Raw genomic sequence first — 55,939 nt, 5'->3', positions numbered from 1 at the left:
TAAGTGTGCTTCGCGTTTTTCGAAAGTTGCTTTTGCCAACTCAACCAAACGCTCAATCAAATCAGGATAGGACAAGCCCATGTTGTCCCACAACAAGGGATACATAGACCATTGGGTAAAGCCAGGCATGGTATTGAGCTCATTCAAGTAGATGCCCCCATCCTCTGTGTAGAAGAAATCACAACGGGAGAGACCTTTCCCACCAATGGCACGGAAGGCCAATTCGGCATTCTGACGCATAGTCGCAGCAACTTCCGCAGGAATTTCAGCTGGAATCGCCATCGTAATCTTATTATCGATGTATTTGGCTTCGTAGTCATAGAAGGCCACATCTTTGACCACCTCACCAGGGAGGGTGCTTTTGACATCGTAGTTACCCAACAATCCCACTTCGATTTCGCGCGCTACGACACCTTGCTCAACCAGAACACGGCTATCATATTTAAAAGCCAATTCCAAAGACTGACGAAGTTCTGCTTGGTTCTCTGCTTTTGAAATTCCAACACTAGAGCCCATATTAGAAGGCTTAGTAAAGACTGGATAGGTTAATTCTTTTTCGATTAAGGCAATCTTAGCTTCTAGGTCATCTCCTTCAAGGACAGCCACATAAGGAACTTGTGGAATCCCTGCAGATTCTAGGACCCGTTTGGTGGTAATCTTATCCATCGCCACACTAGAAGAAAGGATATCACATCCCACATATGGAAGTTTCAAGACTTCTAGGAAACCTTGAACCGATCCATCTTCTCCCATCGGTCCATGAAGGACTGGAAAGACAACCGCCCCTTCTTGGTAGATACTGCTCGGAGATACTTTAGCTTCCCAATCAATGGTCTCGTTGGTCATCAAGCGTTCTGTTTCAGCAGGCTTCTCTTCAAAGGTTTGGGTCTTGATGAAGTCTCCCGTCTGAGTAATGAAATAGGTCTCAACAGAATACTTGTCATAATTAATCGCCCGCATGACGCTTTCAGCTGAAAGTACAGACACTTCGCGCTCTGCGCTACGGCCACCATAAAGAAGTACAATTTTTTCTTTTGCCATTGTTTGGTCCTAATCCTTTGTTTAATTTTGTGCTTCCTGATTGACTTGTCAGAAGCACTCCTCACATACGAGTTCGTCCCTCTAGTATACCACACTTTAAAAAGAAAGAAAACGAGAGAGAACACCTAAAAAACAAAAAGAGAGTGGGACAGAAATCGGTCATTCGTTAGAATTCGATTTCGTCGTCCCACCTCCGCACAGCTTCAACAGTCTGGGAGACTGTTGAAGGTTGCAGACAAAGGAAACTTTATTTCCCTCATTAGGTCATATTTGGAGCTTAAAAAGCGAACAAAGAGCCCACTCAACAACTGCGTCTTGCTCGACAATCAAAAAACAATTGAGAGGCTAGGACTTTTGTCCCAGCCTCTCTGTAACCGCTTATAACTCGGTTCGATTTTCGATAGCCCGAAGAAGGGTCACTTCATCCGCATACTCGATATCGGCCCCGACGGCTAATCCACGTGCCAGACGGGTCACTTTGATACCAGCTGGTTTGAGGACGCGTGAGATATACATAGAAGTTGCTTCCCCATCTGCTGTTGCATTGGTCGCCACAATCACTTCTTGGACCTCATGATCCATTAATCGTGTGATCAAGGACTTGAGGTTAATATCATCCGGTCCGACACCATTCATAGGCGAAATCAAGCCATGAAGGACATGGTAGCGACCGTGGTACTCCTGAATATTTTCCATGGCTGACACATCTCGACTATCTTCCACTACTAAGATGGTCGATGGGTCGCGAGTCTCGTCTCGACAAATGGCACACTCTTCTTCATCTGTTAAGTTTCCACAGATGGAACAATAGCTTAATTCCCGCTTTGCTGACAAGAGATTCTTTGCAAACTCATTGACATCATCATCACTCATTCCGATGGTATAAAAGGCCAGACGAGTTGCCGTCTTGATCCCAATACCAGGGAGCTTCGAATAACTTTCAATTAATTTTGCGATAGGTGTTGGATAGAGCATAGCTTCCTTTCTAATTCATAGGATGTTTTTGCTGGTAGAGATTGATAATCTCTCTGGTAATACTGTGACTAACTGTCGCTTGGAGATTGGTGTTGTGAGGAAAGACCACTGCAACTGCAATCTGAGGATTTTCAGATGGAGCATAGGCGATGACATTGGTATTTACAGCAGGGGTCCCACCATTTACAAATGTTTCTGCAGTCCCGGTCTTCGCACTGATTGGAACTGACGCACCTTCTCCGATGGTTTTACCAGTTGTTAAGCCACTGGTTCCGTATACAACCTGATAAAAACCTTGTTTGATGATGGCTAGATTTTCGGGGGTTAGAGCCACTTGATTGAGTTCTTTTGTTGCAATCTCTTCTTTCAGAGGGCCCAAGCCTCCCTTGGCGTCATTTTCATAGATCCCTTGGACCAGGTGTGGAGCTACACGTTTCCCATCGTTAGCAATGGTTGCAACATATTGAGCCAACTGCATAGGCGTATAGTTATCAAACTGACCAAAAGCGTCTGTTAGGTAATTGCCAATAGTATACTCTTTGGGAACATAGCCCGTCGATTCGTTCGGAAGGTCAATCCCTGTTTCTGTTCCCAGACCATAGGAGGCGAAAGTCGAACGCAGTTTCTCCATAGCAGGATCCAATTGATCCGTCTTTAAGGTCATATTAGGCTGATAGGGTTGACCCATCAAATCAAGAGCAATCTGCACCATATAGGTGTTGGAAGAATATTCTAACGCTTGCACCGCGTTGATTTCTTGGCTTCCAAACTGGGTGAACCAAGAAGTAATTGGAGCTGAACCAGAAAATGAGATTGGTTGATCCAATAAGACTTGATTCCCAGAAATCACCCCATTTTCCCATCCTGCTGTCAAGGTAGCCGCTTTAACAACCGAACCTGGGACAAAGACATTGGTCACCGTCCCTAAAGCATCAGGAGTAAGATCTTGAGAACCGGCTTCATGCTTCATCCCTGCCATGGCAAGGATTTTACCCGTTTTTGGATCCAAGGCAACAGCATAGACTCCTTCTGAGTAGGTCGCATTGCCAGCAGCTAATTCTGCCTGGAAGGACTTCTTCAAGATGTCTTCCACTCCTCTTTGGAAATCCAAATCAATCGAAAGCTTGATATTATTTCCCTTGCTTCCTTTTGAGAGGGTTTCGATCTTTTCGACATTGCCATTCTTGTCCAAATGGATCTCTTTTTCAACCCGTTCTCCTTGGAGGACAGACTCATATTGTTTTTCTAAATAAGAAGTTCCGACGCGATCATTTAAGGCGTAGCCTTTTTCCAAATAATCATCGGCTTCTTCAGCTGGTAGACCGGCTTGCTCTGTCGACACACTACCGACAATAGAAGCCAAAGGACTATCGACTACTTTTCGATCCCAACTCGTGATCACTTCAAATCCTGGAAATTCTTTTAAATGATCTTTGACTGTCGTCACCTGCTCATCGGACATCGGATCCGTCACAATCGTAGCACTGGCGAAGTTTTCGACTGCATTCATTTGGCTAAAGAGATAGATGGCCTTTTTTTCTTCATCCGTATAGCCTAATTTAGCTGGGTCAATACTGTCCACCGCATACTGGTAGATTTTTGATTCTGGAAGTGGGTTACCATCCGTATCGATGCGTTCCTCCTTCGGCAGTTTGTCCACTACTTCTTTGTAGACTTCTGTGTTTGCGAGATAAAAGTCAATTTCTTGACGCTTGGTGACTTGAGGATTTGACACGCTTACGTAATTTAGGAGAAGTTGTGCTGTTTGACGCATCTCTTCCGCAGTAAATTTATTGCTACGTGTAAAGGACAAGACCTTCTTATCGACATTCTCCACTAGTGGCTGACCAGAAACATCATAAATCTGTCCCCGGATACTTCCTCTTGTTAAATGTTTTTTGGTAGCTTTTGCTAATTTTTGTGTATAAAAGCCTTGATGAGTAATCTGCATATACCCTAGTCGAGCAATTAAAATCAAAAAGAGGGTACAGACTAGACTGAATAACAAATAAAGTCGTCTAGTAATCCACCGATTATCAAATTTTCTCACCTTTGCATTCGCTTTTTTTGAACGTTTAGATTTTCGAGCCATACCTCTCCTTTCATCTGGATTCTCAGCCCCAGCCCCTATCAAGGCAACCTAAAAATAGGATAACTTTATAGGAAATCTGAGGAATATTTCTATTTTAAACTCAACTTCCATTATAGCACATTTCATCCAGACGCGAGTCGCTAGACCGGATAAAAAAATAGCCATTCTGAACTCCATGGCAACTATTCTTTTAGCAATATGAACAATATAAACAATTTTCTACCAAAAGCGGATCCTTCCTCAAATCACAAGAAACAGGAGACTTGATATTTTTTGGTATAATAGAAGCATCGATAAAGTTAGTAAAGGAAACGATATGAAACTAATCTCATGGAATATTGACTCATTGAATGCCGCCTTGACGAGTGACTCTGCGCGCGCGAAGCTCTCGCAAGACGTCCTCCAAACCTTAGTAGCCGAGGATGCGGATATCATTGCCATTCAGGAAACAAAATTATCTGCCAAAGGACCAACGAAAAAACACTTAGAGGTCTTAGAAGAACTTTTCCCTGGATATGAAAACACTTGGCGGTCCTCTGTAGAACCCGCTCGTAAAGGATATGCAGGAACCATGTTCCTCTACAAAAAAGAATTGACACCAATAGTAAGCTTCCCAGAAATCGGTGCTCCTTCTACCATGGACCTCGAAGGTCGCATTATTACTCTTGAATTTGATGACTTCTTTGTGACCCAGGTCTATACTCCGAATGCTGGAGATGGGCTCAAACGTTTGGAAGAACGTCAAATCTGGGATGCCAAATACGCAGACTACTTGGCGGAACTAGATCAACAAAAGCCAGTTCTGGCAACTGGAGACTACAACGTAGCTCACAAGGAAATCGACTTGGCCAATCCAGCCAGCAACCGTCGTTCCCCAGGCTTTACCGATGAAGAACGGGCAGGCTTCACCAACTTGCTAGCCAAAGGGTTCACTGATACCTTCCGCTACTTGCACGGGGATCTTCCAGAGCAATACACCTGGTGGGCGCAACGTAGCAAGACTTCTAAAATCAACAATACAGGCTGGAGAATTGACTACTGGCTCACTTCTAACCGAGTTGCCGATAAGGTGACCAAATCAGCTATGATTGACTCCGGTGCCCGTCAAGACCATACACCAATTGTCATGGAGATTGAGCTCTAAGGAGAACGCTAATGGACTATCAAGCTGTCATTCCTGAATTTGTAGTATCTGACATCGAAAAGTCACACCACTTCTACTGCGACTTGCTGGGATTCTCTGTCGAATACGAGCGTCCAGAGGAGAAATTTCTCTTCCTCTCGCTTGAAGACTGCCAACTTATGCTAGAAGAAGGCAGTACAGAAGAATTAGCCCAATTGACTTATCCTTTCGGACGCGGTGTCAATATTTCCTTTGGCATCAAGGATGTCCCTCAGCTCCACAAAAAACTGCTGGAAGCTGAATATCCTATCCATCGTCCGCTGACAAAAAGAGAATTTCGAGTGGGAGATAGCTTTATTTATCCCCATGAATTTGCGATTTTGGATCCAGATGGATATTTTTTAAGATTCAGTGAATAAGAAAAAGGAGGCTCTTGGCCTCTTTTTCTAGCGAAATATGAATTGACAGATCTGTAAATCCAGTGCAAAAACCTTTGCTAAAGCCCATGAAATCAACATGTCAAAGAACTTTGATAGCCGTTTTTTATAAAATTGAGTAGAATGAAATCAGGAAGCGAGGAAATCTTATGCAAGTCGGAAAACAAATCCAGCACTATCGTAAAGAGAAAAATTTATCTCAAGACGATTTAGCTGAAATCATCTTTGTCAGCCGTCAATCCATTTCCAACTGGGAACGCGGCGCGACCTACCCTGATATTCAAAACCTGCTCTTATTAAGCAAGGTCTTTGAAGTGTCCTTGGACAAACTAGTCAAAGGAGATTTGGAAACCATGAAACAGATTATTCACGACCAAGAATTTATGCGCTATCAAAAAGATGGAGTGGTCTTTAGCTTACTGCTAATTGGCAGTCCTATCATCAGCACTCCCCTCATTCTTTATTTGGATGGATACGGCATCGCTATTAGTTGCTTGATTCTTGCTGTCGCTCTATTCTACGCCCTACGCATTGAGAAATTCAAGAAAAAGCATAATCTTCGTACTTATCGCCAGCTTGTCGCCTATGAACAAGGACGCAGTCTGAGCGAGATTGAAGAAGCCGAAGAAAGGGGTAAAGCTCCCTACCAAAGTATCCTCATTCCTATTCTATTTGTCCTTGGAATTGCCGCTATTACTCTACTGGTTTCTTGGCTCTTACTTACTTTCTTCCCTATCAAATAAAAGCGAAGTCATTAGACCTCGCTTTTTAAATATCCTTAAAGTTATAGAGTTGCGGATAGTGATCACATTCGGGATTTTTAGGATGGCAGATAGCCCGTCCAAAATAGATCATGGCCTGATGAGCTGGGAGCCAGCGTTCAGGAGGAAGAACGTCCATCACCCGTTTTTCCACTTCTAATGGGGTTGCTGATTTCTTGACGATGTCATGGTGCTTGCAAATCCGCTCTACATGGGTATCAACAGCAAAGGCAGGAATTCCGAAACCTACACTCATGACCACATTGGCTGTTTTGCGTCCCACTCCGGCTAAACTCTCCAGCTCCTCCCGTGTCTGAGGCACTTGGCCATTAAAGTTATCCAACAATTGTTGGGCACATTTTTTGAGAAATTTAGCCTTATTGCGATAGAGGCCTAATTTGGAAATATGCTTGGCAATGTCGGCTTCACTGGCGACCGCCATGGCTTGAGGAGTTGGGAAGGCTTCAAACAAGGCAGGAGTTGCCTTATTAACCGCCGCATCCGTTGTTTGAGCAGAGAGCATCACCGCTACTAATAATTCAAAATGGTTGCGAAAATCCAAACTTGGTTGAGCATCCGGAAATAGGGCAATAATTTCTTCAATCACATGACGTGCCCTTTTTTTTGATAAGACCATAACTTCTCCTTTGCATTTCTAGACTTTATTATAGCATGAAGTCAGTCTATTTCTGAAGGAATCGGCTTCAGAAAAGGAAATGGGACAGAATGAATTGTAAATGATCTTCATTCTATCCCACTTTCTACTTATATTAGAGACATCTTGACTCTATTGTTTATTTTACACCAATCTCTTCAAGAAAGTAATCAAGGTTTGAGCAGAGCGCTCGCCAGCCTCTACGATAAATTCATCAAAAGAGATATTAGCTGCGTGATCTGCCGTGTCACTCATAGCCCGAATGACCATGAAAGGACGGCCGGCTGCATGAGCCGCTTGGGCAATAGCTGCCCCTTCCATCTCAACTGCCAATACTTCTGGGAAATGTTCGCGAATCGCTGCAACTTTTTCTTCACTCGCGATAAAGCTATCCCCAGTCGCAATCAGGCCTACATGGGTTGGTGTTTGTTCCTCAGCTAGAACTTTTTTCATCTCTGAAACAAAATAGCGGCTGGATTCAAAGTAGAGTGGTTGCCCTGCCATCTGGCCATAGTCATAACCAAAAGCTGTCACATCGACATCATGGTAGGCCAATTTGTCCGCAAGGACGATATCTCCAACAGCCATCCCTGGTGCTACAGCACCTGCAGAACCCGTATTGATAATGGCTTCCACCTTAAAATCATTGGCCAATACAGCCACACTCATGGCTGACATGACCTTTCCGATGCCACTTTCAACCAAAACGACCTCATGGCGACCAATCGATCCTGTATAGTAGACCTTTCCTAGGCGAAGATGTTTCTCGCCATTCTGCAAAGCCTCCACTAAGATTTTTAACTCTTGTGGCATGGCCGCAATGATTCCAATTTTCATAATCGTAACTCCTTTGGTAGAGGCTTCTTATAAGCGCCAGATTGCAAGAATTAACAAGATGAGGAGCAAGATGACCCAAAATAAGATCTTATTCAATTTTGATTGGAGCACCTCATCTTTTTGGTTCTCAATCCGACGACTCTTGGTCACTGTAGGTTGGACTCTAATCGGAATAGTCTCCTGAGGATACGATGCTCCATGTCCTCTATCTGCTTCCCTTGAGGTCATTGGTCGTTCATAACCAAATCCCCTGTTTCCAGTCGGGAGAATTTTTGTTTCTTCCTCATCAAAGAGCGGGGGACCAGAGATAGCTTCTCCCCGGTTTGCCCGCTCAATCATTTCATCTGTTAATAAAGGTTTGCCCATGGGTGTCTCCTCTATTCTTTATTTGTTTTGTAGGTATTTCCAATATTGAACTGCCATGATGGTTTTAGCATCGCAGATATCACCCGTTTGGATCAAGTCTTCCGCTTCTGCTAAAGTCACCTCAAAGAGTTCCAAGGTCTCGTCTTCATCTTGAGGGCGAGGATTTTCCACTTTTTTCAAGTTGGTCGCAACATAGAGTTTGATCCGCTCGTTACAAAATCCAATGGCAGAATAAAAATCATACAACAAATCTAGATCCGCTGTGTAACCAATTTCTTCTTCCAATTCACGCAGAGCAGCTGCTTGAGGATCCGCATTTTCACCCTTTTCCAACTTCCCTGCTGGAATCTCTACAGAAGTCCTTTCGATCGCCTTGCGGTACTGCTTGACCAAGATCGTTTTACCATCTTCTGTGATCGGCAAAACCGCTACTGCTCCATTATGGAAGATTAAATCACGCTGCGCTTGACCTTTTCCGCCAGGTAGTTCCACTTGATCTGTGACGACTTGGAAAATCGGTCCTTGATAAATCTCCTTGCGCTCAATGGTTTTTTCTTCAAATTGCATGAAAATCTCCTATTTATTTTTAGGATGGTGAGGAAGGCGAGTCGCGTACTCATCCTTATTGACTTGACGACCACGACCAATCGCAATCGCGTCTGCTGGCACATCCTTGGTAATGGTAGATCCAGCACCGACTAGAGAATTATCTCCTAGCTCAACCGGCGCAATGATGGTCGAATTCGAACCGACAAAGACATTGTTCCCAATTACTGTCTTGTATTTATTTTTCCCATCATAGTTGACGGTTATGGTTCCCGCACCAAAGTTGACGTTGCTGCCAACTTCACAGTTGCCAATGTAGGTCAGATGACCAGCTTTGGTATTTTCGCCAATAGACGAACCTTTGACTTCGACATAGTTTCCAATATGGACATCTTTTGCCAAGCTAGATCCTGGACGAATGTGGGCGTATGGTCCTACTGTCACGCCATCCGCTACCGTGCTCTCTTCAATCATAGAGCTAGTAATAATGGCACCTGCACCGATTTCACTGTCTACGATATAGGTTCCATTGGTTAAGACTGTCTCAACCCCAATTTTTGTTTGGCCTTTTAGAGTGACATTGGCTTCGATTTGCACTTCTGGTGCGATCTCAACATCGATATCGATATAGGCCGCATCTGGATTAACAAAGCTCACTCCATTGACCATATGAGCTTGGTTAATGCGGCGACGCATGATGCCTTCTGCTGTCGCAAGGGCTACGCGGTCGTTAACCCCGAGACTTTCATCAAAGTCTTTGAGCGTGTAGGCCCCGACTTTTTCACCTGCTTCACGGAAAATCCCAATCACGTCTGTGATATAGTATTCACCTTGGGCATTATTTGTGTTGATATTCTTTAAGGCTTCAAAGAGGCGGGCATTGTCAAAGACATAAGTCCCTGTATTGATTTCTTTGATTTGCTTTTCAAAATCTGTCGCATCTTTTTGCTCGACGATTCGAAGCACTTCCGCATTGTCATTACGGACAATCCGGCCATAACCAAATGGATTGGCTGCTTCTGCTGTTAAAATCGTTGCCACATTTTTGTGGTTGATATGAAAATCGATCAAGTGTTTGAGGCTTTCACCCGTAATCAAAGGTGTATCCCCTGCGATGACAAGGGTGTGGCCTTCCAAGGACTCAAGAACTGGCTCCGCCATCATCACCGCGTGACCTGTTCCTAACTGCTCCGTTTGCTTGACAAATTCTGTTTGTCCCGCTAAGACTTGCTCTACCAATTCTGCCTTGTGGCCGACAACCGTTACAGTTTTCTCAGGTGAGATGGCTCCGACACTTCGGAAAACATGCTCCAACATAGAGATCCCTGCAACCTTGTGAAGAACCTTGGGCAAATCTGATTTCATACGGGTACCTTTCCCCGCTGCTAAAATAATGGCATAATTTGGCATAACATTTCTCTTTTCTGTACAATATCGCTTACATTATACCATTTTTTAGCCCTTTTGGAAAATAAGACCCAAACCAAAAAGAGGCTGGGACAAAAGTCCTAGCCTCGCAATTGTCTTTGGATTGTCGAGCAAGGCGCAGTGGTTGAGTGGGCTCTACTATACTGATTTCATCAGCTTTTACAGCCCTACTCAACTGTACGGAGGTGGGACGACGAAATCGAATTCTAACGAATGACCGATTTCCGTCCCACTCTCATGTTCTAGATTGGATAGACCTTGCGAAATTCTTCTAAAACCACCTTGCTGTCAGGTGTAAAAGTCAGACCGGCTTCTCCTAACCAGTCTTTGAAAAAGTCCTCATGAACCTGACGCCAATAGGCCAGAGATTTGTCTCCTTCACCTTCCTTGTAGGCATGGTCAGCTGACACTTGATTGAAGGGTTGAACAGAAACCTTTGTTATTTCGACAATGCAGACAGCCTGATTTTGACTGTCTAAAATGACATCAAAGGTCCCTTCTTGGGGAAGGGGTTCGTCCTCTAGTGTATAGAGGTCGTAAGCAGAGGCTGTTGCCGTCTTTTCACCTTTTAAAACTAAGTCAGCCAAGAGATCAGCTTCCACTCCAAAAGCCCAGGCATCTATCTCATCTCCAATCGAGGGGTTGATTTGCTTGTAGGCTTTCCACATTTCTTGAGGTGTCATGGGGGCTCCTTTGTAATTTTTTACTCTCTTCTTTTATGCGTTTGAGATGGTCTGGATGGTCAATTTCTAAATCAAAAATCTCTGGAATAGAGCTGTAATGGAGAATACATTCGATACCCATCTGATTCATTTTTTGTATGAAAGAAAGATTCAGATAACCTGCTACAGCGAAATCAATCTTTTTAGTCTTTGCTTTTTCCTGCATCTGTCTCAGCATATCTAACATAATTGGATTTTCCATATCATGCCATTGACTGTTTCTCACAGTCGCAAAAATAAAAGAAGTTAAATCATTCATTCCAACTACAATCTTTGAAATACCAGTTTCCAGTATCCTGTCCAAGTCGAAATAAGCTGATGGTAATTCAATCATCGTGCCGACTTTACCAGTAAAACCATGCTGACGTAACACTGTAATAGCTCGTTTTAATTGGTCGGCATCATTAACAAAAGGAAAAATAACAGACAAATTGGGATTATTTTGATAAACATCTGTAACGACATTTGCCTCAGCCTGAAATTCATCTGGACACGCCAACAAACGCCTGATACCTCTGTATCCAAATAAGGGGTGGCGTTCGTCAAAATACTCTTTAGTCCGGTCTAGACTATTTGCTTCTGCATTTGTTAACTCTGAAAAGCGATACCAGACTTCTTCATCTGCGTACAAATGACAAATAGTGTCTAGATAATCTTTCACAAATTGCTGACAATTTGGTAACAGGATGTTTTGGTTTAGTTCTCTCAACAAGTATTCCCCACGAATCAAGCCGACGTGGTGCAATAAATGGGGATAAACTTTTTCAACAATTTTTTCGCCACTAAGAGCTAGTTGATTTTGCATGTTCATTCACCTCGTCTTAAAAGATGCAATATCAGATATCATTATACGACACTTTCCTCTAGTTCAAAAGCTTCATAAGGTTCAACTAACTCATATCCTAAAAATTCTGCTACTTTTTTGGAAGCCTCGTTATGAGCATCCCAAAGTGGAAACATATCTCTATTTAAACTCTCTAGAATCATTGCAGCACCAAGCTTTTTAGCAAATCCATTTCCTTGTTCGTTTGGTCTAGTTGCAACTTCCACTTCAACTGCTCCTTGGTAAACTAACCCTGAGGAAATCCCAGCAATCACTTCATTATTTTTAAGAATCACAAAGCCAAATCCACCTTTTAAAGTAAAATCCTGGTAGGACTCAAAATCCCCTTGCAAATCTTGTGACCATTCTTCCTCAGAAAGGCAGTTATAAATACGATTATCAATAGGCACAATTTTGTAACCTTTCTCTAACTGACTAACTAGATCATTTAGAAATTCAACTTGAAAATTTGCCTTATCTTTAAAAGAATAGCGAGTAAAAGAAATTAACCCAACTTGCCGACGCAGAAAATCTTGCCAATTGGTATTTTCTGAAATAATAATCTTATAATCTAGACCATATTGCTTAACAAAATCTTCCCAAAATCTAGAATTTAGCTCCCCTGCTAGGTATAGAAAATTCCCAATATCATAAAAGCTCGTTGTCCTATCACTGTTTCGATAAACAGTCCCGATTTGAGATTTAAGACCATAGAGAACCATATATTTCTTCCATGTTTTAAATAGTTCCATTATCCCTCTATTTTACCTTCCAATTCTTATAGCTTGTCCGTTCTAATTCTGGAAATCCTCGTAACTCCGCCTTGGCCTTCAATACTAAAGGCGAGGCATTTTCTTCGGTCATCTGCTCAAGAGGAAGCCAAATTGCATTTGCTGAATCATTGCTTCCATCAAGAAGCTCCTGAGGAAGGGATTGTTGAGAGCGTTCGAAATCGAGGACGATATCATAAAAGGCCATGATATGGTGTACTGCGAAATCTTGCCCTTCTTCCTGAACCAGCACATCATAAATCCTAGGTTTTGAATAAGAGCTTATCGCATATCCTGTCTCTTCCTGAACTTCTCTCTTGAGAGTTTCTGTCAACCCCTCATCGAGTTCCTGACTACCACCCGGTAAATCAAAACGATACTGATAAGGTCCTCTCGTTTTCTCAATGCAGAGTAATTTTCCATTTTCAAAGCAAACGCCATAGACGCCAAAGTGATGTTTGATTTCCATTTTCTACTCTTTCTAAAACTCCAAGCTTGCTAGCTCACCTTATCCCTTAAAAGGAAAGAGGCTATAGATTTCATGCTCCTTGATATACTTCTTTAGTATCTCCATATTCTCTTCGATTTTTGTCTGGATATCTGTCTCTTCACAAGTTGACTCAGTAATAAAGAGGTGAATCTTCAATAAATCTGTCAGGTACAGCAGACGACGTTCCATTTCTGATTCAGGACTTGAAGCTTGCTCAATTTTTGCAAGCTTTTGCTCCAGGCTATCGCCATTCAAAAATCTCTGATGAACTCTCCTTCTTATGTTTCGAGTGGATTCCTCCCCTTGTTCTAATGGAGATAAAAGGAGTTTTTTATAGACGAATACCTGATTTTCTTTTTCTCTTTCCAGATAAGCCAATAAAACCAGAGAGCTATCAATAAAGGTCCAGGTGTTAAAATTCCCTTCAAATGGAACCTGTATGAGCCTATCTAATAATTCCTTAGCCATTTCCTCTTGACCATCCAGATAAAGTAAATAGGCCAGATGATTAAGCGATTCGAGATAGGTAGCTTGGGGCTTCTTATTCTTTTTTGGCACAAGACTGATATAGGATGCTAAGTCAACATCATTTTCAACCTCTTCGATTAGTTCTTTAACATTCATTTCTTTTCTCCTATCCAGTTCATTTTTTGTTATAGAGAAGGGCTTTAATTGCAAATCTATCTCAGCTCACTCTTACCTTAATAGAAATTCTTTCGCTGTCGCTTGGACATCTGGGGAAAGGTAGTGCTCTATTAAGTCACCTGTCCCAGCAATAAATTCCTCCAAAGATACATCTTCTCTTTGCTTCCACAAATTAGTAAAAGCAATATAAAACTCCAGAAACTCAGTCAAACTATCACTGAGTTTGTAGAAATTAGGATCACCGGGTCTTCCAGCGAAAACAGGTGATTTTTCATCTTTCATATCACAGAAAAGAATATCATCTGTATCTGTAGTAGCGAATATCTGGTATTGCCCTTCACTAAATTGAGGAACATCTTGTAAGGCCCAACATTCGAATGTCCTGGTAGGAGAATCTAATGGCAACAAAATGATATTAAAATTTTGATTGGCAAAAAATAAATCCTCTTTGAACACTATATGTTGATAGTAATCAAGCAATTCTCCTGTCAAATCTGAGGACTGGATCCTTAATTTTTCATTTGAAAAATTCACAGATTGGGGGATAAACGTTGTTTCTTCATACAGCCTAATGATCTTTTTTAATACAGTCACTACTGCCATTTTCTCTCCTTGGTCAATCCTCTTCCGTCTCCTTTAAGAATTCCAGCCATATTTTCAGATCTGGATTTATCTCATGTGCTATCTCAGCATGCTTCCTATAATCCATATCCAAGTAGCCTTGTTCATTCCGGAAAATAATAGCTTGCTTATAACATACTTTAAAAGTTTGGAGCATAGATTCCAATGACTGGTATTCTACCTGAGGTTCCTCTTCATACACGTAGAAACCAAGTATGTGACCCTGAGCTTCTGGAGCCAGGATCATGGCATAAAAATCTCCCCCACCGCTGGCAAAAATTGGAAACCAGCATTGATTCCAAGTAGAAGTCTTCCTCAACTCCTGATAGGTCTGGATACTTTCTTCCAGAGACATCAAATAGAAACCAGGAAAAAATGCCAGATCACCGAGTGTGATTCCCTCACAATCTTTTGATCCGTTTCTCCAAGTATAAAGAGCACGCAAGTCCTGAGTTGGCTGCAATGGTATTTCCTCAAACAATTCTTGAATCTGTTGTGAAGATATTCCCGGATTTAGATGGTCTAAACAAGAATGATCTAGCTGTTGGAGACATTTTTCAATCTCATTTAATAATTGGGGGATCATTTCCATTTGTTCTCCTTGCCTTGTAAATCATTAGAGACGAGTTACTTCGTCCCTAGAAAAGAGCTTACGATTATTCAATCCCATCCTCTTTGTTATACTCTATCATGCATTTTATCGCATATTCCACCCATTCCCAAAAATCGTTAAACTCTTTTCGTTGCTCCCATCCTTCGGTAGCAAAATCATGGATGAGTTGGACCTTATTGCCCTTTCCTATTTCAAAACAAGCTGTATCATCACAATCTCCTCTTTTAGCAAATGGAATCAACTTTCTGGTTGGGTACCTTTCCTGCAATCCCTCATACAAAGACAGGGCCCATTCTGAATCTAACAGATACCAAATATCAAAATCAACTAAAATAAGTTCGATCAATTTTTTAAACGATTCAGGATACTGGAATATCTTTTCGTCCATTAAATAGTTTTTCATCTCTTATTTCTCCTTTTAGAATCATCAAACCATTCTTTCTTGCCTATCCGCTATTTTGCGTAAGCACTCTTCCCATGTGAGGATTATAAACCTTAAATAGATCATCCTCACTCAGCTAAGTCTCGGGTTGAGGCTGTCAACTACTCTTAAAATACGCGACCTCGAAGTCCATAAATTTCATTCTTAAAATTTAAAGGAAAATAGATGACTAGTCTGAGATGGACAAATAAGAGACTAAAATATCCTTTACTAATTCTAGAAAGGCAACTTTATTTCTTGGCTCTTTTGAAGCAAAACCAAATTCATATTCAAAAAAATGCTCAACCACTTTATCTCCAGCCCGTATAACATCCTCAATGGTCTCAAGCACTTGCTTCTGCTTCTCTTCTTCTAGGCTCAAGAAATCCTCTTTCACAAATACATCAAATACTTTAAGGACATCTTCCTTTTTACTCATATCAAAAGGATACAGAAACTCAACCTCTTCACTGGATACAACATTACTTTCTATGGACATCATTAGGTTCCACAATACTAAATAGTGTCTATGAAAATTATCTCTACTTTTCAACTTTTCCCCCAATTTTTGTGACACATCCTTTACTAAACAGGTTTAGACTAACATCTTGACTATTACTTACTTTATTGAGAAACTCTCTTCTTTGACCATCATTCCTTTCTAATCTCAACTTACTGGTAATATTATTTTAAAACTTCTCCCGAACGAATATAGGTCTTAAAGAAGTTTCTTGGAACCGTAGCCATTTCCGAGGCAATGGATAAGCCATAGTTTGCAAAATCTAAAGCTACCTTCTTAGAATCGATTGCATCATAATATTCAACATACAATCTGCATAAGTTCACTTTGGTGATAGAGAAATCTTTTAGCAACCAATCCTTCTCAAGATCCTTCTCGGGATTTATACTCGAAAATACGGTAGGGTACGATGAATACTGAGTAGTAAAATCGATGGCCTCTTGGACAGCCTTTTCCAATTCAGCTTGATCCATGCCATTTCTATTATCGATAGAACCTAATCGAGTCCTTAGAGCACAATCCACTTCTTCTAACAGTCCCGAGTCCAGAAAGAGGGGATGAATGCCAATATTAACGAAATAGGCAGTCCCATCTGATTTTCGTTGAAAATAGATCACCGTGTAAAAATCATGATTGATTTTATAATAGTTATTGGTTCGCTTTAGTCGCGAAAAGCCATTTTTTACAAAGAGTTCTTTGGCTTCTTTCATTTCATTACCTCTCTAACAGGATGTGAAGAATTCCTCAGTGCATTTTCCTAGGAATCCAGCTTGATATAGGTTATCCCTACAATTCCGTGCGACTGCATGGGTTATTAATGATTTCCATCTATCTAGTTATAATAAAAATTTAGTAACTCCTTCTCGAGCCTTTCCAGAAAAACTACTATTTATTAGACTGGACACGTCATTAATAAACTCTTCTTTTATATTAAAGTTATTATCAGAATAAATTTCTCCTTGATAGTCTATTATCTCTAAGCGAATAAGTTTGATAGAAAAAGATAAAAAATCATATAAAGAATCACCTAACTTGTGATGATACTCCCCCCCTGAAATCATCCCGTAAACAGGGCATTTCTCATCGCTAGTATCACAAAAGATAACATCATCTGAAGTATTTTTAGCAAAGATTGTATACCTTCCATTTTTCCATTCATTAATATCTTCTAGCCCCCAAGAACTTAATTCTCTACCATTTGATTGTATTGAGAACAATACTAATCCGAAAAATTGATCGCCAAAATAACAATCACTTTCAAAAGAAAGATGTTGATAGTACTCTAACAATTGACCAGAAATATTCTCTGCATTAACTTTTATCGGTATTTCTGTATATTCGATATCTCCACCTATGGGATCGCTAAAATAAAAACATTTCACTAAGTCTGGTAATAAATTTTCTAAATTCATATAGCCTCCTACGGGCATTTACTTTGTTGTTGATTGAATCTTTGTTTTAATGTCGCTTCACGATCTATTAAGAGCCCTGTTATTTTATTGCCTGTAGTCCCCATGTTCTTGGAATAAATGAACATGTTTATTCCACTAGGATGCTAATGGTTTTGAACGGGAGGAGGATTCGCAATTCGTTAGACTCACTGATATACATTTCGAATCTAACAAAATGCTCTATCGGCGTCGCCATAGTCAATGATGGTCATCTCTTCAAGTGAAATCTTCATTCCTCTTCCATGCTCTACTTCAGCGTCCACTCTATATAATAAGCCAAAAATAAAATCGGATGAGGTCTGTTCGGATAGCAGATAAATCGCCATTAACTGCCCCGTCATGGATAGTTCCGAAAAGATTCTTTTTTCAGCTAACTCATACCAATAAGCAGATAACCCAAGCATATGAACGATTTTTTCTTTGTAGTCATTGGCCATTACTTCATCTGCTAAAGCAAGCTCATCCGATAGAACCAGTCGAATAGAATCTTGTTGCTCTGGTATAAAAACGCTCATTTCAAGATCATCATCAAATTTTATAGCTTCTAGATTCACGTATTTCCCTCTCTTTGAAGTCTTTTCCCCACAATTCCGTGTGATTGCATGGGCTGTTGACAATTTCTATCTATCGTACTCAACTAGTCTAAAATTGTTCCTAAAATCATCCTGTTTTGCTCGGATAGCTGAAAGTCATCCTTGAAATAGGGCAGAAAGTCATTAAGCAAGCCATGGTCAATACCGTCTATTGATAACTCTCTTTTCTGACGTTCTTTTAATAAAACTAAGATTTCAATTGGGAAATATTGCCATAGTAAGGTATTGAAGTCTACTAAATGACTATCTTTGGTGTTCGCTAAATGATAATCACACATGGATAAAATTGTTTCTCTAAAAACATCAACATCCTCTGAAAAAATAGTTTCCATAACCTGTTTATAGGCATCATTCACATTATGATAAGGGTTCGAGTCCAAGGGTTTATATTTAGCATCACAGGCATTTTCGAGCAAGCTAGCTAACCGGTCTCCCTGTCCATTTCCATAAAGAAAAACGACTAAAGGCAATAAACTCTTGGCTGAAAAGAAAATAACTTTTTTCCCTTTTTCAACTTGGGCTTCTTTAAAATAGGCTAATTTATCAATTAAAAATTCTACATAAGTATCATCTAAATAGGCAAGTGCAAATAAGATATTCAAACAAATATCTGTATCAAAGTTTGAGCCACCTTTAGCTAAATATTTAGCAGAAGCCATATCACCCATTACAGAACAAAAACAGCCGTTTAGTAAAGATTGATAGGTTTCTGATGTTTTACTTTCTATAAAGTTAGAGACTAGAGGATACGGACTTATAGAATCAATCATATCTACATAATCATACAGGTATGATCTTATCTCACCATTTTCTTCGTAGTTAACTTGAACGCTTTTCTTATCAGATTTTAGAGCTGTTAAAATGGACTCAGTATTAGATAGGTTTTCTGCCTCTAAGTGAAAATCTCTGGCCTTCAGTATTTTATTTTTGATAGTTGTTAGTTTTCTTTTTTGATTTGAAAGTGTTTTATTCATATTGACCTCTAAAATTTCATTTCTTACACTCAACTACCGGTGTTTTTGAGGTTCATCTCTTTCCGTCTTCCTACATTATCCAGTATATCACAAGGAAGAATTGATCCACTTCCCATCATCGAGCCATTTTTTCTTATCAATCCACCATTTCCCCTTTTGAAACACCATTTGAAAACGATAGAGAGTTTCTATACCAGAACGATTCTCCTTGATATAAATATAAGCTTGATTCCCGTCATGCTCTTCATCAACGATGGGATGCGTTTCTATTTTATAGTCAAACGGAAACCGGACGGATAAAGATAATTCCCTTGCTCTGAGTGGTTTTTTAGATATACAAAACTGATTAAAAATAGTAGCTAATTCATCCTTCAACATCTCTTTATAGGCTTGGTTTCTTAGGCTCCTAGTGGCCTTTTTCTCCCAAGTATACATAGCCTGCATAAACTGGAGTAAGGTTTCTTTTGCTAGATTCGTATGAGTCATGTTTCCTCCTACTTAGACAACGGGACTAATGGTTCGTTTATAATGAAGACATAGGTTATAAAAAACCTGTATTGAAGACATGTTTTTACCCCTCTCGCATGCAAACATGTGGTAACTCACTTCTAAGAAGTTCCCTTTGCTTTTGATTCGTTCTTCCCGTTGTTAAAAATCGGAGATGTTTCAGACTCTTCAAGTAGCTAACTGTTGATGCGTAGTTAAAAATATTCGTATCGACAAAATCTAAAAAACGAAGCTCACTAGATGGCTGGATAAAATCCAATTCTGGTAAATTTTTATTTGCTGTAAACGAAAGATAGAGCAACTGATCTAAATCCCTTATAAAATCAAAGTCCGGCAACTTTACACCATAATCAAAGTGCAGATAACGCATACCTGTATGAAAAGAGATGTTCTCTATCATTTCCAAATTTGTCATAGAAGAAATCCCTAAAGCTTTTACACAATCTTTCTGGGGCAAGATAATCTTTCTTACTCTTCTAGCACCAACTAATAAAATTTTTTCTACTTGTTCGTATATTGAGAAGTCTAGCACATCAGATTTACTTCCCATCAAGTAAATCACCCTCGTATTGCTAGGTAACGAAAGCTGATTAAAATCCACATCCTTCAGCATATCCTCTGGGTTTTCAACAATGTACTTTTGTCTTAATAAGCGATTGATATCGATGAATTCTTTATAAGTCAATTTTTCGTCCAATAATGATGCAATCTCTTCTATAGAATGCAGAGGCTCCATTGCCATTAGATTCTCTCTTTCGGAAAATCCTTCTTTTATGATTTCTAAATATTTATCTAAACTGGTCATCGTTCACCTCTTTTCATGAATATCATGCTTCTGTTTCTTTGTTCAACCTATCTATTTTTACAATGACACTTTTACAAGAAGACTACAGCACCGCTTGTCGCAAAAACTAAAATCGTGAATTTTTAGACTATTCTTTTCTATATAAACTTTATCCTGCTTGCTCAATCTCGATCCAAGATAACCTTGACTCTAGCTCTACCTAAATCGTCTAGATATTGCTCCAGTTTCGTAATTGAATCCTCCGAATCAGATAATTGAACAAGCAAATCCCCATTGATAGTCATGACATCCTTTGTCGGTAAAAGCATGAGATTCTCAACGCTTGGATCATTCACAATCATTAAGGAAGGGGAATAAATACAGCTTGTGGAGAGGTCTAGATTTCCAAATCGCTCCCTAGCAGAAACAAAAATAGATTCCATCCCACCTTGAGCCTTCAGAACAAATTCCCTCTCAAAAAATGCTTCAAAACTGTCGTAGATCTCGATGACATCCATAGTAATCCCATCTAAATAATAAACTTGAGGACTTTGAATGTTCCCATCCTTCAATCTATAAGCGAATTGATTTCCAATAGCAGACATACCAAAAAAATAGTAGCCCGATACATAATCTTCCCAGATATCTTTCCAAAACGTGTCTGAATTCCAAGAGTCAAGTGTGATGGCTTGAGCAGAATTTGTACCAAACAAACGATAATAGCCACCATAAAACTCCAAGCCATTGGTTATGGAGAGTAAATCTAAGTGAGCTTGAGGAAACTGTCTGGCTTTAAGTTTTTCTAGTTCAAAAGCTGTTGCCCCACTTTCTTGTATGACCAGATCCTCACAACATTTTAAAAAATTCTTCATTTCCATTTGCTTCTCATCTCTCTATTTGGCTTTAACCCAGCATAAATGCTATAAAATCATTTCGATAGTCTTCAGGAAGTTGCTCCTCGATAATATCCATAATTCCCTCCAAGAAGCCCTCTTTATAGTCCAATAAATCCTCATCAATATAGATATTGTTCTCAAACTGGGTGATTTCTAGCTTTTTCATCAGCATATAAGTGGTTAAGAAAGTAGAGAGAGAAGGACTGAGAGCATAGTGCTTAGAATCTCCTGGGATTCTCCCATAGACTGGACTGAGATCACTCTCTAAGTCACAAAAGATAACTTCATCCCCCATCAAGTGGGCAAAAACTACATAAGTTTCCTTCCAGCCTTGATCCTGCCATCCTTCTGCTGCAGCTTCACAAGAGGAGAGAGGAAACAGAGCAAGATCATAGGGAGCCCCTCTAAAATAAGCTTCTTCATCAAAGTTCAAATGTTGATAGAACTCTTCCAATTGACCAGACAAATCTGGCTTTTCGACATGGAGATTTTCACTAGTATATTCTAACTCTCCTAAGCCCCTGTTGAGGTGATAGATTTCTACAAATTCCTTCAACAAATTAAGTATCATTATTGGACTCCTCTCACACTTTTTTGATTATATTTGGCTATTTTCAACTGACGATTACGTATCATTCTTACTGCTAGCGACAGCCTGAGCCCAGATTCGTTCAAATTCCTCTTGACTAATCTTGATGGAGTCTGATAGATCCAACTCATCTTTTCGACCTTCATAGAGTAGAAACCCTACTTCTGGAACATAATCCTGTAGGCAAGAGGAAGCATAAGAGTGCCCATTCAAAACGTTAATTTGTCGACTTGCACGCTGACCAGTAAACTCTGTATAAATAACTCCTAGGCCTGACATAAACTCACTATTGTCATAATAATAATATTCTTTTTCACACATTAGAATCACCTTTACCATTTGTCTCTCCAAGAATAGCATTCTTTCCTCTTTGCTTCCTTCATCGACTAATTCTATGCTCATTTTCAATTTATAGAATCTACCGGTTCTTAGCCTTATTCTCCAAGACTCTCACTTCTACTTTATCCTCCGCTAAATGGAGATCCAATACTTTTTCCTGGTCTTGAAAGAATAGCGTCAAGTCTCTGGTAAAAAATTCACTAAAATAAGAGGGAAAAAAATCATCCAAAGACTCCATTTGAAACAAGATGTAAACTGGTGAAAACTCCCACAAAACTAGGATAAACTGCCTTCTTTTTCCAACTAAACTTTGAATTGACCTACTTAGATCTTTAGTAGTAAGATTGGCAGAAAACTCATAAAGGCAAGGAATCGGAGAATCGATAGGATTCAACTCCCCAGCATACCAAGCAATTTCTTTAGGTTTATCGGTCAGAAAATGAACATCCTTAATTCCCTTCAAACCCTTGATTCGTTTTTCTACTTTTAATAAGGATAATCTCTTTTTTAAGTCACTCATTGTTCTTGCTCCATCATTCTGAAACAGAAATTTTGCTCACAATCTCATTCTGTTTATCCAACAGATATAGGAAGTTCCCTTTTGCTTCCAGTTTACCAAGCTTAACCCCATAGTCCATCTCGTGAGCAGGGCAGGATTGAATCAACTGACGGATGCTCTTGTCCTTATGCTCTATCTTCCAAAACAAATCCACCTTATCAAGCTGATGCTCCACTTGAATAGAATAGATCGTGGATTGGATCTTCTTCCTTTTCCACTCCCAGCTATTTTCGTAATCGTTTTTCTCTATTTCATTGACTACATCCTCTATCAAGGAGCATGGAATAGAGAGTTCCTGAAACACGCGCTTTACCCCTTTTAGCAAGGCTTCCAAGAGCATCTTTTTCTGATCCAATGGACTCAAGGTTTCATAGCTAGAAAAATCAAATAAGACCTGGACAGTATAAGCACCAAGTAGATTTATGATAGCTGGATTAGTAATCGTATCTACACATTCTACGATGATTTTCCAACAATCCTTGGTCACAACTGGTTTGAAGAGGCGCTCTACCATAGAGGTCATACATTTGGATTCATATATGAACGCTCTTCGTAGGTCTTTCCAATTCTGTCGATAGTCCTTAATTCTAGCTTCCTCGTAAGTTAGAGTAGTTGAGTCCATCAGCTCCTCAATCCTCTGTTGATTTTCCATATAGGGCTTATCTAATTCAAAATACTGTAACTTCATATTCGTGGTCTCGTAGTTTTTTTCTTGTAGAAAGGTTTAGCCTTAGGTCAAGGTCTAATGCTTGTGCTCTTCCTTCACTTTTTCCCATAGTCGCGGTATTCCTCCTGGCAATGGAGGATTGTTTGATCATCCAGAATCTCCGCAAATAAGCTAGGAATTCATCTTTAAGTATCAATCTTCACAGGACCAATCTCAGCAATTCTAACAAGGTCAGAAGATCCCGATAAGATCACATCATTTTGGTTTTTAAAATTGAATTCAACCTTATTCTCTAAAAAAAGCAGTTCCAGTTGTCCATTCACCTTATGAATCCCCTTAGAATAAAAATGGATTTCATCTAAATTAAAAAACTCTAAATTAATTTTTATAGCATTAAATGAACTTTTCTGCCACTTTTCAGGGAAATTAGTTGGCAAATCAAATAAATAAAAGACAAGATCTAATTTGTAATCGTAACATAACACAGTATCAAGAAATACATTATTCAATTCCAGATCCCCATCAAACAGATGAATAATCTTTTCCTTCCCCACTGCTTTTTCAAACCATTTCACAATATGAACTCCTTTTTTAAAAATGAATAAAAGTCTTGTTTTTAAGAGTTATTGTTTCGCTCTTTAAGGAGATTTTAGAATAGACTGACCCTCCTGCCGTCCTTTCCTTTTGTAACGTCATTGATTAAGTCCTTGACGGTAGATATATCGAACTGACGGGAAAAGTCTACAATTTTCTCTCGATTTTTCTCAGAAAATAAATAAGATGCTGCTAAAATAAATAAAAATGGATTTATGACTTGACCAATATGCTCAAGATATTTAGGATGAGTCACATAAGACATAATTTTGTTAAAATCGTCATCTTTCAGCACAATCTTTCTCTGATATATCGCTGCACAAGCACCTGCAGCTTGAGATGGGTTATTCGATTCCAAAGACTCATAGACAAAAGACAAGTTCTCTGTTTCTAAATTTTCTAGATAAGCAATCGCTACTGCTAGAGAGCGATAGGTTACAGGGGTTGGGATGTCTCTCGGCAGTAATGACTTGAGATAGGGAATTTCTTCTGTGCAATCCGTTGCAGCCATGGCGTAGAGCAAATACATTTGTGATTCCCACGATCTAGGTTTTTCCATCTCGCCTTCCAAGGCTTGATGCAAAAATGGTCCATATCCTTTTAGTTTACCCTTTAAAATTTTTTTCGCAACTTTTTTTACCAAGGGCGTACGTCCTGAAGTTAACTCATCTACATAGTCCATCTCAAACTCCTTTATTTCATTTGCTTGTCCTGTTCTTCTTCCAATATTCTGTTATAAACTATACTTCCGACACAGGCTTCCCAGTCTAGGTCTTCAACTTCTTCCCTAGAAAAAATCTTAGGTTCTATCCTACCATCTAGCCAGACCTTCCCAAAGTGAAGACCATTTGGATCTCCCCACTTAAAGGCTAAATCTTTAAAAGGGCTTGGATCAAAATCCGCTTGATGACCAATTATCTGCCAAGACCATACTGGACTTCGATCAAACAAGGTGTAGGAATCTACAATGATGGGCTTACCCATAAATTGAGCACGAATTAGCTCCTCAACTGTTATAGTAGGCCTTGCTTGAAAGAAATCGAAAAATTGGATGACATGACCAACGTTCACTTTTCCAAGGATTTGACCAAATACAAACAGTTCCTCCGAAAATTGATAGCAAAAAATATCACCAATTTTAATAAATCGAAGTTTTGTTCGTGGCTTTTCATTCCACTCTCGAATCTTTATCTGGGGCAATTTTTTCTCCATAATTAATTTAATTCTATTCCTACTGCTCTTTATTTAAGATATGAAAGAGATCATCTCTTAGAACGATTCCATCGTCTTCTATCAAATAGGCCATGTGCTCCCAGAAAGGCAATTCTTGTTCAAGGGGCTTCTCCAAGGCAAGTACTTGGTTCTTCAAATTTGCTGCAATCTCTTCGACTTCATCTTGCTCAATCTCATAAAACTTTGCTTTCAAAAGAAAGATGCCTGATAGAAAAAGTGAATAAGAGGAAACAAAAGCTTGCAAGGAAGAGTTGACATAAATCCTCGCTTCTTTAAAAACTTCCCTTCCTTCTTGATTGCAAAGTAAAAAGATTTGCTCCTCTTCTCCAATTACAAAAGCACCTAAAAAACACTGGCCAACAAGCCTATAGCTCTCCTGATTTTTCCTTAGTTCGACTAGTTCGTCACCTGCTTTAACAAAAGAAAATCCCATTTTAGAATAATCCTCTAAATATGCCAAAAGGTTGAAACGGACCTCATCAAGACGAAATGGTTTCTCCTTTGTAGGCACCACACAAAAACCAAGCTCCTTCACTAATTCATTGATATTGACTGTCATTTCTCTATCCGATCTCCTAGGTTATTTTCACCCAATTTTTTTAACTTCCAAAGTTTGATAGCCGCATCTTTTCTGAGTCCCATAAATAGGCTTGCTAAGGTTACTGCTTCCTCTTTTTTATAGACTTGAGAACTGATACTGGCCCATCCATCTTGCAGGCATTCAATTTTTAAATAGAAATCTCGCTCTTGTCCAAGTTTCCCTGTTACATCGTCTATTTCATAAGAAGCGGACAGCAAAGACACTGAGATAAAGTCCCCCGGTCTTCGATACATTCGCATGACGGAGTCTTTCTGATTAACAGAGTGGATATCCTCTTTTGTTTCAGCTCTATCACGATCGGATAAAATCACCCACTCCCTATCATCCTCTGATGAATAAAAACGCCATTCTTTCTCAACCATATCCTGCTCCATCTTCTAGTGCTTCTCTTGTTATCGACTACACCTAGTAGTATGCTACTTCGCCTATACCATATTCTAAAATTTCAAAACTATCGAGGGAGAATTTAAGTCCTCTACCATGCTCCGAGTCCTCTCTCAATCCAAATTCCAATCCGAAAATTTGGTCTCCATCTCTTTGTTCAGACAAGATAAAAATGGAAAGGAGTCTAGCGTGCGCTAGTTCTGGAAATTCCTCCTGAATTTTTTCCAAAGCTTTTGGATACCATACTGATGATTGATCCAGTAGATTATCGAGTTTTGCTTTATAAGACGGAGTCAACTCCTCATTGATAACCTCTAAAGAATCACTTAAAGCAAGGCAGACCTTTTCTCTTTCCTCTGGAATCGATACAAACATCTCGTTATGGACATCAAATTTATATTCTCTCATCATTTTCTCTCCTTATGCTATCAGTCATCAGATACCATTTCTCTAATCAACCTAGCTAATCATTAAAGGGCATAAAGTTATCGTGCTGCTGATAATAATTCAAAGCCTCGACCAAGTCTTGGTGACTAGCCTCTGGTTTTTCTTCAAGTGCAACCGAAAGAACATCAATCATCTGTTCTCCATAGTAGACTAGCTGGAGATCTTGCTCCACTACATCAGCCGGGTAAATATCACGGTCTTCTACGACATCCGGATAATTTGATACCCAATAGGACCTAGCTAGTGCTAGTTCTCCATCCTCCTTGCCATAGAGGCAAAAATCATCTGATACCAACTTGTCCATGCGTACCTGCTCGATGATCTGCTCTAGTGAAAGTTCTTGGTATTTCCGCATCCCTTCTCCTTTTTAGTCTCACTCTTCAACAAAAGAATTCAAAAAATTCTCAAAAGATGGCCATTGACCATACAACTCAGCTGTTTCTTCTAGAACATAGAAATACACCTTGCCATAATCCTCTTCCCTTAGAGAAAGAGCATAGTTACCCGATCCAGGATCATAGGCAAAATGGAGAAGATCTGCGACCTTAAATCCCTCAGGCACAGCCTCATCATCAAACCAGGAAAGAGACTTCCTTATCTCCTCAAGTGAGTCAAAGGAATTGAAAGGAAAGAGATGACGGTCATCGTGGACACCCTTTACTTGGGGCTGGCCACCGTTGTACTGGAGATAAAAATTCTTCATAGCTTCCGGCAAGTTCTTTCCAAGAAACTCCTCAAATTGTAAAAGATCTTCTCTTGAAATAGCTGGATCTGTGTCTGTCAATACGAGCATCCCTTCTCCTTTTTGAGTCTCTCTTTCCATAGTTTGACCTCCATATTACAGGTCCCTTTTAGGCTATCATACCATAAGATTCCCTTTCCATAAAGCTAAAATAGAAAATGAGCCTAGCGGTTTTACTAGACTCATTTTATCCTTATTATTTCACTTTATTATTTTCCCTTTTCAACCCATACTGATCGCTCAATCAACCGTCTTAGACAGAAGTCTTGTCCTGGATCTGTGGGAAAGTCACACGAAAGAGACTTCCTTTTCCTTCTTCAGAGATGATTTTCACCTCTGCTCGATGGAGGTCTGCAATGTCCTTAATAAAGGACAACCCAAGTCCGATACCACTATTGAGGCCCTTGTTCCGAGAATCCTCCACCTGATAGAAGCGATCCCAAATCTTGCTCAAATGGTCTGGCGCTATCCCAATACCATCATCCGCTACCTTGAGAACAGCACCAGCTGGACTAGCCACCAAGTGGATGGCAACCTTGGTCTTGGTAAATTTCACTGCATTGCTCAATAGATTATCCAGCATCCGAGTGACCAAAACAGCATCCCCCTGAATCCAGAGGTCCGGCTGAATGCTCACTTCAAAGGCTATGGGGCTTTCGCCCCACTTTCTTTCCTGTCCCTGACAATAATCTGACACCAGGGTTGATAGACAAACGGGTTTTAAATCCGACCACTGCAGGTGTTGGGTCTTGGATATTTCCAAGATCTGCTCGGTCATCGATTTCATTAATTTAGCCTGCCGATGAATGACCGTCAAAGATTCCTTGGTCTCCTCTAGGTTATCTGCATATTTGGAGCCAAACTCACTCTCCGAAACGATGACTGACAGAGGGGTCCGCAACTCATGGGATACATTTTGGTTGAATTGCTTTTCTTTCTCAAAAGTCGACTGAACAGAAGAAATCAAATTATTAAAGACCTTGGTAAGACGAGACGTTTCTACATAATCCTTCTGATGCTCGGTCGACACGCGCTTACTGTAGTCTCCGCTCTCTGCAATTTCCTCTGCCATTTGGGTCACCTCTCTGATCGGCAGAAAGGCCTTACGAAGGATCCGACGTCCACCCCAGGCCATCCCAAGGATGGACAGAGGAGCTAGAATGGCCAAGGAAAGAAGAAAGATACTTAGTTCTCTTCCTAGACCAGAAGCAAGGCGCACGCCCCGTATCCATTTGCCCTCACTTTCATTATAGACATCAAAATAATAATAGGTTGCTTGGGAAGAGGTATACGTCGACAATTTCCCAGACTCAAAGCCAGCATTGATATCAAAGCCACTTGGCAGAGCACCCTGCTCCAACTTCATGTTTTGATTGTAGAGTGCAAAATAATTGCCGTCATCAAAGGGCTCAAATTCCTCAAGGTCTGAAGCTACTTCCATGGTCTTCTGCTCCAGTTCCCCACGTGAGCTATAGCTGGACCAGGCTCCGGAAATGATAAAAGAAGCACAAAACATAAGAACAAAGAGAAAAGAAACAAAGAGGGTATACCACAATGTCACCTTAGAAACGATGGAGGGAGACTTAGAGTCCTTCTTCATTTTTGAAAACATAGCCCATCCCCCTTTTTGTCTGAATAATCGATGGATTACCTAATTTTTTGCGGATATTCTTGACTAAAACATCAATGATATTAGACTCTCCAACATAATCAAAATCCCAAATATGCTCACGAATCTGTTCCCGACTTAAAACCACATTGGGATGGCGCACCAGACACTCTAGTAACTCATACTCCTTGGAAGTCAGGTCAACCAAAACACCCTTGTGTTGGATGGTCTTTTTTGCCAGGTCTAAGGAATAGTCACCAAATTGGACCAGGTTGGTCAAGTTTTCTCGATTATTTCGTCTCAGCATGACGCGAATCCGAGCCAGTAATTCATCAAATTCAAAGGGTTTGACCAAGTAGTCGTCTGCACCAGCATCCAGTCCTGTTACCTTGTCTTCTAGGCTATCTTTAGCCGTTAGCATCAGAACTGGGGTCTTAATCTGATGATTTCTCAAGTAGTTCAATACCCCCAAACCATCTAGCTGCGGCATCATAATATCTGAAATAATCACGTCATACTGGGACACACGAATGTAGTCCAAGGCCTCCTGACCATCATAGGCCGCATCAACACTATACTGCTGGGTTTTCAGTAATTTAACGATGCTACGATTCAAATCTACTTCGTCTTCAATCACTAATACTTTCATAGCCACTTACTCCAAATTTCTTCCCTTATTATACCATGCTTCCATAAAAAATCTCGGCTAGGAAAAGCCTAGTCGAGATCTTACTCTAGTTAATCGTGATCCAGCTCCACATCTTCTTCCAATACGGTACCTGTATTGGCATCTAACTCTAACTCAATTTTTTGATTGCCTTCTCGCAAGCTAACGCTATAGACAAGTTTACCATCTTCTACATCTAACTCTACTTTTTCGATACTAGCATTCGAGTATTTTGATTTCAGCTGGCTCTCTACCTTAGCCAAGTCCAACTGAACACTTGCTCCGATTAATTGCTGATCTTCACGATCCTGACTCAGATCCTTAGTTTTTGACTTCAAGATAGCACCAGACTGGCCATCGATCTTATATTCTTTTTCATTTTTTCCATCCAAGATGGTCACTTCATACACTGCTTTTCCATGTTTTTCTTCTTGCTCGTAGCCAATCACTTTTCCACCCTTAGCTTCTTTCAGAGCTTTTTCTTGAGCTTGTGCAAGGGTGACAGATGCAGTCACTGTTGAAGAAGTAGTCTTTTTACTTGTTCCAGTATCGGCAAAGGCTACTACAGAGCCTAGAGCGGCAGTTGATAGAGAGAAGATTGCGAGACTTGCAACGGCTTTTTGTTTAATTGATTTTTTCATGTTAGTTACCAACTTTCTTTTTTTCTTATCAAGTTCTTCTTGATGATTCTATTTTATCTAAGAAAGATGAATCCAAAATGAATGAGAAAAGATTTTTTAAAAAATTTTTTAAAAAAGACTGAGTAAATCGACGAGCTTTTTGCAGCTATCTTTCTCAGTCCCCTTTCTATTTCTATCTTACTCCTCCTGCAAGATCTGATTAATAAAGTCTGTAATTGATTCAGCTACCTTTTGCATTTCGAGAGAACCTAGCGCACCTAGATCATTTTCATAAATGCTATCGTCCCCATTCTTTTTGAGGAAATAGGCCAGATCCCCATCTTGACCGATCATAAAGAAATCTGGTTCATCCTCATCAATCTGGTAGGTTTGATTGCGTTCGGTAAGATCTTCTTTAGCATAGAGACAAATACCCGTCTCACCAATGTCATAACCTGACTGATCCCCTAAGTCATCAAGAAATACCTGATATCCTTTCGGTAAGGAAAAACCAAAATCATATTCGTGCATACTTTAACCTCCTGCTTTCTCAGTTCTCTATTTCAGACTCCAACCACCATCAATGGTCAGGATTTGTCCCTGCATGGCAGAGGCCTTTCCACTGGCCAAAAAGAGACTGACTTCTGCCACTTCTTCTGGCTCTATCCAGCGTTTAATAGGGGTCTCGCTAGCCACCCAGTCTGCTAGACCGCCTGGCTCAAAATCCGCAGCGGTCATAGCCGTTTTGACAGCACCTGGTGCGATACCAAAAATCTGAATCCCAGCTTCTGCATAATCCAGGGCCAGCTGTTTGGTAAAGCCTGCTAGAGCATGCTTGGAGGAAGTATAAGCGTGACCGCCACCTCCTGCTAGGCTAGAAGCAATGGAGCACATATTGATGATGATCCCTTGCTTCTTCTCCAACATTTGAGTCAGATAATGCCGTGTCAGCTCTACCGGAGTCACGTAATTGATTTCAAAGATCTCCTGAATTTCCTGAGCGCTTTGCTCAAGAAGTGGCTTGTAGTCATCCAATACCCCTGCCGTATTGCACAAGATGTCGACCTCAGGACACCAGTCAAAAATCGGCGTCAAATCTAGGGTCAAGTCCCGCTGCAAGAAGTGAAACTCACCTGGCAACTGGGGATCAACACCCTGGTCTACCCCATAAACCTGGTAGCCCTTTTCTAAAAAGAGACGAGCTTGAGCCAGACCAATCCCGGAGCTAACGCCTGTAATAAGGACACGTTTAGTCATGAACTTCCACCCAGTCTGTCGCTAAGACATCACAAGGAGTTGGACTCCACATGGAAAAGCCTTCGCCTTCACCAGATACGTTAATGAGAAAATAAGGCGTCACTTCAAGGGCAACCCCGTTTTGCTCGATGGTATCGAAAAGCTGGACATAGTTCTCAGCACCGCCCCAACCAGTTCGCACATATTTCTTTTTTGCCTTTAGTCCAGGCAAAATTTCTTCGAATGTCATCATCTTCTCCTTTGATTCATACTCCCTTTCATTATAACAAAAATCATGCTTGCTCGTTGTTTTTCAACAGAAAAAGGGGAGTTTCTTCCCCCCTTTTCACTCTATTCACCATTTTCTGTCTTGTTCTTTTTCAAGGCGCGAATCGTGAACCAATAGTAAATCATCAATCCTATAACAATGATTACCGTAGGTAGGATCATGGTCATGGTAGAATTCTGAATCCCTTGTGCCAAAGTCCAGCGATGCAAGAATCCCACTACTAAGAAGGACAGAATAGGAAAGATGAAGGCACGAACAAACTCTTCTTTCCATTGCCACAGGATAAGACCTGCAGAAGCCCCTGTCATCAGGAAAGTATCCCATGGATTCGGTACCGTCAACCAGGCAAAAGCTGGCAAGAAACGGACCCCAACTATTTCACTGATAAAATAGATCCCCAGAACGAGAACAACTGCTACATAGATTGCTTTTTTTGACTTCTCTTCTGCAAAAATGAGGCGACGAAGGAGATAGAATAGTAACCCAACGGCCAAAAGTCCTAAAATACTATCCGTTAGATAGACGAGGGGCTTGAGAACCAGAACTGCTTGCGAAGCAAAATCACTTAAGAGGCGATAGAAAATCACAATTTCTGAGACGATTGCACTATATTTTAGAACAGATCGCGTAGATTCTTTGGGCATGTTCTCGATGATTTGGTCTGCCATTCCCTTAGGATCCTGTCCAAAATAGTCCTTGGCCGTCCATCCATCACCGTTTGCTTGCGAAAAATCCAGCGCTAGATTATAGACCTGCTCTCTTAGTGCTTTCTCCTCATATAAGAAGCCAGCGAAATTAAAATAATCCCAGAGATCTTGGAAATAAGCTTGGTCCTCCTGGCTAAAGGTTTGAACCAAAGACTGCGTTTCTTCATAATAAATAGCTGATGTCATGATGTTTCCCCTTCCTTTGGAGACGAAATACAATGAAGGACAAGACTAGTCCTATTAGAGGGAGTAGCCAGCGTAATAAATTAGCAGTTCCTGGATTCACAAAGCGAACACAGCATCCAGTTACAAAGAAAGTCACTCCCATGACCAGTAGGCTAACAGCAAGCCGTCCCTGATTTCTATAGGTCATGATCGTAAATCCAAGAAGAACCAGAAAAGCCAGAACAATCGCCCAACCATCTGGCAAAAGGATACTTCGATTCAGACTCAAATGGTCAGAAAACACGCGCTCTATCCTAGGAGACAGGATCAAACTAATCACACTGATAACAAGAGCCCAAGGCCACTTGATTTCCCCATAGCTCTGTTTGGACCAAAGCCACATCATAAATTGACTGTACACAAAGAAAATGAATAGATCTAGCAAATATGTTAAAGGAGCAATCACCAGTGGCAGCATCCAGGCAAAATCCATTACAAACCGCATGCCAACGAAAATCGTTCCAAGAATCAAGAATAACCCCACATAAGAACCTAGCCTGCGTCTAGGTAACTCCGAGAGAACTTGGTCCATCATGGCCCTTGGGTCCTTTCCGTAATAATCCATTGCACCAATCCCGTCTCGCTCAGCAACCTTTAAATCGCAAACCATATTGTAGAGCTGTTCACCCAGTAGCTCATCATCATAAAAATAGGACTTCACTCCAATATAAGCTATCATTTTTTTCATATAAGCTTGATTGTCCTTATTTAGGTGCATCAATTCGGCTGACATTTTTTCTGTATAATCTTCGATCATGCTTCCCCCTCCTTTTTCACGCGTTCTACTTTAATGACCAGATCCTGCCACTGGTTCCAAAATTCCTCTAGACGCTCTCTTCCTTCCTTTGTCAGAGAGAAATATTTGCGATCAGGTCCATCCGGAGAGGGCCTCATCTCTCCTATTATGACTCCCTGCTTCTCTAGCTTCTTAAGCAAGGGATAAACGGTCCCAGCAACAATCTTATCAAAGCCTGTTTCCTTGAGGCTTTGGATCAATTCATAGCCATAGATAGATTTCTTTGAAATAATTTCTAGAACACAACCTTCCAAGACACCCTTTAGCAATTGCGACTCTTTCATCCTTCTCCCCCTTTCTATTCAGGCTTCTTTTAGCTAGTTTGTTTTACATACTAGCCCTTTCACTATTAGTATACTCCACCCAAGCTAGTTTGTAAAGCATAATAGTGAAAATATTGGATAAAACTAAATAAATCCGAACAATATGACTAAATATACAATTAATTTCGAAAAACAATTGCTTTTTATAAAAAAAGGTGTATAATAATACAAAATCTTTATTAAAGGAGATAAGTGATGAAAAAATCTAAACTAGCTTTCCTAGCAGGTGTCACGGTTGCTTCAGCCCTGTTCCTTGCTTCATGTGGATCATCTTCAAAATCTTCTCAGACAAACACATACTCATACGTGTTTAGTACTGATCCAGATTCTTTGAACTACCTCCTTTCAAACCGTTCTACAACAAGTGACGTTACAACTAACTTGGTTGATGGATTGTTTGAAAATGACAAATATGGTAATCTCGTCCCTGCACTAGCGGAAGATTGGTCTGTTTCTAAAGACGGATTAACCTACACTTATAAACTCCGTAAAGATGCAAAATGGTATGACTCAGAAGGAAACGAATATGCAGATGTCACTGCACAAGACTTCGTCACTTCTCTGAAATATGTAGCAGACAACAAGTCAGATGCCCTCTACTTGGTTCAAAACTCAGTAGCCGGCCTGGATGACTATGTCACTGGTAAAAATACGGACTTCTCTAAAGTTGGTGTCAAAGCCATTGATGACCATACCCTCCAATACACCTTGGCTCAACCGGAGTCCTTCTGGAATTCTAAATTGACAACTTCAACCATGATGCCCGTCAATGAAAAATTCCTTGAGTCTGCAGGAAAAGACTTCGGTAGCGTCAAACCTTCTGGAATCCTCTACAACGGTCCTTACTACTTGAAATCCTTCACTTCAAAATCTTTGATGGAGTTCACCAAGAACGAGAACTACTACGACAAAGACAATGTGAAGATTGAAAATATCAAATTGACCTACTTCGATGGTTCTGACCAAGACTACCTAGCTCGTAACTTCTCTGATGGCAACTTGACCACAGCGCGTCTCTTCCCAACGAGCTCAACCTATAGCACCATTGAGAAAAAATTCAAGGACAATATCGTCTATTCACCGCAAGATGCGACTGTCTACTATGTCTACTTCAACGTAAACCGTCAAAACTACGGTCATACCGAGAAGACAACAGACGACCAGAAGAACCAAACAAAAACAGCTCTTCAAAACAAAAACTTCCGTCAAGCCATCAACTTTGCCCTTGATCGTACTTCACTAAGTGCCCAATCAAACGGGAAAGATGGCGCTAGCAAAACCCTTCGTACGCTTCTTGTACCTCCAACATTTGTGCAAGTAGACAACAAAGACTTCGGTAGCGTTGTCGAAGAAAAACTTGCTGCAACAGGAGATGATTGGAAGGATGTCAGCCTAGCTGATGCGCAAGATAGCATGTTCAATGCGGACAAGGCCAATGCACAATTTGCTAAAGCCAAAGAAGAGCTCCAAGCACAAGGTGTCCAATTCCCAATCCACATCGACTATGTGGTTGACCAGTCTTCTGCTAGCATTGTGCAACAAGCTGATTCAATGAAAGACTCCATCGAAAAAACATTAGGAAAAGAAAATGTTGTCGTGGATGTTCAGAAATTGTCTACGGAAGATGCGGACAATGCAACCTACTTCGCTCAAAGTCCTGATCAAAAAGACTTTGATATGGATATCGCTGGTTGGGGACCTGACTTCCAAGACCCATCAACTTACTTGGATATCTTCAATCCAGTCGATGGTTCAGCCTTAGCAGGAATGGGAATCAATCCGGCAACTGACCAAGCCCTAATTGAAAAACTAGGTTTGAACGAGTACAAACAACTATTGGATGATGCCAATGCAGAACAATTGGATACCAAAACTCGTTATGAAAAATATGCTGTTGCTCAAGCTTGGTTGACAAACAATGCCTTTGCACTTCCTGTATACTCTAAGGGTGCTGTCCCTTCTATCACGAAGATCAAACCATTTACAAAAGCCTTCTCCTTGATTGGTATCAAAGACGGGGCTAGCTACTACAAGTACATGGAATTACAAAGTGATACAGTCACAACGGCTGACTACGACAAAGCTTATAAGAATTGGTTGAAAGAAAAAGAAGAAACCAATAAAAAAGCACAAGAAGAACTTGCAAAACACGTGAAATAATGATTGACGTCAAAACACCGAGGATCAAATCCTCGGTGTTTTTGTTTCTAGCAAAATCTTGTATTTTTCATCTTATTTCTCAAGCCTTAATAATCTCAAACCCTATCGCACGACAATCTTCCGATAACTTCTAGAAGTTAGAAGAAAGACGAGGACATAAGAGATGAAAAAGACAGCACAGATTGCTAAGGTTGTTTGAAGGACCAAGCCCGCATTGGTCGCTCCTAAGATGGCTACGATTTTTGCAATCATCTTGTAGGCCACTCCTAGGTACAAGAAGGAGAAGAATAGTGGAAGGAAAAAGACGGTGAGAATCTGTTTGCGAATGGTGGTGCCGGTTTGCTTTTGGTCCAATCCTACTTGTTGCAAGATCACAAAATTATCCCGATCCTCATGACCCTCTGAAATCTGTTTGTAGTAAATGACGAGTACTGTAGCTAATAGAAAGATGACCGATAGGAAAATCCCAATAAAGAGGAGAGTCCCTGCTGTTTCACGCCACTCCTTCTCTATGCTGTATCGTTCAAATCCACCAAAGAAAGTCGCACCATATTGACTCATTTTGTCTGTCGAATAAAGGTCTTTGATCAAGCCACTGATGAAATCTTGATTCTCTTTATCTTTTGCAGTAATAGCGAATTCCAAATTTTTATCAACTTTTAGTCCCAGTTGGTTCAAGTCAGGGAGGACAAGGTACAAACCCATTTGATGTTGAAACAGGTCGGATTGAGGGAGTTTTCCTTGGATAAAATTGGAGTCTAGTTTTTGTTTAATCGTGAAGGTCTTCCCATTGATATCTAATTGCGCGTCTAATCTTCCTGGATACTGATACCCATAAGCTAAGATTTCATTTTCTCCAAGCTCAACTTTTTGACCCGTCAGTTGCTCGTAAGTCGCCTGATCAAAAAAGTAGACTGTTCCCTCTGTCTTCATCTCCTGACCAGCTTGTTCATAAACCTCTAAGCTCCTTCCATCAATCTTTCGAATTTCAGCCGACCAGTATGTTGTCTGTGCCACCTGATAATCTGATAGATTTGTCGCATCGGCTGTTTTCTTAATTTGAGCTTGAACATCCTTGATAGCCGGTTCTGTCTCAGCATCTGAAGGCATATGCCCCACACTAATCATGTAATCAGAAGGGTAAACAGTATCTAGGTAGTTCTGCCCTCCAATAAAGATATTGAGCGACCCGGTTAAGGTGACTAAGACCATGGTAGAAAGAATACTAATGGTCGCAAGGCCCGCTGCATTTTTTCGCATCCGAGCTATTAAGTTAGAGACGGATATAAAATTCTCTGGCTTGTAATAGTAGGATTTCCTACCTTTGAGAAATCTTAAGAAGGTAATGGAGCCTGCGTTGAATAAGAGATAAGTCGCTAGAATGACCAATATGACGGCAATAAAGAATCCTTGGACAGCCGCAACCGGACGCTCAACGGTTAGCGCTATATAAAACGCAATTCCTAAGAGCCCAAGTCCTAAAAGAGTTTGGACCAGCAAGAAGCGTCCCTTCTTCTCTCCTGCTTTTTTCTGTTGCATGAGGTGGAGGGAACTGTAGCGCAAGAGGCGGAAAGAATTCAACAAGAGAATGAGGCCAAAAGCTAAGGCTAACCCAAGTAAAGTGTCTAGAACAGCCCCTATCTGGAAGGTTGATTGAATGACGACTGGTAGCCCCATACATTTTAGGAGCAAGGCGAAAATCAAGCGATCAAACAAGAGTCCCAAGCCCAGTCCTACTCCAACTGTGAGAACATAGAAGAAGAGCAATTCCCATAAGGTCATGATGAGGAGATGCTTCTTCTCCATTCCCAAAACACTGTACAAGCCCAGTTCTTTGGAACGATTTTTCATGACAAAGCCATTGGCATAAGCCACCAAAATGATGACGACCAGCTGGACGACGAAACTACCAAAACCAAGAACAGTTCTCGCCGCCCCCCCTCCGTAAGAATCCTCTAAATGAGGGGTCGATGCCAAAGCGATAAAACTATAAAGGATCATGGTCGTTAAAATGACAGCCAAGGCAAAGGGATAATAGAGCTTGCGATTTTGCTTGAGGTTGGAAAGAGCTAATTTACTTGTTAATTTAAACATCACGATCCTCCTTTCCCGCCATGACTGTCAGAGTATCCGAGATTTCTTGGAACATCTGACGCTCTGTCTTTTCTCCGCGGAAGATCTGGTTGTAGAGGATCCCGTCCTTGATAAAGAGCACGCGCTTAGCACGCGCTGCGGCGGCGGTCGAATGGGTCACCATGAGAATGGTTTGCCCCATGCTATTGATATCTTCAAAGACATCTAGTAACGCAGCCGAAGACTTGGAATCCAGCGCCCCTGTTGGCTCATCAGCAAGGAGGATTTCTGGCGAGGTAATAATGGCCCGTGCTACGGCTACCCGTTGCTTTTGCCCACCAGAGATCTCGTAAGGGTATTTTTCTAAGAGCTGGTGAATGCCCAACTCCCGACTGACGCCATCCACCTTAGTCATCATTTCCTTGACCGGTCTGCGAGAAAGGACCAGAGGCAAGAGGATATTGTCTTTGACAGACAAGGTATCAAGCAGGTTAAAGTCTTGAAAGACAAAGCCTAGTTTTTCCCGACGGAAGCTGGAAGCATCCTTGTTCTTGATAGTTGAAGTATCGGTACCGTTGAGGTAGACCCGCCCTTCGGTCGGCTGGTCCAGCATGGCTAGGATATTGAGAAGGGTCGATTTCCCGGACCCTGATTCCCCCATGATGGCGACGTATTCCCCTTTTTCAACCGTGAAGTGGATATCTTTTAGGGCTTCGACCTGCGTTCCTTGGAAGCGGGTTTTGTAAATTTTTTTCACATGTTGTACATCTAATAAGGCCATTTTCATTCTCCATTTCCATCTAGTTATATGATTGATATTAATAGAACTTCTTACATCTCTATTGTAACGATTTGGAAAGAGATCTACAATAAGCTAACCTTTCATTTTTACCCTGATTTCTTACATTTCTGTAAGGTATTAAAAAACTAGCTTCCTTGCGGGAGCTAGTTTCTTCTTATAAAGCTGTGATGGCTGTGATCAAACCAAAGATAATCCCCGGTGCATTGGCTGCAGCAAGTGGAATATCGCGTTCTTTTTTAAAGAGTCCGTAGTAGACCCAAAGGCTACAGTTGATAGCTGCGACAAGGGGTTGGACAAAGTTTCCTTTGTGACCAGCGAGATTATCCATAATTTGAGGAAAGTAAGACACGTACATCATCACAGACATAAAGGTCGCAACCCAACCAAGAATTTTCATTTGTTTTTCATTCATTTTTATGACACCTTTCATTTTTAAAGTACGCACTATTCTAACGCTTGCCCTCTTAAAATTCAAGTACTTTTTTCAAATGTTACTAAACTGTAAAGTGTCACAATCTTGTGATTTTGCAGGAAGATGGATTTCTTTTCGAGTGAATTTTCTCTCTAGTTGCCATTTTTTGACACTTTGTCTAATTCTTTTGCAAATGTGATCGTTTTCATTTTGCGTAGCATGCAAATTAATTGCATTTTCTTCCTACTTATGCTATTTTGATACACAGAGGTAAAATTTTATGAATAAACAAAAAATCAACCAAATCGTTGGCTCGATCGGTGCCTTTATTGGGATTATCGTTTTCATTGCCTACATCCCACAAATTATTGCTAATTTACAGGGAAATAAGGCCCAACCTTTCCAACCCTTGTCAGCTGCTATTTCTTGCTTGATCTGGGTCATTTATGGTTGGACAAAGGAACCTAAAAAAGACTGGATTTTGATCATTCCGAATTCGGCAGGTGTCATCCTAGGGGGATTGACTTTCCTTACATCACTTTAATAGAAAGTGAACAAAGACTGAACTCTACGGGTTCAGTCTTTTTTGTGTATCCCTTTGAAAAACAAAAACAATCGCAGTCGGTTTTCGTACAAAAAAGCCCGCTATGAGCAAGCTAAAAAAATTGACAATTCTTTTCTTTGAATAACCTATGCTGGATTATTGTGCAAAAATATCCAAATAATATCTGATTATTATTAGAGTATATTGAAACTTTCCGCTGTGAGAAAAGTGCCTGAAATAATTATGTTTCAGGCACTCGGAATTATTGAGACCTTAGGCTCAATAATTAGTCATGGAACTTCTTCGAAGTTCGCTGACGTCCGTACTCACCTAAGGAAAGTTTCTAATTTAATTTGAGTTTCTTTTCCTAAATCTGCACAATCTTACGATAACTCCGAGAGGTGATCCAAAAGACGATTAGGTAGGTGATGAGAAAGACAGCACAGACGCTGAGGGTGACGACGAGGACTTGGCCACTATTGATGACACCGAGCACTTTGAGAATGAGGCGAATCATATGGTAGGCAAAGGCCAGGTGGACAAAGGCAAAGATGAGGGGAAGGAAGAAGACGGTCCGCACTTGACGGTTGATGGTCCGTTTGACCTCATCTTCATCAAGCCCCACCTGTTGGAGGATGACGAATCGATCACGGTCTTCATAACCTTCCGAGATTTGCTTGTAGTAGATGACGATGACCGTTCCGACCATAAAGATCAGTGACAAGAAAATCCCGATAAAGAAGATGCCACCAAAGAGGCTATTCAACTCTGCCACATCATTGGCTCGGTTACCTCCATAGACAAATGTTCCTTGGCCCTGTTGACTGCTCAATTCATCGATCATCTTATCATAGCTAGCTGCCAGCTTGAGTTGCTGGTCTTCACCGACATTGACATTGAATCCACCATAGATATTGGTATAGATGGCAAGATTTGGAAATTGGGCGATAAAGGCTGAGAGATCTGGAACGATTAGGTAATTGAAATCCTCCGTCAGCATGTTATACATGTTGGGCAAGTGATCTGTGATAAAATCCTTGGTCACTTCTTCCTTTACTTGGAAGTCTTGGCCATTGATAGTAAACTGCTTTTGGCCTTTGAGAGCCTCGTTATGAGCAAAGAGGATAACTTGGTTGCCAGTCAGATCGGCCTCTTCTCCTGTCATCTGCTCATAGCTAGCTGCGTCAAAGACCATAAAGACGGTTTTGGGAGTGACGCTGCGTTCGTCAGCTGGATAGACCGTAAAGTCTGTGCCCTTTTGGGATTTGATTCCAAAGTTGGCATAGGTCATCAGGTCACGATTCTTGATTTCAAGCTGGTGCTCAGAAGCAAATTCATCAAATTTCTGATTGATTTGCTCCAGGTCTACCCCTTTTCCTTGGACAGAGAAATCATGAGGAGCCATAATTTTCTTGACCATTTCGCCACCAACATAGATGTTGGTCGCAGCAGAGATGGTCACTAGCACCATGGTTGAGAGGATGGCAATAGTCGCAAGTCCCACTGCATTTTTCTTCATGCGATAGATGAGGTTAGAGACCGAGATCATATTGTTGGGTTGGTAATAATAGCCCTTCTTTTTCTTAAGCAGATGCAAGAAGACGGTGATCCCAGCATTAAAGAGCAGGTAGGTTCCGATCATGACCAAGACAACCGCTAGAAAGAAAATCACAATCGCAGACAATGGGTCTTTGACTGACAAAGCCAGGTAGTAGCCAAAACTAAGAGAAACTAAACCCAGGATGGTTTGGGGCCACAAGAAGCGGGATTTCTTTTCACCACTAGCCTTCTCACGCGTCAACTGCAGGGCATTCAAACGGAGAATTCGCCAAGCATTGAGAAAAACTAGGAGGCCAAAGATGAGACCAAAGGTGACAAAGACCAAGATGACAATCCCAGGTTGGAAGGTGGATACCAGCTGGACCTTCATCTTCATGAGTTTCAAGAGAAAGGCAAAGATCAGCTTGTCAAAGAGAGCCCCGATCAACACTCCGCTTGAGATAGTCAAAAAGCCAAAGATCAAGAGTTCCTTGAAAATCATGCTGATGAGATGGCGCTTCTCAAGGCCCAGCATGCTGTAGATCCCCAGTTCCTTGGAGCGGTTTTTCATGACGAAGCTATTGGCATAGAGCACAATGATGGCCCCCGCAGCGTTGACCACAAACAGTCCCAAGCCAAGGGTGAAGAGCATGGGAGATCCCCCTCGAAGTTTTGAAATGTGGGGATTAAAGGTCAGGGAGTCAAAGAGGTAGGCGATGGTCACTGCGAGAATGACCGCAATCGCAAAGGGATAATAGAGCCTGCGGTTCTTGATCAGATTGGAGCAAGCTAATTTAGTGGTTAATCGAAACATCTACCCCACCTCACTTGCCATGACCGTCAAGGTATCCGAGATTTCTTGGAACATCTGACGCTCGGTTTTCTCCCCGCGGAAGATTTGATTGTAAAGAATCCCGTCCTTGATAAAGAGCACGCGCTTGGCCCGAGCTGCTGCTGCGGTTGAGTGGGTCACCATGAGAATAGTTTGCCCCATGCTATTGATGTCTTCAAAGACGTCGAGCAACGCAGCAGATGATTTGGAATCTAGCGCCCCTGTTGGCTCATCCGCAAGGAGGATTTCTGGCGAGGTGATGATAGCCCGTGCTACGGCTACCCGTTGTTTTTGCCCACCAGAGATTTCGTAGGGATATTTTTCAAGCAGTTGGTGGATGCCCAATTCCCGACTGACGCTATCGACCTTACTCATCATTTCCTTGACCGGTCTACGAGAGAGGACCAAGGGCAGAAGGATATTGTCCTTGACAGACAAGGTATCCAACAAATTGAAATCTTGAAAGACAAAGCCTAGTTTTTCCCGACGGAAACTGGAGGCATCCTTGTTCTTGATGGTTGAGGTGTCTATGTTATTTAGGTAGACCCGCCCTTCGGTTGGCTGATCCAGCATGGCTAGGATGTTGAGAAGGGTGGATTTCCCGGATCCTGATTCCCCCATGATGGCGACGTATTCCCCTTTTTCCACGGTGAAGTGAATGTCCTTTAAGGCTTCGACTTGCGTTCCTTGAAAGCGGGTTTTGTAGATTTTTTTGATATGTTGAACGTCTAGTAATGACATGTTTTTCTCCTTTAACTAGTAGATCAAGAAAAATTCTTGGGTTTGTTGCAAGACTTTGCGACCAAATTCTACCTTTTCCAGATCAGTTTGGTTATTTGGTTTCTTAATCTTTTTGGGTTGTTTCATCCATTTCAAGAGTTTCATTTTCTTGACCTCCTTTATTTGATGAGACTATTGTATAAAAAATAAAAGGTGGTCACCATAACCTAACCTTTCATTTTTAAAATCTAACCTTACATTTTTGTCATTTTCAAATAAAAGAGAACCTTAGGGAGAGAATCATTAGTATAGGCGAGTTCCCCTAATCCATCACCAATTTCTTCTCCTCAAAACGTATGGCAACAGTCGTCCCTTGGCCAACTTGTGAGGTCATTTGGAGTTGATGCCCTAGCTGGTCTGCAATCTTTTTAGACAGATAGAGGCCTAGTCCCGAAGATTGCTGGGTCAAATGCCCATTGTAGCCGGAGAATCCCCGCTCAAAGACACGGAGTATGTCGCTATCCTTGATTCCAATCCCACTATCTTTCATATAAAGCGTCTGGTCTTTGAAATAGATCTCAATCCCGCCAGTGCTGGTATACTTGAGGCTATTAGACAGCAATTGCTCGATGATGACCAAGAGCCACTTGCGATCGGTGATGACCCTAGCATCTAAATCATGCAGATCCACCGTTAAGCCCTTCTGGATAAAGAAGATAGCGTACTTTCTCACCACTTCTTTGACCAGCTCTTCGAGTGGAACACGCTTAAGCACCAAATCATCGTGAAAGCTTTCGAGTCTCAGATACTGGAGGACCACGTTGGCATAAGAGTCGATCTTAAAGAGTTCCTGCTCCATTTGCTTTCTCAGGTCGCTGTCTTTTATATTTTGAACCAAGAGTTGGCTGGCCGCAATGGGGGTCTTAATCTGGTGGACCCAGAGGGTATAGTAATCCATCAGATCATTGTAGGTCTCAATACTCACTGTCGTCTGCTCCCGCTGGGCTTGCTGACTGGCTGCTAGCTTTTGACTCAAGACCTTTTCTAGAGGAGTCTCAGCTACCCCCTCTCCATAGAGCACTTCCTTCTGATAAGCCTGATACTTAGCAACCGTATCCCAAATAATAAGGAGAAGAGTCAAGAAAGCCAAAATTCCCGTCAGGTAAAGGAGGAAATGGCGGTAGCCTTCGAAAATATAGGCAAACAAGAGGAGGGAAGAAAGGAGTAATCCCAACAAATAGAGATAACGACGATGAGCAAGCAGATAGTGCTTAACAAAAAAGAATCGATTACCCATTGCTCAACCCGTATCCTATCCCTTTTTTCGTTTCAATAAAATGTTCCAGTCCTGCTTCTTCTAGTTTCTTCCGGAGTCTAGCTACATTGACCGAAAGGGTATTGTCATCAATGAAGAAATCACTGTTCCACAATTCCTTCATCAGGTCATCTCGAGCCACTACACTTCCAGCCTTCTCAAACAGAATGCGAAGGATTTGAAATTCATTCTTGGTTAGATTGACCACTTCTCCCTCGTAGACCAGATCCATGGATTTGAGATTGAGGATAGCACCCCGGTGTTCTAACAAATCTTGATCAGTCCCAAACTCATAAGAGCGGCGAAGGAGTCCCTGGATTTTTGCCAGGAGGACATTGGGATCAAATGGCTTGGTCACATAGTCATCTCCCCCCATATTGATGGCCATGACAATGTCCATGGCTTGATCGCGTGAGGATAAAAACATGATCGGGACTTTAGACACCTTACGAATTTCCTGGCACCAATGGTAGCCATTATAAAGAGGAAGGCCGATATCCATCAGTATCAGATGAGGATTGTTCTGGACGAAGGTCCCCAATACATCCATAAAATCATCAACTGCAATGACCTCAAAGCCCCACTGTTCCATGATTTTCTTTACCTGTTGGCGAATGGTTTCATCATCTTCGACAAGAAGAATTTTATGCATGCTCTTTCCTGCTCTTTCTTACTAGAGTATTACCCTTTCATTATATCAAATTATCCAAGAAGCATACATTTTTTTCGGTATATCGACTGACAGGCTACTCCCTTTCGTCAATTACCTATTTTTACAGAGGGGCTTTTCAAGTATTTTATGCTATACTGAATATACAGATACAAAGGAGAATCTCATGTCCACGATTTTTGATTATCTAGACCATGTCACCTATGATTCCATCTACGATCGTCCCTTTAAGGAATTGGATGTCTTGGCACTAACGGAGTTGACCTATCTTCCTTTTAATCGAATCGTTCCCCAAGGAGATACGACCAATATTGAAGTGCGCTTATCTGATGTGGCAGCGCTAGTCGATCAAACTACCAATTTCATCGTGACAGACCAACACCTGCAATTAGTCGATGAGCTAGCTACTTCTAAGCGCTTTAAGAACATCAAACTCCTCAACTATGTCGATGAGTACGATCCTGATGTTCAGAAGCAATTTGCGGCCATGACCTATCGTCTTACCATGGATGTTTATTTAGTTGTCTTCAGGGGGACGGATGATACCTTGATCGGCTGGAAGGAAGACTTCCACATGACCTATATGGACCATGTCCCATCTCAGAGGCGTGCAGCCAGCTACCTACAACATGTCATGAAGGAATTTCCCAAAGGGCGCTTCCTGGTGGCAGGTCACTCCAAAGGGGGCAATCTCGCAGCCTACGCCTGCTCTTATCTTCCAGATTACCTATTTGAACGAGTCGACGCTATTTACAGCTACGATGCTCCTGGTCTCAACAAGGCCATTATTGAAACAGAAGGCTACCAGCGTACATCACCTAAAATTCACCGCTTTGTCCCACAAGGATCCATCGTCGGCATGATGCTGGAAGTTCCTGAGCCTGCTACAATTGTTAAAAGTCGAGCCTTTGGTGGCTTTGCCCAGCATGACGCCTTTACGTGGATGGTTGAAAAGGATGGATTTGTGACCCTGGATCAAACTAGTCCCGATAGCCAACAAACCGACCAGACTCTGAAGCAGTGGGTTCGCGAAACATCGGCGGATGAGCGCAAGAAGTTCTTTGATACCTTTTTTGGCATTTTTCTGGACGCAGGCATCACTTCAATCAATGATTTGAAGAACTTGAAAAATTTCTCCAAGATCAAAGAGATCTTTCAAAATGCTCAAGACCTCGATCCTACAGAAAGGGAGATGCTAGAACGTCTAGCAAAGCAACTCCTCGACACCCGTGTTCAAGCTTGGAAAAAATGGCAGACCGTTCCCCGTATCCTGGTTCAAATGGCTACATTTTTCAAGCGAAAAAAAGAAATCGAGCCTTCCTCACCTCTGCTTCTTGAGCACAAAGATTGACAATTTCAACTCTATTTTATGAAATGGAACAATATCGTTTACATCGAATGGTGTAAACGAATTTTTTATAGAAAGAGAATGAATTAAAGCAAAACAAAGCCCAGGAAAGCATATTTCCTGGGTTTTGAATGTAGACCAAACTGCTTTTTACATAAAATAGCTAAATGATTCTTCAAAAGAATGACTTCTATTTTTAAATTTATTTAAGTAGAATTAAAACTTTCCGCAGTGAGAAAAGTGCCTGAAACACAGTTGTTTCAGGCACTCGGAATTATTGAGACCTTAGGCTCAATAATTAGTCATGGAACTTCGAAGAAGTTCGCTGACGTCCGTACTCACCTAAGGAAAGTTTTAAAGAAGCTTTTTCTTCAATCTTAAACCCAGGAAAACATATTTCCTGGGTTTTTCGCTTCTTATTGACGATAGAAGTATTGATCCGCTGGATAGTTTCCAGCTGATTGGGTAACAACTAAGCGAGGTTTGCTCTTATCTGACTGGTCTCCATCAGGATTTTCAAAACCAATCTTAAAGAGGCCAACAGCTACTCCTGTTTCTCCCACACGTAGGTCTACATAAGGGACTTTACTTGTCTTATCAGAGTTCGGGACTGCTTTTAATCTTCCTTGGCCTTTCACAGTTCCATCTTCTTGGATGACCATCTCTTGGCCTTTGGCATTGCGCCATGTCCCTGCCAGACTTGAGAAGTCTCCACTATTGATAGCCGCAATATCGAGGTCTGCTTCCTTCTTAGGCTCTGGGTAAGCTTCCCACCATTTGTCCTGGTAGGCATGGAAGGAGGCTTGATGGTAGAAGATACGTCTCAACGGTGAAACGACGCCATCAGGACCTTGAACATTTTCAGGAATCAAGGTGACAATCAATTCTTGACCAGGACTTGCTCCGGTTGTCCCAGCTTGGACAAAGTAAACCTGATAGGTCGCGCCTGCTTTCTTAGGTTTCTTATCTTTATTGAGGACAAATTGGACATTGCTAGCTCCACTCCAGAAACTCCATCCATTGTCCTTATCAGAGTAGATAGAAGGAAAGACAGTAGTCCGGTGATTGTAATAATCTTCTGGACTATATCCATACAACTTAAAGCCTGAATCTGCAATCTGTTGTTCAATAGATTCATTAGAATAACTTCCTGAGAAGGTTGTCAAATCTCCATCCAGTACTGCGTCATCTGGATTCGTCGACTTGAAGAAATCCTTCCGATTGGCAAAGACCATTTCGTGATCAGGATCTTTGTCTGACATGGTGACCGTAATGAGAGGATCTTTATCTGATTGGTATTTAAAGATACGAACAGTGATGGTAAAATCAGTATTTCCATCTGACTTTTTCATCTGACTAGTAGAAACTTTATTGGCCCCTTCTACTTTGAAATCAGTTGAGAAAGTTGCTGATACAGGACCATCTTCTGTCTCATAATCAATCTTCCAAGATTTCCCATCTTTTTGAATCTTGGCCTTATCACGCGCGCTAGAGACATATTCACCAGACAAATCGATGGCTTTTTCCTTAGAGGAAGCCGAGGTCTTCGAGGTCTGGTTGAACTCTTTTTGATGATCCGGTTGGATATTGGAGCTAGAGTAGAGATAGACTCCACCAATTAGAACCACTGCACTCACAAAAGCGATGATCATCCAAAGATATTTTTTATCTAACTTTTTGATCATTTCAATACCTCCTTGAAATGGTAGTTACCTATTAGTATACCTCAAATTCTATTTAAAGCAAACTTTGACCGAATTTCATAAATTTTTTATCGTTTTTCGATACTTTTTTATTGACTATTTTTTTATAAGGAGTATACTATAAGTAAATAATAAATAAACTTTCAGGAGGCTTGCGATGAAAAACTCGAAAACCCTAAAAAATATCATTGAAGTCTTAACGGCTTTCATTTACTTCTGTGGCTTTATGACCGTGGCAGCACTGGTCATCCACCTTCTTTCACGGATGGGTGTGTTTAAGGATCTCGTTCAATCTGGGCGCTTGTCCTTTGAGGTGAATGGCATCCAGCTTTTCCCAAAACATCTGCAACCCCTATGGCAGTTGCTCTTCCCACTAGCCTCAAGTGCTATTTATATTCTTCTTCTCATCACCATTCGTAGCTTCCTCCAAAATCTCTACCAAGAAAAGATCTTTTCTCACTCCAACATTGATCTTTGCAACCGAGCTTGGAAGATCTTATTGGTCTTGTCCTTTATGTCTGGTACACTTGAAACCAGTGGCGACGTTTATCTCCTTCCCTTTACCTTCCAATTGACCTTTAATACGGGACTCCTCCTCGCTGTCCCAATTGTCTGGGTCCTTGGCAAGATTTTAGAGAGAGGAATTGCGATCGCCGAAGAAAATGAGCTGACCATTTAAGGAGGGGACCATGATTATCGTCAATCTAGATGTCATGCTGGCCAAGCGAAAGATGAAATCCAATGAGCTAGCTGACAAAATAGGCATCACTACCGCCAACCTCTCCATCCTCAAGACAGGCAAGGCCAAAGCCATCCGCTTCACTACCCTTGAGGCCATCTGCAAAGAACTGGACTGCCAGCCCGGAGATATCCTGGAATACCAGCCAGATGAATAGGAAATATCTTAAGAAAAGTAATTGGAGACTTTCCTTAGGTGAGGACGGACGGTAGCGAATCCCTCTGGGATTCCATACCTAAGATTTGAGCCTACTGTCTCAAAACTTCCGAGAGTCTGAAATGAAATCTTTCAGGCTCTTTTCTCACTGCGGAAGTCTCCATTAACATTCATTACTAATAGGACTCATCTTCTATCCTTGTAAAATTCAATGATGGGATCTATATCAATACAACAAAAGCACTCCCGCGGGAGTGCTTGAGAGCATAGACAATCTGCTCTTCCTTACAAATCAAATAAATTCTCTAAAAAAAATTCATTCGTTAGAATTATTCAATCATCTACTGAAACTTTCCGTCGTGAGAAAAGTGCTAGAAACAATTGTGTTTCTAGCACTCGGGAGTTTTGGAACCTAGGGTCCAAAACTAAGTCATGGAACTTCTTAGAAGTTCGCTGACGTCCGTACTCACCTAAGGAAAGTTTTTTAGATGATTTTTTCTTTGTCTATCGTTTAGCCAATGATGCTTCCATTTGGCACAGATGGATCAACGGTTAAGACTGTTAATTGATCCCCGTGTTCTGCAGAAAGAATCATGCCTTGGCTGACATATTTCTTCATCATCTTACGTGGTTTGAGGTTGGCTACGATTTGGAGTTTCTTGCCGACCAATTCTTGTTCATTTGGATAGAATTTTGCGATACCAGAGAGGATTTGACGGTCTTCGCCATCTCCTGCATCTAGGCGGAAGCGAAGCAATTTGTCAGATCCTTCGACGCGTTCAACTTCTTTGACCTCTGCCACACGGATTTCAACCTTATCAAAGTCTTCAAATTTAATCTCATCTTTTTCAGACTTAAGTTCCACTTCTTCTGGAATCCATTCTTTTTCTTGTGGTTTACCAGCAGTCATTTGAGATTGGATGTAGGCAATTTCTTCATCCATATCCAGACGTGGGAAGATTGGAGTTCCTTTGGCAACCACTGTGACATTTTCAGGGAAGCCTGCTAGGGTCAAGTTTTCAAGATCGAAGTCCAAGCCCAAGCCAAGTTGTTCCATGATAGCATTTGAGGTGTTCATCATGAATGGTTGGATCAAGTGAGCCACGACACGGAGACTTGCTGCCAAGTGAGCCATGACCGCTGCCAATTGTTCCTTGTCACCATCTTCTTTAGCAAGTACCCAAGGAGCAGTCTCATCGATGTACTTGTTGGTACGAGAGATGATGTTCCATACTGCTTCCAAAGCGCGTGGGTAATCAACCGCGTTCATTTGCTTGTGGTATTCAGCGATGTTTTCTTCGACTACCTTGGCCAAATCTGCATCAAATGCAGTGGCATTTTCGACATAAGCAGGGACTTGACCACCAAAGTACTTGTTGATCATGGCCACCGTCCGGTTGAGGAGGTTTCCAAGGTCATTGGCCAATTCATAGTTGATGCGAGCCACATAGTCTTCTGGTGTGAAAGTACCATCTGAACCAACTGGCAGACTGCGCATGAGGTAGTAGCGAAGCGGATCCAAGCCAAAGCGTTCCACCAACATTTCTGGGTAGATGACATTTCCTTTAGACTTAGACATCTTACCGTCTTTCATGACAAACCAACCATGGGCAATCAAGCGATCTGGCAATTTGATATCGAGCATCATGAGAAGGATTGGCCAGTAGATAGAGTGGAAACGAAGGATATCTTTTCCAACCATGTGGAAGACCGTTCCGTTCCAGAATTTGTCAAAGTTGCCATGCTGCTCTTGATCATAACCAAGAGCTGTCACATAGTTGAGAAGGGCGTCAATCCATACATAGACTACGTGTTTTGGATTGGATGGGACCGGGACTCCCCAAGTAAAGGTAGTCCGAGATACCGCCAAGTCTTCCAAACCAGGTTCGATAAAGTTTTTCAACATTTCATTGAGACGGCCATCCGGCGTGATGAAATCCGGTTGGGATTTAAAAAATTCGACCAAGCGGTCTTGGTATTTGCTGAGGCGAAGGAAATAAGATTCTTCAGAAACCCATTCTACTTCGTGACCTGATGGCGCTACCCCACCGATGACTTTACCATTCTCATCACGGTAAACCTCAGCCAATTGGCTTTCTGTAAAGAACTCTTCATCAGAGACTGAATACCAACCAGAGTATTCACCCAGGTAGATGTCATCTTGAGCCAGTAAGCGTTCGAAGACTTGGGCCACCACTTTTTCATGGTAATCATCTGTCGTACGGATGAATTTATCGTATGAGATATCGAGTAATTGCCAGAGTTCTTTCACTCCAACCGCCATCCCATCTACATAAGCTTGTGGCGTAATCCAAGCTTCTTCTGCTTTTTGCTGGATCTTTTGCCCGTGCTCATCGAGACCAGTCAGGTAGAAAACATCGTAGTTCATCATGCGTTTGTAACGCGCCAAGACGTCACAGGCAATGGTTGTATAAGCTGAACCAATATGCAATTTACCAGATGGGTAATAGATAGGGGTTGTGATGTAGAATGATTTTGTCATTTTCTTTTCCTTTCAAGGCTAATGAAACCTTATGTACTAACACTTCATTATATCATTTTTAGGAGGCCCTGAAAACCAAAAAAGCGCTAGGGGACTAGACAAGATAAACAAAAAAGCTGACCTAAGTCAGCTTTCTATTATTGATAACGAATCCTGCTAGATTTGCCTCGCTTTGGCATTTCTAGGCTCGGGATAAAAAGGTCCCCGGACCTGCCTCGCTTTGGCGTTTCTAGGCTCGGGATAAAAAGGTCCCCCGGACCTTTTTATTTACCAAGATAGTATTCAGAAACTACGTTCAATTTTTCGTCAAATTCGAATACCAATGGTGGGAAGTTAGGGATTTCCACGTCCATGATTTCATCGTCTGACAATTGTTTGATGTGTTTTACAAGGGCACGGATTGAGTTACCGTGTGCTCCTACGAATACGTTCTTACCGTCTTTAAGAGCTGGAGCGATTTTATCTTCCCAGAATGGAAGCGCACGTTCCAAAGTAACTTTCAAGTTTTCAGCGTCTGGAATCACTGAATCGTCAAGTGAAGCGTAACGACGGTCAGTGTGAGCTGAGTGCTCATCATCGCGATCCATTGCAGGAGGCAATACATCGTATGAACGACGCCAGATGTGAACTTGCTCATCACCAAATTGTTCAGCAGCTTCAGCTTTGTTTTTACCAGTCAATCCACCGTAGTGACGTTCGTTCAAGCGCCATGATTTTTCAACTGGAACCCACAATTGGTCAGAAGCTTCAAGAGCCAAGTTAGTTGTTTTGATCGCACGTTTCAATACTGAAGTATAAGCTTGGTCAAATTCGATACCAGCTTCTTTGATCAATTTACCAGCGTCGATCGCTTGTTGTGTACCTTTTTCAGACAAATCAACATCAGCCCAACCAGTGAAAAGGTTAGCTTTATTCCATTCAGACTCACCGTGGCGAGCAAAAACCAATTTTACCATTAGATGGATCTCCTTTTTATTCTCCGAGGTTTCCCCCCGTTTATCTATTTTATTCTACTAGATTTTCAGTAAAAAATCTAGTGGCGACCATAGAAAAGTGCAATTTCTCACAAAAAAGAGCCTGAACGGATATTTCATGAAAATTTTATTAATTCTTCTTCATGGACATTTACATTTCTCTCTCATCAGCTTCTAAATTTTTCCTCTCTATCTTTTTCCACAAACTATACCAAAAAAACCTCTGAAAAGAGGTTTGCTTACAATTGCTTCTTCTGACACTCTGGACAGATTCCATAAACGGTGGTTTGGCACTTGGTAATGATGTAGCCACTTTTTTCTCTCGCTTCTGCTCTCACGTCTGGAACTTCGATGTCAACATCGTCAATCTTCCCACAAGACTCGCAAATCAGATTCAAATGATCGTGTCCCATAAAATCAAAGTAGGTCGTGGTATCATTGCGTACTTTTATCTCAGAGACAAAGCCTTCATCAATGAGGACCTTGAGATTGTTATAAACGGTTGCCAGGCTCATATTGGGAAAGGCTGGTTTCAAATCTTGGTAGATGGCATCGGCACTTGGATGTTCCTGACTTTTGACAAGATAGGAAAGGACAGCCCGACGCGTCTCTGTAATCCGTACAGATTTTTTACGCAAGTGTTGCAATACATCTTCCACTTTTTCTTGTTGAACGGAATCGAGTGTTAAACAAGCTAGCATGGTCTTTCCCCTTTCTGTCTCTTCTTTAAAACTATTATATCACGAATACCACATTTTGCCTAATTAGAATGTTTGTAAATAAGGAAAAGTGCAGGATTAAATTAGCTCGAATCAAGCTCCTTTACTCCCACACTTTTTTATATCTAATCTTAACTTCCCCAACTAAAGATCCATCTCATAGTTCCTAGTAAAATTTTAACAAAGAGGAACATAAAGAAGAGTTCCACCATAAACCAGAGACCTTTTAATAGATAAATAATTGGCTTAATCATGAGTAGAACAAAGATTCCAACAATCCATCTCATGGCCCACCCTCCATTTCTTACTTTTTTCTATTATACTCCTATTTATAGGCCCTGTCTAGAAAGGACTCCAAAACAAAAAATCCCTTCTAGCAAGCTAGAAGGAACCTTTGTAATCACAATTATTTAACTGCGTCTTTAAGAGCTTTACCAGCTTTAAATGCTGGAACTTTAGAAGCAGCGATTTTGATTTCTTTACCAGTTTGTGGGTTGCGACCTTTACGAGCTGCACGTTCACGAACTTCGAAGTTACCGAAACCGATCAATTGAACTTTTTCACCTTTTGAAAGGTATTCTGAAACAGCTGCAAATACAGCGTCAACTGCTGCTGCTGAGTCTTTTTTAGTCAATTCTGTAGCTTCTGCCACTTTTGCGATCAAATCTTGTTTGTTAGCCATTTAACAAATCCTCCAAATTTTTTTAGGTTTTACCCTTAACATCTCTATCATATCTAAAAAATGCTTTTAGGTCAAGTACTAAACTTGTTTTTATCAACATTTATCTAGGAATAAATTCCTTTACTGACAGGCTTCTATGCAAATCGGACGAGAACTGCCCAGGCATCTTCACCAGTGTGAGTTTGAATGATCGAACCTGTCTCCAAAACAGAGATTGGAGTTGCAACCAAAGGCTGTAATTGCGCCTTCATTTGGTTAGCAAAGTCAGGTCCACCAGCATAGGAAATCCCTATCTCAGCGATTTCTTTACCAGATAAGTCTTGTATCAACTCGTCCAACCATTTTTTAAAGGTCTTCTGTCCGCGTCCTTTGACAATCGGTTGCAGTTCATCATTCTTCATTTCCATGACAACCCGAATGTTCAAAAGCGAACTCAATAAACCAGTTACGCGGCCAATCCGGCCTCCTTTCACCAGGTTTTCCAGAGTAGAAACCCCAATGTAGAGTCTAGATTTTTGCTTGACCTCTTCAATGCGAGCTACAATTTCCTCTACGCTAGCTCCTTCTTGAGCCAGTTTCGCTGCTTCCACCACTTGGAACTTCATGGCTTGGTCTGTAAAGCTACTATCGATTACCGTGACATCTGCATTGGCTAAGGTAGCGCCTTGACGTGCAGCTTCCACTGTACCAGATAAGGCATGAGACATATGGATCGCAATAATTTGCGCCCCTTCTTCCGCCAAACCTTCGAAGGCTTCCGCAAACACACCTACTGGAGGTTGACTGGTCTTCGGAAGGTTCTTACTAGACTTCATCAACTGAAGGAATTGTCCTTCTGTTAATTCCGCATCTGAATAGAGAACACCGTCCACCATAACAGAGAGGGGAACGATGGTAATTCCGTATTTTTCAACAACTTCAGGCTCAATCGTTACGGATGAGTCTGTAACAATTTTTACTTGTGACATAACATTCCTACAATCTTTTCTTAGATATATCCACTCTATTATATCAAATTTTCTAGGCTTTTGTGGGACAAAGTCCTTTTTACTTAATCATCGATAGCTGCAAAGCCATCATTGACCAAAGCAACATCAGCCTTCATTCCACTTTCATCAAAGAGAATGCCATGGAGGACGCCACCATAAACAGCCCCGCCATCCATGCCAATCTTCCCATCTTCGGTCACCCAGAGCTCCTTGGTTCCAATCTTTTGATCCAAGAGATAGTGAACCGGGGTATGGCCAAAAACAATGGTCTTTCCTGTCTGATTGGTCGCTTCATGGAAGGGCTGGCGAATCCAGACCTTTTGATAATCCGTCGTTTCGTGCCAATCTGGCAGAGTCAAGTCAAGGCCAGCATGCACAAAAATATAGTGTTCAGTTTCATAGACAAAAGGAAGCGAACGTATGAAAGCGACGAGGTCCCCACAAGTCTCTTGCACACGCCGAGCATCCGCCACGCCATCTACTGGATCTGTGAGGGGACGACCAAGTAGAGAGTTGATGGTCGTGTCACCACCATTTCGTCGGTAATGGTCGTAGCGTTCGGTCGGGTTATCAATCCAAGCTAGAAACATGTATTCGTGGTTCCCAGAGAGGCAGATGGCCCCTTGCTGTTCGACAACATCTTTGACCAGTTCGATAACCTTACGACTATCTTCCCCACGGTCTATCAGATCTCCGAGAAAAACCAGCTGGGACTGACCATCCCAATGGGTCATCAGTTCCTCTAGCATACCGGCTTTTCCATGAATGTCTCCCACTACGAAATAGCTTTCCATATCGGTTCCTTTCTTCTTAGGACGGCCGTTTTAACAATTGCTCTGCCTGCATGCGGGCTGCTTCTGTCACATCTTCACCAGCTAGCATCTTAGCGACTTCTTCGACCCGTTCTTCATGACTGAGCAAGCGAACGGTCGAAACCGTTGAAAATTCATCGCTCACCTTTTCGATAAAGAACTGGTAATCGGCTACTGCAATGACCTGAGGCAAATGAGAGATTGCTAGCACCTGACCATAACGTCCAATCTTATAAATCTTCGAAGCAATGGCTTGCGCCACCCGACCAGATACTCCTGTATCCACCTCGTCAAAGACAATACTGGTCTTACCTTCTTTCCGTGAAAAGGCTGACTTGATGGCCAACATAAGACGGGACAATTCTCCACCTGAGGCGACTTTTACTAAAGGCTTAAAGTCCTCACCAGGGTTGGTCGAAATATAAAACTCAACCGTTTCGTTTCCTTCCCGATTAAACTTAGATGGGGTAAAACGCACTTGGAAACGGGCTTTTTCCATATAGAGGTCCGCCAATTCCTGCTGGATCTC

The 55,939-nt window shown here is 41.4% G+C and carries 70 protein-coding genes (2 of these 70 running past the window's edge); 8 read left to right on the top strand and 62 right to left on the bottom strand.

Annotation, left to right across the window (positions count from 1 at the left end; genetic code table 11):
* The 3 genes from LXO72_RS09045 to pbp2b all read right to left on the bottom strand — a co-directional run.
* Positions 1–1,041 carry the 5' portion of a D-alanine--D-alanine ligase gene (locus LXO72_RS09045; RefSeq protein ID WP_123160059.1) on the bottom strand. It extends 6 nt beyond the left edge of the window, so 1,041 of the gene's 1,047 nt are visible here — the first part of the coding sequence; its start codon is at positions 1,039–1,041; its stop codon lies off the left edge, out of view.
* Between the two features lie 378 nt (positions 1,042–1,419).
* Positions 1,420–2,016 (bottom strand): recombination mediator RecR, encoded by a 597-nt coding sequence (gene recR, locus LXO72_RS09040; RefSeq protein ID WP_006596694.1) that lies wholly within the window; start codon positions 2,014–2,016, stop codon positions 1,420–1,422.
* A gap of 10 nt (positions 2,017–2,026) precedes the next feature.
* Entirely contained in the window at positions 2,027–4,108 is a 2,082-nt protein-coding gene (gene pbp2b / locus LXO72_RS09035) for a penicillin-binding protein PBP2B (RefSeq protein WP_233332239.1), read from the bottom strand.
* A 316-nt stretch (positions 4,109–4,424) separates the two neighbouring features.
* On the opposite strand from pbp2b, the gene LXO72_RS09030 reads away from it, so the two are divergent.
* The 3 genes from LXO72_RS09030 (at position 4,425) to LXO72_RS09020 (ending at position 6,411) form a co-directional block, all read left to right on the top strand.
* On the top strand, positions 4,425–5,252 hold the full coding sequence (locus LXO72_RS09030) for an exodeoxyribonuclease III (RefSeq protein ID WP_233332238.1): 828 nt from the start codon (positions 4,425–4,427) through the stop codon (positions 5,250–5,252).
* A gap of 11 nt (positions 5,253–5,263) precedes the next feature.
* Entirely contained in the window at positions 5,264–5,650 is a 387-nt protein-coding gene (locus LXO72_RS09025; RefSeq protein WP_233332237.1) for a bleomycin resistance protein, read from the top strand.
* 167 nt (positions 5,651–5,817) lie between these two features.
* Positions 5,818–6,411 (top strand): helix-turn-helix domain-containing protein, encoded by a 594-nt coding sequence (locus tag LXO72_RS09020; protein WP_233332236.1) that lies wholly within the window; start codon positions 5,818–5,820, stop codon positions 6,409–6,411.
* 25 nt (positions 6,412–6,436) lie between these two features.
* On the opposite strand, the gene nth is transcribed toward LXO72_RS09020, so the two are convergent.
* The 42 genes from nth to LXO72_RS08810 form a co-directional block, all read right to left on the bottom strand.
* Positions 6,437–7,066, bottom strand: coding sequence for an endonuclease III (gene nth / locus LXO72_RS09015; RefSeq protein ID WP_195348148.1), 630 nt, complete (start codon positions 7,064–7,066; stop codon positions 6,437–6,439).
* 162 nt (positions 7,067–7,228) lie between these two features.
* Positions 7,229–7,921 (bottom strand): 5'-methylthioadenosine/adenosylhomocysteine nucleosidase, encoded by a 693-nt coding sequence (locus LXO72_RS09010; protein ID WP_233332235.1) that lies wholly within the window; start codon positions 7,919–7,921, stop codon positions 7,229–7,231.
* Between the two features lie 27 nt (positions 7,922–7,948).
* Positions 7,949–8,287 carry a cell wall synthase accessory phosphoprotein MacP gene (gene macP, locus LXO72_RS09005; RefSeq protein WP_233332234.1) on the bottom strand — a complete coding sequence of 113 codons (339 nt, stop codon included), beginning with the start codon at positions 8,285–8,287 and terminating at the stop codon, positions 7,949–7,951.
* 18 nt (positions 8,288–8,305) lie between these two features.
* Positions 8,306–8,854 carry an NUDIX hydrolase gene (locus LXO72_RS09000; protein WP_233332233.1) on the bottom strand — a complete coding sequence of 183 codons (549 nt, stop codon included), beginning with the start codon at positions 8,852–8,854 and terminating at the stop codon, positions 8,306–8,308.
* Between the two features lie 9 nt (positions 8,855–8,863).
* Entirely contained in the window at positions 8,864–10,243 is a 1,380-nt protein-coding gene (glmU, locus tag LXO72_RS08995; RefSeq protein ID WP_233332232.1) for a bifunctional UDP-N-acetylglucosamine diphosphorylase/glucosamine-1-phosphate N-acetyltransferase GlmU, read from the bottom strand.
* Positions 10,244–10,503: 260 nt separating this feature from the next.
* A complete protein-coding gene (locus LXO72_RS08990) occupies positions 10,504–10,944 on the bottom strand; it encodes an ASCH domain-containing protein (protein WP_233332231.1) in 441 nt (146 codons plus the stop codon).
* Entirely contained in the window at positions 10,886–11,788 is a 903-nt protein-coding gene (locus LXO72_RS08985; RefSeq protein WP_233332230.1) for a putative PEP-binding protein, read from the bottom strand. The genes LXO72_RS08990 and LXO72_RS08985 overlap by 59 nt, the downstream gene beginning before the upstream one ends.
* A gap of 41 nt (positions 11,789–11,829) precedes the next feature.
* Positions 11,830–12,558: a GNAT family N-acetyltransferase gene (locus LXO72_RS08980; RefSeq protein ID WP_233332229.1), complete on the bottom strand. Its 729-nt coding sequence runs from the start codon at positions 12,556–12,558 to the stop codon at positions 11,830–11,832.
* 7 nt (positions 12,559–12,565) lie between these two features.
* Complete coding sequence (locus tag LXO72_RS08975; RefSeq protein ID WP_233332228.1) at positions 12,566–13,045, bottom strand: NUDIX hydrolase; 480 nt, start codon at positions 13,043–13,045, stop codon at positions 12,566–12,568.
* A gap of 39 nt (positions 13,046–13,084) precedes the next feature.
* Entirely contained in the window at positions 13,085–13,690 is a 606-nt protein-coding gene (locus tag LXO72_RS08970) for a DUF6707 family protein (RefSeq protein WP_233332227.1), read from the bottom strand.
* Positions 13,691–13,762: 72 nt separating this feature from the next.
* Complete coding sequence (locus LXO72_RS08965; RefSeq protein WP_233332226.1) at positions 13,763–14,314, bottom strand: hypothetical protein; 552 nt, start codon at positions 14,312–14,314, stop codon at positions 13,763–13,765.
* A 13-nt stretch (positions 14,315–14,327) separates the two neighbouring features.
* On the bottom strand, positions 14,328–14,924 hold the full coding sequence (locus tag LXO72_RS08960; protein ID WP_233332225.1) for an SMI1/KNR4 family protein: 597 nt from the start codon (positions 14,922–14,924) through the stop codon (positions 14,328–14,330).
* Between the two features lie 64 nt (positions 14,925–14,988).
* On the bottom strand, positions 14,989–15,348 hold the full coding sequence (locus LXO72_RS08955) for a hypothetical protein (RefSeq protein WP_233332224.1): 360 nt from the start codon (positions 15,346–15,348) through the stop codon (positions 14,989–14,991).
* A gap of 208 nt (positions 15,349–15,556) precedes the next feature.
* Positions 15,557–15,943 (bottom strand): hypothetical protein, encoded by a 387-nt coding sequence (locus LXO72_RS08950; RefSeq protein WP_233332223.1) that lies wholly within the window; start codon positions 15,941–15,943, stop codon positions 15,557–15,559.
* A gap of 107 nt (positions 15,944–16,050) precedes the next feature.
* Positions 16,051–16,596 (bottom strand): DUF4304 domain-containing protein, encoded by a 546-nt coding sequence (locus LXO72_RS08945; protein WP_233332222.1) that lies wholly within the window; start codon positions 16,594–16,596, stop codon positions 16,051–16,053.
* A gap of 126 nt (positions 16,597–16,722) precedes the next feature.
* Positions 16,723–17,298 carry a hypothetical protein gene (locus tag LXO72_RS08940; protein WP_233332221.1) on the bottom strand — a complete coding sequence of 192 codons (576 nt, stop codon included), beginning with the start codon at positions 17,296–17,298 and terminating at the stop codon, positions 16,723–16,725.
* 206 nt (positions 17,299–17,504) lie between these two features.
* Positions 17,505–17,891: a hypothetical protein gene (locus LXO72_RS08935; protein WP_233332220.1), complete on the bottom strand. Its 387-nt coding sequence runs from the start codon at positions 17,889–17,891 to the stop codon at positions 17,505–17,507.
* Between the two features lie 83 nt (positions 17,892–17,974).
* On the bottom strand, positions 17,975–18,904 hold the full coding sequence (locus tag LXO72_RS08930; RefSeq protein WP_233332218.1) for a hypothetical protein: 930 nt from the start codon (positions 18,902–18,904) through the stop codon (positions 17,975–17,977).
* An 87-nt stretch (positions 18,905–18,991) separates the two neighbouring features.
* On the bottom strand, positions 18,992–19,390 hold the full coding sequence (locus LXO72_RS08925) for an NTF2 fold immunity protein (RefSeq protein ID WP_233332216.1): 399 nt from the start codon (positions 19,388–19,390) through the stop codon (positions 18,992–18,994).
* Positions 19,391–19,475: 85 nt separating this feature from the next.
* Positions 19,476–20,216, bottom strand: coding sequence for a hypothetical protein (locus LXO72_RS08920; RefSeq protein WP_120702245.1), 741 nt, complete (start codon positions 20,214–20,216; stop codon positions 19,476–19,478).
* A 161-nt stretch (positions 20,217–20,377) separates the two neighbouring features.
* The gene (locus tag LXO72_RS08915) at positions 20,378–21,073 is read right to left on the bottom strand and encodes an SMI1/KNR4 family protein (RefSeq protein WP_233332214.1); all 696 of its coding nucleotides are present in this window, start codon (positions 21,071–21,073) and stop codon (positions 20,378–20,380) included.
* Between the two features lie 25 nt (positions 21,074–21,098).
* Positions 21,099–21,662 carry a hypothetical protein gene (locus tag LXO72_RS08910; RefSeq protein WP_233332212.1) on the bottom strand — a complete coding sequence of 188 codons (564 nt, stop codon included), beginning with the start codon at positions 21,660–21,662 and terminating at the stop codon, positions 21,099–21,101.
* A 54-nt stretch (positions 21,663–21,716) separates the two neighbouring features.
* Positions 21,717–22,019, bottom strand: coding sequence for a hypothetical protein (locus LXO72_RS08905; RefSeq protein ID WP_233332210.1), 303 nt, complete (start codon positions 22,017–22,019; stop codon positions 21,717–21,719).
* 79 nt (positions 22,020–22,098) lie between these two features.
* Positions 22,099–22,539: a hypothetical protein gene (locus LXO72_RS08900; RefSeq protein ID WP_233332209.1), complete on the bottom strand. Its 441-nt coding sequence runs from the start codon at positions 22,537–22,539 to the stop codon at positions 22,099–22,101.
* A 13-nt stretch (positions 22,540–22,552) separates the two neighbouring features.
* On the bottom strand, positions 22,553–23,101 hold the full coding sequence (locus LXO72_RS08895; protein ID WP_233332207.1) for a hypothetical protein: 549 nt from the start codon (positions 23,099–23,101) through the stop codon (positions 22,553–22,555).
* A 329-nt stretch (positions 23,102–23,430) separates the two neighbouring features.
* A complete protein-coding gene (locus LXO72_RS08890) occupies positions 23,431–23,820 on the bottom strand; it encodes an Imm50 family immunity protein (protein ID WP_233332205.1) in 390 nt (129 codons plus the stop codon).
* 74 nt (positions 23,821–23,894) lie between these two features.
* Positions 23,895–24,521 (bottom strand): hypothetical protein, encoded by a 627-nt coding sequence (locus LXO72_RS08885; protein WP_233332203.1) that lies wholly within the window; start codon positions 24,519–24,521, stop codon positions 23,895–23,897.
* Between the two features lie 11 nt (positions 24,522–24,532).
* Positions 24,533–25,039 (bottom strand): Imm26 family immunity protein, encoded by a 507-nt coding sequence (locus LXO72_RS08880; RefSeq protein ID WP_233332201.1) that lies wholly within the window; start codon positions 25,037–25,039, stop codon positions 24,533–24,535.
* A gap of 31 nt (positions 25,040–25,070) precedes the next feature.
* Entirely contained in the window at positions 25,071–25,631 is a 561-nt protein-coding gene (locus LXO72_RS08875) for an immunity protein (RefSeq protein WP_123160033.1), read from the bottom strand.
* Positions 25,628–26,035, bottom strand: coding sequence for a hypothetical protein (locus LXO72_RS08870; protein ID WP_123160032.1), 408 nt, complete (start codon positions 26,033–26,035; stop codon positions 25,628–25,630). The genes LXO72_RS08875 and LXO72_RS08870 overlap by 4 nt, the downstream gene beginning before the upstream one ends.
* A gap of 43 nt (positions 26,036–26,078) precedes the next feature.
* Entirely contained in the window at positions 26,079–26,465 is a 387-nt protein-coding gene (locus LXO72_RS08865; protein ID WP_233332199.1) for a hypothetical protein, read from the bottom strand.
* A 55-nt stretch (positions 26,466–26,520) separates the two neighbouring features.
* Entirely contained in the window at positions 26,521–26,859 is a 339-nt protein-coding gene (locus tag LXO72_RS08860) for a DUF7716 domain-containing protein (protein ID WP_233332197.1), read from the bottom strand.
* Between the two features lie 18 nt (positions 26,860–26,877).
* Positions 26,878–27,327, bottom strand: coding sequence for an SMI1/KNR4 family protein (locus tag LXO72_RS08855; RefSeq protein ID WP_233332195.1), 450 nt, complete (start codon positions 27,325–27,327; stop codon positions 26,878–26,880).
* A 172-nt stretch (positions 27,328–27,499) separates the two neighbouring features.
* Positions 27,500–28,858: a sensor histidine kinase gene (locus tag LXO72_RS08850; RefSeq protein ID WP_006596733.1), complete on the bottom strand. Its 1,359-nt coding sequence runs from the start codon at positions 28,856–28,858 to the stop codon at positions 27,500–27,502.
* On the bottom strand, positions 28,830–29,504 hold the full coding sequence (locus LXO72_RS08845; protein WP_233332193.1) for a response regulator transcription factor: 675 nt from the start codon (positions 29,502–29,504) through the stop codon (positions 28,830–28,832). The genes LXO72_RS08850 and LXO72_RS08845 overlap by 29 nt, the downstream gene beginning before the upstream one ends.
* An 89-nt stretch (positions 29,505–29,593) precedes the next feature.
* Entirely contained in the window at positions 29,594–30,163 is a 570-nt protein-coding gene (locus tag LXO72_RS08840) for a PepSY domain-containing protein (protein ID WP_006596735.1), read from the bottom strand.
* Positions 30,164–30,340: 177 nt separating this feature from the next.
* Positions 30,341–30,673 carry a hypothetical protein gene (locus LXO72_RS08835; protein ID WP_233332191.1) on the bottom strand — a complete coding sequence of 111 codons (333 nt, stop codon included), beginning with the start codon at positions 30,671–30,673 and terminating at the stop codon, positions 30,341–30,343.
* A gap of 27 nt (positions 30,674–30,700) precedes the next feature.
* Positions 30,701–31,399, bottom strand: a complete 699-nt coding sequence (locus LXO72_RS08830) for a 3-oxoacyl-ACP reductase (protein WP_233332188.1) — start codon at positions 31,397–31,399, stop codon at positions 30,701–30,703.
* On the bottom strand, positions 31,392–31,628 hold the full coding sequence (locus LXO72_RS08825; RefSeq protein WP_000141913.1) for a DUF2829 domain-containing protein: 237 nt from the start codon (positions 31,626–31,628) through the stop codon (positions 31,392–31,394). Before LXO72_RS08825 ends, LXO72_RS08830 begins: the two co-directional genes overlap by 8 nt.
* A 101-nt stretch (positions 31,629–31,729) precedes the next feature.
* Positions 31,730–32,560, bottom strand: a complete 831-nt coding sequence (locus tag LXO72_RS08820) for a hypothetical protein (RefSeq protein ID WP_233332187.1) — start codon at positions 32,558–32,560, stop codon at positions 31,730–31,732.
* Positions 32,538–33,356 (bottom strand): hypothetical protein, encoded by an 819-nt coding sequence (locus LXO72_RS08815; protein WP_129822282.1) that lies wholly within the window; start codon positions 33,354–33,356, stop codon positions 32,538–32,540. The genes LXO72_RS08820 and LXO72_RS08815 overlap by 23 nt, the downstream gene beginning before the upstream one ends.
* Entirely contained in the window at positions 33,353–33,679 is a 327-nt protein-coding gene (locus LXO72_RS08810; RefSeq protein ID WP_233332185.1) for a PadR family transcriptional regulator, read from the bottom strand. Before LXO72_RS08810 ends, LXO72_RS08815 begins: the two co-directional genes overlap by 4 nt.
* 234 nt (positions 33,680–33,913) lie before the next feature.
* Here LXO72_RS08810 and LXO72_RS08805 point away from each other — a divergent pair, with 234 nt between their 5' ends.
* Complete coding sequence (locus tag LXO72_RS08805) at positions 33,914–35,878, top strand: peptide ABC transporter substrate-binding protein (protein ID WP_233332182.1); 1,965 nt, start codon at positions 33,914–33,916, stop codon at positions 35,876–35,878.
* A gap of 102 nt (positions 35,879–35,980) precedes the next feature.
* On the opposite strand, the gene LXO72_RS08800 is transcribed toward LXO72_RS08805, so the two are convergent.
* The 3 genes from LXO72_RS08800 to LXO72_RS08790 form a co-directional block, all read right to left on the bottom strand.
* Positions 35,981–37,972, bottom strand: a complete 1,992-nt coding sequence (locus tag LXO72_RS08800; protein ID WP_233332180.1) for an FtsX-like permease family protein — start codon at positions 37,970–37,972, stop codon at positions 35,981–35,983.
* On the bottom strand, positions 37,965–38,732 hold the full coding sequence (locus LXO72_RS08795; RefSeq protein WP_154852291.1) for an ABC transporter ATP-binding protein: 768 nt from the start codon (positions 38,730–38,732) through the stop codon (positions 37,965–37,967). The genes LXO72_RS08800 and LXO72_RS08795 overlap by 8 nt, the downstream gene beginning before the upstream one ends.
* 175 nt (positions 38,733–38,907) lie before the next feature.
* Complete coding sequence (locus LXO72_RS08790) at positions 38,908–39,165, bottom strand: SemiSWEET family transporter (protein ID WP_003006102.1); 258 nt, start codon at positions 39,163–39,165, stop codon at positions 38,908–38,910.
* A gap of 280 nt (positions 39,166–39,445) precedes the next feature.
* On the opposite strand from LXO72_RS08790, the gene LXO72_RS08785 reads away from it, so the two are divergent.
* Entirely contained in the window at positions 39,446–39,709 is a 264-nt protein-coding gene (locus LXO72_RS08785; protein ID WP_003012241.1) for a SemiSWEET family transporter, read from the top strand.
* A 367-nt stretch (positions 39,710–40,076) separates the two neighbouring features.
* Here LXO72_RS08785 and LXO72_RS08780 read toward each other — a convergent pair whose 3' ends face one another.
* The 5 genes from LXO72_RS08780 to LXO72_RS08765 form a co-directional block, all read right to left on the bottom strand.
* The gene (locus tag LXO72_RS08780; RefSeq protein ID WP_233332174.1) at positions 40,077–42,062 is read right to left on the bottom strand and encodes an FtsX-like permease family protein; all 1,986 of its coding nucleotides are present in this window, start codon (positions 42,060–42,062) and stop codon (positions 40,077–40,079) included.
* Positions 42,063–42,821 carry an ABC transporter ATP-binding protein gene (locus tag LXO72_RS08775; protein WP_233332173.1) on the bottom strand — a complete coding sequence of 253 codons (759 nt, stop codon included), beginning with the start codon at positions 42,819–42,821 and terminating at the stop codon, positions 42,063–42,065. It abuts the gene before it with no gap.
* A gap of 15 nt (positions 42,822–42,836) precedes the next feature.
* Positions 42,837–42,965, bottom strand: a complete 129-nt coding sequence (locus LXO72_RS10165; protein ID WP_267913801.1) for a hypothetical protein — start codon at positions 42,963–42,965, stop codon at positions 42,837–42,839.
* Positions 42,966–43,122: 157 nt separating this feature from the next.
* Complete coding sequence (locus LXO72_RS08770; protein ID WP_233332172.1) at positions 43,123–44,097, bottom strand: sensor histidine kinase; 975 nt, start codon at positions 44,095–44,097, stop codon at positions 43,123–43,125.
* Complete coding sequence (locus LXO72_RS08765) at positions 44,090–44,767, bottom strand: response regulator transcription factor (RefSeq protein WP_120702292.1); 678 nt, start codon at positions 44,765–44,767, stop codon at positions 44,090–44,092. Before LXO72_RS08765 ends, LXO72_RS08770 begins: the two co-directional genes overlap by 8 nt.
* A gap of 184 nt (positions 44,768–44,951) precedes the next feature.
* On the opposite strand from LXO72_RS08765, the gene LXO72_RS08760 reads away from it, so the two are divergent.
* Complete coding sequence (locus LXO72_RS08760; RefSeq protein ID WP_233332171.1) at positions 44,952–46,136, top strand: DUF2974 domain-containing protein; 1,185 nt, start codon at positions 44,952–44,954, stop codon at positions 46,134–46,136.
* Positions 46,137–46,549: 413 nt separating this feature from the next.
* On the opposite strand, the gene LXO72_RS08755 is transcribed toward LXO72_RS08760, so the two are convergent.
* Entirely contained in the window at positions 46,550–47,818 is a 1,269-nt protein-coding gene (locus tag LXO72_RS08755) for a DUF6287 domain-containing protein (protein ID WP_233332170.1), read from the bottom strand.
* A gap of 175 nt (positions 47,819–47,993) precedes the next feature.
* Here LXO72_RS08755 and LXO72_RS08750 point away from each other — a divergent pair, with 175 nt between their 5' ends.
* Positions 47,994–48,515, top strand: coding sequence for a DUF2975 domain-containing protein (locus LXO72_RS08750; RefSeq protein ID WP_151191017.1), 522 nt, complete (start codon positions 47,994–47,996; stop codon positions 48,513–48,515).
* A 10-nt stretch (positions 48,516–48,525) separates the two neighbouring features.
* A complete protein-coding gene (locus LXO72_RS08745; protein WP_023022515.1) occupies positions 48,526–48,732 on the top strand; it encodes a helix-turn-helix domain-containing protein in 207 nt (68 codons plus the stop codon).
* A 510-nt stretch (positions 48,733–49,242) separates the two neighbouring features.
* On the opposite strand, the gene metG is transcribed toward LXO72_RS08745, so the two are convergent.
* The 8 genes from metG to recN all read right to left on the bottom strand — a co-directional run.
* Positions 49,243–51,234 carry a methionine--tRNA ligase gene (gene metG / locus LXO72_RS08740; protein WP_233332169.1) on the bottom strand — a complete coding sequence of 664 codons (1,992 nt, stop codon included), beginning with the start codon at positions 51,232–51,234 and terminating at the stop codon, positions 49,243–49,245.
* 263 nt (positions 51,235–51,497) lie between these two features.
* Positions 51,498–52,190, bottom strand: coding sequence for a phosphoglycerate mutase (locus tag LXO72_RS08735; protein WP_000240128.1), 693 nt, complete (start codon positions 52,188–52,190; stop codon positions 51,498–51,500).
* A 257-nt stretch (positions 52,191–52,447) separates the two neighbouring features.
* Complete coding sequence (locus LXO72_RS08730) at positions 52,448–52,909, bottom strand: Fur family transcriptional regulator (protein WP_233332167.1); 462 nt, start codon at positions 52,907–52,909, stop codon at positions 52,448–52,450.
* 149 nt (positions 52,910–53,058) lie between these two features.
* Positions 53,059–53,214, bottom strand: coding sequence for a hypothetical protein (locus tag LXO72_RS08725; protein WP_192831476.1), 156 nt, complete (start codon positions 53,212–53,214; stop codon positions 53,059–53,061).
* Between the two features lie 119 nt (positions 53,215–53,333).
* Entirely contained in the window at positions 53,334–53,609 is a 276-nt protein-coding gene (locus LXO72_RS08720) for an HU family DNA-binding protein (RefSeq protein WP_006596762.1), read from the bottom strand.
* A gap of 134 nt (positions 53,610–53,743) precedes the next feature.
* Complete coding sequence (locus LXO72_RS08715) at positions 53,744–54,577, bottom strand: DegV family protein (protein WP_233332166.1); 834 nt, start codon at positions 54,575–54,577, stop codon at positions 53,744–53,746.
* Positions 54,578–54,660: 83 nt separating this feature from the next.
* The gene (locus LXO72_RS08710; protein WP_233332165.1) at positions 54,661–55,392 is read right to left on the bottom strand and encodes a metallophosphoesterase; all 732 of its coding nucleotides are present in this window, start codon (positions 55,390–55,392) and stop codon (positions 54,661–54,663) included.
* A gap of 16 nt (positions 55,393–55,408) precedes the next feature.
* Positions 55,409–55,939 carry the final stretch of a DNA repair protein RecN gene (gene recN, locus LXO72_RS08705; RefSeq protein ID WP_233332163.1) on the bottom strand. Its footprint extends 1,134 nt past the window's final position, so the window shows 531 of its 1,665 coding nt (coding positions 1,135–1,665); its start codon lies off the right edge, out of view; it ends in the stop codon at positions 55,409–55,411.

This window comes from Streptococcus sp. XMC (genome assembly GCF_021341835.1).
GTDB lineage: Bacteria > Bacillota > Bacilli > Lactobacillales > Streptococcaceae > Streptococcus.
The sequence above is the reverse complement of the archived record's forward strand: the minus strand, read 5'-3'. Positions and strand labels throughout refer to the sequence as shown.

Coding starts and splice junctions, on each gene's coding strand:
- recR (WP_006596694.1), bottom strand. CDS start 2,016: ATGCTCTATCCAACACCTATCGCAAAATTAATTGAAAGTTATTCGAAG.
- pbp2b (WP_233332239.1), bottom strand. CDS start 4,108: ATGGCTCGAAAATCTAAACGTTCAAAAAAAGCGAATGCAAAGGTGAGA.
- LXO72_RS09030 (WP_233332238.1), top strand. CDS start 4,425: ATGAAACTAATCTCATGGAATATTGACTCATTGAATGCCGCCTTGACG.
- LXO72_RS09025 (WP_233332237.1), top strand. CDS start 5,264: ATGGACTATCAAGCTGTCATTCCTGAATTTGTAGTATCTGACATCGAA.
- LXO72_RS09020 (WP_233332236.1), top strand. CDS start 5,818: ATGCAAGTCGGAAAACAAATCCAGCACTATCGTAAAGAGAAAAATTTA.
- nth (WP_195348148.1), bottom strand. CDS start 7,066: ATGGTCTTATCAAAAAAAAGGGCACGTCATGTGATTGAAGAAATTATT.
- LXO72_RS09010 (WP_233332235.1), bottom strand. CDS start 7,921: ATGAAAATTGGAATCATTGCGGCCATGCCACAAGAGTTAAAAATCTTA.
- macP (WP_233332234.1), bottom strand. CDS start 8,287: ATGGGCAAACCTTTATTAACAGATGAAATGATTGAGCGGGCAAACCGG.
- LXO72_RS09000 (WP_233332233.1), bottom strand. CDS start 8,854: ATGCAATTTGAAGAAAAAACCATTGAGCGCAAGGAGATTTATCAAGGA.
- glmU (WP_233332232.1), bottom strand. CDS start 10,243: ATGCCAAATTATGCCATTATTTTAGCAGCGGGGAAAGGTACCCGTATG.
- LXO72_RS08990 (WP_233332231.1), bottom strand. CDS start 10,944: ATGACACCTCAAGAAATGTGGAAAGCCTACAAGCAAATCAACCCCTCG.
- LXO72_RS08985 (WP_233332230.1), bottom strand. CDS start 11,788: ATGCAAAATCAACTAGCTCTTAGTGGCGAAAAAATTGTTGAAAAAGTT.
- LXO72_RS08980 (WP_233332229.1), bottom strand. CDS start 12,558: ATGGAACTATTTAAAACATGGAAGAAATATATGGTTCTCTATGGTCTT.
- LXO72_RS08975 (WP_233332228.1), bottom strand. CDS start 13,045: ATGGAAATCAAACATCACTTTGGCGTCTATGGCGTTTGCTTTGAAAAT.
- LXO72_RS08970 (WP_233332227.1), bottom strand. CDS start 13,690: ATGAATGTTAAAGAACTAATCGAAGAGGTTGAAAATGATGTTGACTTA.
- LXO72_RS08965 (WP_233332226.1), bottom strand. CDS start 14,314: ATGGCAGTAGTGACTGTATTAAAAAAGATCATTAGGCTGTATGAAGAA.
- LXO72_RS08960 (WP_233332225.1), bottom strand. CDS start 14,924: ATGGAAATGATCCCCCAATTATTAAATGAGATTGAAAAATGTCTCCAA.
- LXO72_RS08955 (WP_233332224.1), bottom strand. CDS start 15,348: ATGAAAAACTATTTAATGGACGAAAAGATATTCCAGTATCCTGAATCG.
- LXO72_RS08945 (WP_233332222.1), bottom strand. CDS start 16,596: ATGAAAGAAGCCAAAGAACTCTTTGTAAAAAATGGCTTTTCGCGACTA.
- LXO72_RS08940 (WP_233332221.1), bottom strand. CDS start 17,298: ATGAATTTAGAAAATTTATTACCAGACTTAGTGAAATGTTTTTATTTT.
- LXO72_RS08930 (WP_233332218.1), bottom strand. CDS start 18,904: ATGAATAAAACACTTTCAAATCAAAAAAGAAAACTAACAACTATCAAA.
- LXO72_RS08925 (WP_233332216.1), bottom strand. CDS start 19,390: ATGACTCATACGAATCTAGCAAAAGAAACCTTACTCCAGTTTATGCAG.
- LXO72_RS08920 (WP_120702245.1), bottom strand. CDS start 20,216: ATGACCAGTTTAGATAAATATTTAGAAATCATAAAAGAAGGATTTTCC.
- LXO72_RS08915 (WP_233332214.1), bottom strand. CDS start 21,073: ATGGAAATGAAGAATTTTTTAAAATGTTGTGAGGATCTGGTCATACAA.
- LXO72_RS08910 (WP_233332212.1), bottom strand. CDS start 21,662: ATGATACTTAATTTGTTGAAGGAATTTGTAGAAATCTATCACCTCAAC.
- LXO72_RS08905 (WP_233332210.1), bottom strand. CDS start 22,019: ATGGTAAAGGTGATTCTAATGTGTGAAAAAGAATATTATTATTATGAC.
- LXO72_RS08900 (WP_233332209.1), bottom strand. CDS start 22,539: ATGAGTGACTTAAAAAAGAGATTATCCTTATTAAAAGTAGAAAAACGA.
- LXO72_RS08895 (WP_233332207.1), bottom strand. CDS start 23,101: ATGACCTCTATGGTAGAGCGCCTCTTCAAACCAGTTGTGACCAAGGAT.
- LXO72_RS08885 (WP_233332203.1), bottom strand. CDS start 24,521: ATGGACTATGTAGATGAGTTAACTTCAGGACGTACGCCCTTGGTAAAA.
- LXO72_RS08875 (WP_123160033.1), bottom strand. CDS start 25,631: ATGACAGTCAATATCAATGAATTAGTGAAGGAGCTTGGTTTTTGTGTG.
- LXO72_RS08870 (WP_123160032.1), bottom strand. CDS start 26,035: ATGGTTGAGAAAGAATGGCGTTTTTATTCATCAGAGGATGATAGGGAG.
- LXO72_RS08865 (WP_233332199.1), bottom strand. CDS start 26,465: ATGAGAGAATATAAATTTGATGTCCATAACGAGATGTTTGTATCGATT.
- LXO72_RS08860 (WP_233332197.1), bottom strand. CDS start 26,859: ATGCGGAAATACCAAGAACTTTCACTAGAGCAGATCATCGAGCAGGTA.
- LXO72_RS08855 (WP_233332195.1), bottom strand. CDS start 27,327: ATGGAAAGAGAGACTCAAAAAGGAGAAGGGATGCTCGTATTGACAGAC.
- LXO72_RS08850 (WP_006596733.1), bottom strand. CDS start 28,858: ATGTTTTCAAAAATGAAGAAGGACTCTAAGTCTCCCTCCATCGTTTCT.
- LXO72_RS08845 (WP_233332193.1), bottom strand. CDS start 29,504: ATGAAAGTATTAGTGATTGAAGACGAAGTAGATTTGAATCGTAGCATC.
- LXO72_RS08840 (WP_006596735.1), bottom strand. CDS start 30,163: ATGAAAAAATCAATTAAACAAAAAGCCGTTGCAAGTCTCGCAATCTTC.
- LXO72_RS08835 (WP_233332191.1), bottom strand. CDS start 30,673: ATGCACGAATATGATTTTGGTTTTTCCTTACCGAAAGGATATCAGGTA.
- LXO72_RS08830 (WP_233332188.1), bottom strand. CDS start 31,399: ATGACTAAACGTGTCCTTATTACAGGCGTTAGCTCCGGGATTGGTCTG.
- LXO72_RS08825 (WP_000141913.1), bottom strand. CDS start 31,628: ATGACATTCGAAGAAATTTTGCCTGGACTAAAGGCAAAAAAGAAATAT.
- LXO72_RS08820 (WP_233332187.1), bottom strand. CDS start 32,560: ATGACATCAGCTATTTATTATGAAGAAACGCAGTCTTTGGTTCAAACC.
- LXO72_RS08815 (WP_129822282.1), bottom strand. CDS start 33,356: ATGATCGAAGATTATACAGAAAAAATGTCAGCCGAATTGATGCACCTA.
- LXO72_RS08810 (WP_233332185.1), bottom strand. CDS start 33,679: ATGAAAGAGTCGCAATTGCTAAAGGGTGTCTTGGAAGGTTGTGTTCTA.
- LXO72_RS08805 (WP_233332182.1), top strand. CDS start 33,914: ATGAAAAAATCTAAACTAGCTTTCCTAGCAGGTGTCACGGTTGCTTCA.
- LXO72_RS08800 (WP_233332180.1), bottom strand. CDS start 37,972: ATGTTTAAATTAACAAGTAAATTAGCTCTTTCCAACCTCAAGCAAAAT.
- LXO72_RS08795 (WP_154852291.1), bottom strand. CDS start 38,732: ATGGCCTTATTAGATGTACAACATGTGAAAAAAATTTACAAAACCCGC.
- LXO72_RS08790 (WP_003006102.1), bottom strand. CDS start 39,165: ATGAATGAAAAACAAATGAAAATTCTTGGTTGGGTTGCGACCTTTATG.
- LXO72_RS08785 (WP_003012241.1), top strand. CDS start 39,446: ATGAATAAACAAAAAATCAACCAAATCGTTGGCTCGATCGGTGCCTTT.
- LXO72_RS08780 (WP_233332174.1), bottom strand. CDS start 42,062: ATGTTTCGATTAACCACTAAATTAGCTTGCTCCAATCTGATCAAGAAC.
- LXO72_RS08775 (WP_233332173.1), bottom strand. CDS start 42,821: ATGTCATTACTAGACGTTCAACATATCAAAAAAATCTACAAAACCCGC.
- LXO72_RS10165 (WP_267913801.1), bottom strand. CDS start 42,965: ATGAAACTCTTGAAATGGATGAAACAACCCAAAAAGATTAAGAAACCA.
- LXO72_RS08770 (WP_233332172.1), bottom strand. CDS start 44,097: ATGGGTAATCGATTCTTTTTTGTTAAGCACTATCTGCTTGCTCATCGT.
- LXO72_RS08765 (WP_120702292.1), bottom strand. CDS start 44,767: ATGCATAAAATTCTTCTTGTCGAAGATGATGAAACCATTCGCCAACAG.
- LXO72_RS08760 (WP_233332171.1), top strand. CDS start 44,952: ATGTCCACGATTTTTGATTATCTAGACCATGTCACCTATGATTCCATC.
- LXO72_RS08755 (WP_233332170.1), bottom strand. CDS start 47,818: ATGATCAAAAAGTTAGATAAAAAATATCTTTGGATGATCATCGCTTTT.
- LXO72_RS08750 (WP_151191017.1), top strand. CDS start 47,994: ATGAAAAACTCGAAAACCCTAAAAAATATCATTGAAGTCTTAACGGCT.
- LXO72_RS08745 (WP_023022515.1), top strand. CDS start 48,526: ATGATTATCGTCAATCTAGATGTCATGCTGGCCAAGCGAAAGATGAAA.
- metG (WP_233332169.1), bottom strand. CDS start 51,234: ATGACAAAATCATTCTACATCACAACCCCTATCTATTACCCATCTGGT.
- LXO72_RS08735 (WP_000240128.1), bottom strand. CDS start 52,190: ATGGTAAAATTGGTTTTTGCTCGCCACGGTGAGTCTGAATGGAATAAA.
- LXO72_RS08730 (WP_233332167.1), bottom strand. CDS start 52,909: ATGCTAGCTTGTTTAACACTCGATTCCGTTCAACAAGAAAAAGTGGAA.
- LXO72_RS08725 (WP_192831476.1), bottom strand. CDS start 53,214: ATGAGATGGATTGTTGGAATCTTTGTTCTACTCATGATTAAGCCAATT.
- LXO72_RS08720 (WP_006596762.1), bottom strand. CDS start 53,609: ATGGCTAACAAACAAGATTTGATCGCAAAAGTGGCAGAAGCTACAGAA.
- LXO72_RS08715 (WP_233332166.1), bottom strand. CDS start 54,577: ATGTCACAAGTAAAAATTGTTACAGACTCATCCGTAACGATTGAGCCT.
- LXO72_RS08710 (WP_233332165.1), bottom strand. CDS start 55,392: ATGGAAAGCTATTTCGTAGTGGGAGACATTCATGGAAAAGCCGGTATG.